This is a genomic window from Streptomyces sp. NRRL B-24484, from assembly GCF_000717715.1.
Taxonomy (GTDB): domain Bacteria; phylum Actinomycetota; class Actinomycetes; order Streptomycetales; family Streptomycetaceae; genus Kitasatospora.
In genome coordinates this window covers 1-55,934 of sequence record NZ_JOAI01000046.1, presented here as the reverse complement: position 1 = coordinate 55,934, position 55,934 = coordinate 1, and the positions used below count along the sequence as shown (strand labels likewise).

Annotated in this window: 51 protein-coding genes, 2 pseudogenes and 1 riboswitch (1 of these 54 running past the window's edge); of the genes and pseudogenes, 25 read left to right on the top strand and 28 right to left on the bottom strand. The window is 75.4% G+C overall.

What is annotated here, in order from left to right; translation table 11 throughout:
* From IE98_RS0132570 to IE98_RS0132535, 8 genes are all read right to left on the bottom strand, one after another.
* Positions 1-792: the 5' portion of an MFS transporter gene (locus IE98_RS0132570; protein ID WP_052391275.1), read on the bottom strand. 450 nt of this gene lie to the left of the window's left edge; 792 of the gene's 1,242 nt are visible here — the first part of the coding sequence; its start codon is at positions 790-792; its stop codon lies off the left edge, out of view.
* On the bottom strand, positions 785-1,996 hold the full coding sequence (locus IE98_RS0132565) for an aminotransferase class I/II-fold pyridoxal phosphate-dependent enzyme (protein WP_030275266.1): 1,212 nt from the start codon (positions 1,994-1,996) through the stop codon (positions 785-787). The genes IE98_RS0132570 and IE98_RS0132565 overlap by 8 nt, the downstream gene beginning before the upstream one ends.
* A gap of 62 nt (positions 1,997-2,058) precedes the next feature.
* Positions 2,059-2,874: a 3-hydroxybutyryl-CoA dehydrogenase gene (locus IE98_RS0132560; RefSeq protein WP_052391290.1), complete on the bottom strand. Its 816-nt coding sequence runs from the start codon at positions 2,872-2,874 to the stop codon at positions 2,059-2,061.
* A gap of 311 nt (positions 2,875-3,185) precedes the next feature.
* A complete protein-coding gene (locus IE98_RS0132555; RefSeq protein ID WP_030275262.1) occupies positions 3,186-3,968 on the bottom strand; it encodes a helix-turn-helix transcriptional regulator in 783 nt (260 codons plus the stop codon).
* A 199-nt stretch (positions 3,969-4,167) separates the two neighbouring features.
* The gene (locus tag IE98_RS0132550; protein ID WP_030275260.1) at positions 4,168-5,328 is read right to left on the bottom strand and encodes a GNAT family N-acetyltransferase; all 1,161 of its coding nucleotides are present in this window, start codon (positions 5,326-5,328) and stop codon (positions 4,168-4,170) included.
* A 60-nt stretch (positions 5,329-5,388) separates the two neighbouring features.
* On the bottom strand, positions 5,389-6,357 hold the full coding sequence (locus IE98_RS0132545; protein WP_030275258.1) for a polysaccharide deacetylase family protein: 969 nt from the start codon (positions 6,355-6,357) through the stop codon (positions 5,389-5,391).
* 387 nt (positions 6,358-6,744) lie between these two features.
* Positions 6,745-7,155: a gamma-glutamylcyclotransferase family protein gene (locus IE98_RS0132540; protein ID WP_030275256.1), complete on the bottom strand. Its 411-nt coding sequence runs from the start codon at positions 7,153-7,155 to the stop codon at positions 6,745-6,747.
* A 58-nt stretch (positions 7,156-7,213) separates the two neighbouring features.
* Positions 7,214-7,855 (bottom strand): alpha-ketoglutarate-dependent dioxygenase AlkB, encoded by a 642-nt coding sequence (locus tag IE98_RS0132535; RefSeq protein WP_030275254.1) that lies wholly within the window; start codon positions 7,853-7,855, stop codon positions 7,214-7,216.
* Between the two features lie 111 nt (positions 7,856-7,966).
* Here IE98_RS0132535 and IE98_RS0132530 point away from each other — a divergent pair, with 111 nt between their 5' ends.
* From IE98_RS0132530 to IE98_RS49645, 4 genes are all read left to right on the top strand, one after another.
* Positions 7,967-8,917 carry a pseudouridine-5'-phosphate glycosidase gene (locus IE98_RS0132530; RefSeq protein ID WP_030275253.1) on the top strand — a complete coding sequence of 317 codons (951 nt, stop codon included), beginning with the start codon at positions 7,967-7,969 and terminating at the stop codon, positions 8,915-8,917.
* On the top strand, positions 8,914-9,867 hold the full coding sequence (locus tag IE98_RS0132525) for a carbohydrate kinase family protein (RefSeq protein ID WP_052391274.1): 954 nt from the start codon (positions 8,914-8,916) through the stop codon (positions 9,865-9,867). Before IE98_RS0132530 ends, IE98_RS0132525 begins: the two co-directional genes overlap by 4 nt.
* 37 nt (positions 9,868-9,904) lie before the next feature.
* Positions 9,905-10,906 (top strand): membrane protein, encoded by a 1,002-nt coding sequence (locus IE98_RS0132520; RefSeq protein WP_030275249.1) that lies wholly within the window; start codon positions 9,905-9,907, stop codon positions 10,904-10,906.
* 83 nt (positions 10,907-10,989) lie between these two features.
* Positions 10,990-11,160, top strand: coding sequence for an SAM-dependent methyltransferase (locus IE98_RS49645; protein WP_159401146.1), 171 nt, complete (start codon positions 10,990-10,992; stop codon positions 11,158-11,160).
* A 75-nt stretch (positions 11,161-11,235) separates the two neighbouring features.
* Here IE98_RS49645 and IE98_RS0132510 read toward each other — a convergent pair whose 3' ends face one another.
* On the bottom strand, positions 11,236-12,162 hold the full coding sequence (locus IE98_RS0132510) for an ABC transporter substrate-binding protein (protein WP_030275247.1): 927 nt from the start codon (positions 12,160-12,162) through the stop codon (positions 11,236-11,238).
* 290 nt (positions 12,163-12,452) lie between these two features.
* On the opposite strand from IE98_RS0132510, the gene IE98_RS0132505 reads away from it, so the two are divergent.
* Both IE98_RS0132505 and IE98_RS0132500 read left to right on the top strand, forming a co-directional pair.
* On the top strand, positions 12,453-12,944 hold the full coding sequence (locus IE98_RS0132505) for a DUF1877 family protein (RefSeq protein WP_030275245.1): 492 nt from the start codon (positions 12,453-12,455) through the stop codon (positions 12,942-12,944).
* Between the two features lie 206 nt (positions 12,945-13,150).
* Complete coding sequence (locus IE98_RS0132500) at positions 13,151-14,518, top strand: histidine-type phosphatase (RefSeq protein ID WP_030275243.1); 1,368 nt, start codon at positions 13,151-13,153, stop codon at positions 14,516-14,518.
* 76 nt (positions 14,519-14,594) lie between these two features.
* Here IE98_RS0132500 and IE98_RS0132495 read toward each other — a convergent pair whose 3' ends face one another.
* From IE98_RS0132495 to IE98_RS0132480, 4 genes and pseudogenes are all read right to left on the bottom strand, one after another.
* On the bottom strand, positions 14,595-15,809 hold the full coding sequence (locus tag IE98_RS0132495) for a saccharopine dehydrogenase family protein (protein WP_030275241.1): 1,215 nt from the start codon (positions 15,807-15,809) through the stop codon (positions 14,595-14,597).
* A gap of 143 nt (positions 15,810-15,952) precedes the next feature.
* The gene (hemC, locus tag IE98_RS0132490) at positions 15,953-16,882 is read right to left on the bottom strand and encodes a hydroxymethylbilane synthase (protein WP_030275239.1); all 930 of its coding nucleotides are present in this window, start codon (positions 16,880-16,882) and stop codon (positions 15,953-15,955) included.
* Positions 16,883-16,900: 18 nt separating this feature from the next.
* Positions 16,901-17,577: pseudogene (locus IE98_RS43450) on the bottom strand (DUF6629 family protein).
* Between the two features lie 45 nt (positions 17,578-17,622).
* Positions 17,623-18,297, bottom strand: a complete 675-nt coding sequence (locus IE98_RS0132480; RefSeq protein WP_030275237.1) for a transcriptional regulator — start codon at positions 18,295-18,297, stop codon at positions 17,623-17,625.
* Positions 18,298-18,833: 536 nt separating this feature from the next.
* On the opposite strand from IE98_RS0132480, the gene IE98_RS0132475 reads away from it, so the two are divergent.
* Complete coding sequence (locus IE98_RS0132475; protein WP_030275236.1) at positions 18,834-20,669, top strand: cellulase family glycosylhydrolase; 1,836 nt, start codon at positions 18,834-18,836, stop codon at positions 20,667-20,669.
* 215 nt (positions 20,670-20,884) lie between these two features.
* Here IE98_RS0132475 and IE98_RS0132465 read toward each other — a convergent pair whose 3' ends face one another.
* Complete coding sequence (locus tag IE98_RS0132465; protein WP_052391273.1) at positions 20,885-21,583, bottom strand: DUF1062 domain-containing protein; 699 nt, start codon at positions 21,581-21,583, stop codon at positions 20,885-20,887.
* A gap of 315 nt (positions 21,584-21,898) precedes the next feature.
* On the opposite strand from IE98_RS0132465, the gene IE98_RS0132460 reads away from it, so the two are divergent.
* Positions 21,899-22,339: a GNAT family N-acetyltransferase gene (locus tag IE98_RS0132460; RefSeq protein WP_030275233.1), complete on the top strand. Its 441-nt coding sequence runs from the start codon at positions 21,899-21,901 to the stop codon at positions 22,337-22,339.
* Positions 22,340-22,878: 539 nt separating this feature from the next.
* Here IE98_RS0132460 and IE98_RS0132455 read toward each other — a convergent pair.
* The 5 genes from IE98_RS0132455 to IE98_RS0132435 all read right to left on the bottom strand — a co-directional run bounded on the left by IE98_RS0132455 (position 22,879) and on the right by IE98_RS0132435 (position 30,462).
* Positions 22,879-24,249 (bottom strand): endo-1,4-beta-xylanase, encoded by a 1,371-nt coding sequence (locus IE98_RS0132455; RefSeq protein WP_030275231.1) that lies wholly within the window; start codon positions 24,247-24,249, stop codon positions 22,879-22,881.
* Between the two features lie 402 nt (positions 24,250-24,651).
* Positions 24,652-25,866, bottom strand: a complete 1,215-nt coding sequence (locus tag IE98_RS0132450; protein ID WP_030275230.1) for a glycoside hydrolase family 6 protein — start codon at positions 25,864-25,866, stop codon at positions 24,652-24,654.
* 583 nt (positions 25,867-26,449) lie between these two features.
* Complete coding sequence (locus tag IE98_RS0132445; RefSeq protein ID WP_030275228.1) at positions 26,450-27,583, bottom strand: transglycosylase family protein; 1,134 nt, start codon at positions 27,581-27,583, stop codon at positions 26,450-26,452.
* Between the two features lies 1 nt (position 27,584).
* Positions 27,585-27,735: riboswitch (cyclic di-AMP (ydaO/yuaA leader) on the bottom strand.
* 491 nt (positions 27,736-28,226) lie between these two features.
* Positions 28,227-28,928 (bottom strand): hypothetical protein, encoded by a 702-nt coding sequence (locus IE98_RS0132440; protein WP_030275227.1) that lies wholly within the window; start codon positions 28,926-28,928, stop codon positions 28,227-28,229.
* 94 nt (positions 28,929-29,022) lie between these two features.
* On the bottom strand, positions 29,023-30,462 hold the full coding sequence (locus tag IE98_RS0132435; protein WP_043175665.1) for an MFS transporter: 1,440 nt from the start codon (positions 30,460-30,462) through the stop codon (positions 29,023-29,025).
* A gap of 97 nt (positions 30,463-30,559) precedes the next feature.
* On the opposite strand from IE98_RS0132435, the gene IE98_RS0132430 reads away from it, so the two are divergent.
* Positions 30,560-31,471, top strand: a complete 912-nt coding sequence (locus tag IE98_RS0132430) for a LysR family transcriptional regulator (protein WP_030275225.1) — start codon at positions 30,560-30,562, stop codon at positions 31,469-31,471.
* Positions 31,472-31,576: 105 nt separating this feature from the next.
* Here the strand turns inward: IE98_RS0132430 and IE98_RS0132425 are convergent, their stop codons facing one another.
* Positions 31,577-33,088 carry a glutamate synthase subunit beta gene (locus IE98_RS0132425; protein WP_030275224.1) on the bottom strand — a complete coding sequence of 504 codons (1,512 nt, stop codon included), beginning with the start codon at positions 33,086-33,088 and terminating at the stop codon, positions 31,577-31,579.
* 195 nt (positions 33,089-33,283) lie between these two features.
* On the bottom strand, positions 33,284-35,389 hold the full coding sequence (locus IE98_RS0132420; RefSeq protein WP_043175664.1) for an MMPL family transporter: 2,106 nt from the start codon (positions 35,387-35,389) through the stop codon (positions 33,284-33,286).
* Positions 35,390-35,551: 162 nt separating this feature from the next.
* Between IE98_RS0132420 and IE98_RS52350 the strand changes: the two genes are divergently transcribed.
* From IE98_RS52350 to IE98_RS0132380, 7 genes are all read left to right on the top strand, one after another.
* On the top strand, positions 35,552-36,202 hold the full coding sequence (locus IE98_RS52350) for a MarR family winged helix-turn-helix transcriptional regulator (protein WP_063749049.1): 651 nt from the start codon (positions 35,552-35,554) through the stop codon (positions 36,200-36,202).
* 80 nt (positions 36,203-36,282) lie between these two features.
* A complete protein-coding gene (locus IE98_RS0132410; protein WP_030275220.1) occupies positions 36,283-36,933 on the top strand; it encodes a beta-glucanase in 651 nt (216 codons plus the stop codon).
* A gap of 113 nt (positions 36,934-37,046) precedes the next feature.
* Entirely contained in the window at positions 37,047-37,313 is a 267-nt protein-coding gene (locus IE98_RS0132405) for a hypothetical protein (RefSeq protein WP_030275218.1), read from the top strand.
* Between the two features lie 434 nt (positions 37,314-37,747).
* Positions 37,748-38,260 carry a flavodoxin domain-containing protein gene (locus IE98_RS0132395; RefSeq protein ID WP_030275216.1) on the top strand — a complete coding sequence of 171 codons (513 nt, stop codon included), beginning with the start codon at positions 37,748-37,750 and terminating at the stop codon, positions 38,258-38,260.
* A 95-nt stretch (positions 38,261-38,355) separates the two neighbouring features.
* Positions 38,356-39,078 carry a response regulator gene (locus tag IE98_RS0132390; protein ID WP_052391272.1) on the top strand — a complete coding sequence of 241 codons (723 nt, stop codon included), beginning with the start codon at positions 38,356-38,358 and terminating at the stop codon, positions 39,076-39,078.
* Positions 39,079-39,263: 185 nt separating this feature from the next.
* Positions 39,264-39,560 (top strand): SHOCT domain-containing protein, encoded by a 297-nt coding sequence (locus IE98_RS0132385; protein WP_030275213.1) that lies wholly within the window; start codon positions 39,264-39,266, stop codon positions 39,558-39,560.
* A 38-nt stretch (positions 39,561-39,598) separates the two neighbouring features.
* Entirely contained in the window at positions 39,599-40,594 is a 996-nt protein-coding gene (locus IE98_RS0132380; protein ID WP_030275210.1) for an Acg family FMN-binding oxidoreductase, read from the top strand.
* A gap of 51 nt (positions 40,595-40,645) precedes the next feature.
* Here the strand turns inward: IE98_RS0132380 and IE98_RS0132375 are convergent, their stop codons facing one another.
* Complete coding sequence (locus tag IE98_RS0132375) at positions 40,646-42,361, bottom strand: GAF domain-containing sensor histidine kinase (protein ID WP_234443758.1); 1,716 nt, start codon at positions 42,359-42,361, stop codon at positions 40,646-40,648.
* A 308-nt stretch (positions 42,362-42,669) separates the two neighbouring features.
* On the opposite strand from IE98_RS0132375, the gene IE98_RS0132370 reads away from it, so the two are divergent.
* Positions 42,670-43,137 (top strand): DUF3093 family protein, encoded by a 468-nt coding sequence (locus IE98_RS0132370; RefSeq protein WP_052391271.1) that lies wholly within the window; start codon positions 42,670-42,672, stop codon positions 43,135-43,137.
* Between the two features lie 32 nt (positions 43,138-43,169).
* On the opposite strand, the gene IE98_RS0132365 is transcribed toward IE98_RS0132370, so the two are convergent.
* The 3 genes from IE98_RS0132365 to IE98_RS0132355 all read right to left on the bottom strand — a co-directional run bounded on the left by IE98_RS0132365 (position 43,170) and on the right by IE98_RS0132355 (position 45,761).
* A complete protein-coding gene (locus tag IE98_RS0132365; protein ID WP_030275205.1) occupies positions 43,170-43,505 on the bottom strand; it encodes a YnfA family protein in 336 nt (111 codons plus the stop codon).
* 115 nt (positions 43,506-43,620) lie between these two features.
* Positions 43,621-44,871, bottom strand: coding sequence for an MFS transporter (locus tag IE98_RS0132360; RefSeq protein WP_420706240.1), 1,251 nt, complete (start codon positions 44,869-44,871; stop codon positions 43,621-43,623).
* Between the two features lie 194 nt (positions 44,872-45,065).
* Positions 45,066-45,761 carry an SDR family NAD(P)-dependent oxidoreductase gene (locus IE98_RS0132355; RefSeq protein ID WP_030275202.1) on the bottom strand — a complete coding sequence of 232 codons (696 nt, stop codon included), beginning with the start codon at positions 45,759-45,761 and terminating at the stop codon, positions 45,066-45,068.
* Between the two features lie 138 nt (positions 45,762-45,899).
* Between IE98_RS0132355 and IE98_RS0132350 the strand changes: the two genes are divergently transcribed.
* Complete coding sequence (locus IE98_RS0132350) at positions 45,900-46,790, top strand: LysR family transcriptional regulator (RefSeq protein WP_078661487.1); 891 nt, start codon at positions 45,900-45,902, stop codon at positions 46,788-46,790.
* On the opposite strand, the gene IE98_RS0132345 is transcribed toward IE98_RS0132350, so the two are convergent.
* Positions 46,756-47,625, bottom strand: a complete 870-nt coding sequence (locus tag IE98_RS0132345; RefSeq protein ID WP_030275199.1) for a universal stress protein — start codon at positions 47,623-47,625, stop codon at positions 46,756-46,758. The two genes, IE98_RS0132350 and IE98_RS0132345, sit on opposite strands and share 35 nt — an antisense overlap.
* Positions 47,626-48,116: 491 nt before the next feature.
* Between IE98_RS0132345 and IE98_RS0132340 the strand changes: the two genes are divergently transcribed.
* The 7 genes from IE98_RS0132340 (at position 48,117) to IE98_RS0132310 (ending at position 55,085) form a co-directional block, all read left to right on the top strand.
* On the top strand, positions 48,117-48,824 hold the full coding sequence (locus IE98_RS0132340; protein ID WP_106976777.1) for a helix-turn-helix domain-containing protein: 708 nt from the start codon (positions 48,117-48,119) through the stop codon (positions 48,822-48,824).
* 109 nt (positions 48,825-48,933) lie between these two features.
* Complete coding sequence (locus IE98_RS0132335) at positions 48,934-50,271, top strand: cryptochrome/photolyase family protein (RefSeq protein WP_030275195.1); 1,338 nt, start codon at positions 48,934-48,936, stop codon at positions 50,269-50,271.
* Positions 50,272-50,329: 58 nt separating this feature from the next.
* Entirely contained in the window at positions 50,330-51,511 is a 1,182-nt protein-coding gene (locus tag IE98_RS0132330) for a permease (RefSeq protein WP_030275193.1), read from the top strand.
* Between the two features lie 71 nt (positions 51,512-51,582).
* Positions 51,583-53,097 (top strand): MFS transporter, encoded by a 1,515-nt coding sequence (locus tag IE98_RS0132325; protein ID WP_052391270.1) that lies wholly within the window; start codon positions 51,583-51,585, stop codon positions 53,095-53,097.
* A 163-nt stretch (positions 53,098-53,260) separates the two neighbouring features.
* Positions 53,261-53,722, top strand: a complete 462-nt coding sequence (locus tag IE98_RS43445; RefSeq protein ID WP_052391269.1) for an ATP-binding protein — start codon at positions 53,261-53,263, stop codon at positions 53,720-53,722.
* 105 nt (positions 53,723-53,827) lie between these two features.
* The gene (locus IE98_RS48480) at positions 53,828-54,325 is read left to right on the top strand and encodes a hypothetical protein (RefSeq protein WP_106976776.1); all 498 of its coding nucleotides are present in this window, start codon (positions 53,828-53,830) and stop codon (positions 54,323-54,325) included.
* 97 nt (positions 54,326-54,422) lie between these two features.
* A complete protein-coding gene (locus tag IE98_RS0132310; RefSeq protein ID WP_030275181.1) occupies positions 54,423-55,085 on the top strand; it encodes an HAD family hydrolase in 663 nt (220 codons plus the stop codon).
* Between the two features lie 207 nt (positions 55,086-55,292).
* Here IE98_RS0132310 and IE98_RS49640 read toward each other — a convergent pair whose 3' ends face one another.
* Positions 55,293-55,592, bottom strand: coding sequence for a DUF3040 domain-containing protein (locus IE98_RS49640; protein WP_030275179.1), 300 nt, complete (start codon positions 55,590-55,592; stop codon positions 55,293-55,295).
* A 5-nt stretch (positions 55,593-55,597) separates the two neighbouring features.
* A pseudogene (locus IE98_RS49635) lies at positions 55,598-55,934 on the bottom strand (hypothetical protein); the annotation flags it as partial.

Genomic DNA, 55,934 nt, shown 5'->3' with positions numbered 1-55,934 from the left:
GTCGCCGTACTCCCCGGCGGTGAGGCCGAAGTGCTGCTGGGTCACGAAGGGCGCCACCTCCTGGAGCAGGACGACGGTGGCGAACCCGAGGCCACCCGCGACGGTCGGCAGCAGGAACTGCCGGACGCCGAGGATGCCCCGGTAGATCCGGACCATGCCGGCCTGCTCCTGCCGACCGCGGCCCGGTTCCAGCGGCAGCGTGAGCACGCCGACCGCGCCCACCGCGCCGATCGCGGCCAGGACGGCGAAGCCGGCCCGCCAGTCCGCGTACCGGCCGATCAGACCGCCGAGGAACTGGCCGCCGCCGAGCGCCGAGACGAAGGCGACGGACAGCACCGACAGCCGGCGGGCGAGCGCGTCGCCGCCGCCGAGGTCCCGGACGAAGATCCGGGCGATGATCGCGGCACCACCCGCACCGATGCCCTGCAGGGCGCGCAGCGCGAGCAGCACGGTGACCGAGCCGGTGGCCGCGAGCAGCGCACTGGAGCCGGTGAAGAGGGCCAGCGAGGCCAGCACCGCCGCCCGCCGGCCGTACCGGTCGGCGGCCCGGCCCCAGAACACCACGGGGGCGGCCGCGCCGACCACGAACAGCGACACGGACAGCGCGGCGAGGCTGCGCGAGACGTGCAGGTCCCGCTCGACGGTCGGCAGCGACGGCAGGTAGACGGTGGTGGCCATCTGGGCCATGAACACCAGCACGCACGCCACCAGCAGGGTGCGCCGTTCGGGCCGGGGCGGTGCCTCGGCGGGCGGCTGCGCCCGGAGCACCGCCCCCGGCGACCCGTCAGACATGGCTCGCCCGCAGCTGCCGCAGCCGGTGGCAGAAGTCCTCGATCTCCGCCGTGCCCATGTTGGCGCGCAGCATCAGCCGCAGCCCGGCCTTGCCGCGGGCGATCACCGGGAAGAAGATCGGCGAGGCGTAGTAGCCCTGCTCCAGGAGGGCCCGGCCCAGGGCCACGGTGGCCTCCTCGGAGCCGATGTCGACGAACCGGATGGGCAGTCCGTCACCGGCCCGCGCCGTCGGCAGCAGGCTGTCGAACAGGTCGACGTTCTGCTGCAACCGCTTCTGCAGCAGGCCGAGTTCGTCGGAGAGGTGCAGTTCGGCCGAGGCCATCACGGCGCCCAGGCCGGCCGTGTTGATCCGCTGGGACCACATCAGCGGCCCGCCGTTGCGCAGTGCGACGTCGCGGCGCTCCTGCGAGCCCCGCGGGCCCAGGAAGATCGCGCCGCCGGAGGCGCCGAAGCCCTTGTTCAGCGAGGTGATGATCAGCGTCCGATCGTTGATCGCGCCCATCGTCTCCAGCACGACGCCGCGGCCGTGGGCACCGACCGTGGAGATGCCGTGCGCCTCGTCGAAGAACAGGAACAGGCCGTACTTCTCCTGCAGCCGCAGCAGGTCCGCGACCGGCGCCTGACCGCCGGTGCTGTAGACGCCGTCGGCGACGTACGCGACCTGGGGGTGCTTGCGGCAGAGGTCCTCCAGTGCGTCCAGGTCGTCGTGGGCGACGGTGACGACCTGGGTCTCGTCGGCGACGTTGGCCTTCATCGCGTTGAGGCAGAAGTGCGCGTTCTTGTCGAACACCATCAGCGGCGGCGTCCCGCCGGTGAGCAGGCCGGAGGCGAGCAGCGGCAGGGCGGCCCAGGCGGCGGCCGCGCAGGAGGCCACCGTCACGGCCTCGACGTCGAACAGCTCGGACAGGGCGTCCTCGGCGTCCCGCAGCGCGGCGAAGCGGATGCGCATCCGGGAGGTCGAGGTGTTGAGCGCGCCCTCCGCGAGCACCGCGTCGGCCGCCGCGCGGACGAGCTTCGGGTGGGTGTCGAGGCCCAGATAGGAGTACGAGGACATGTTGACGAACTCGTGGCCGCCGTCGAGCGACCGGTGCCGGCCGTCGCCCAGACCGGCGGCGACGATGTCGAACATGCCGGCCTCGGTGGTGGTCTCCCAGAAGTCGTGGCTGATCCTCGCCGACTTCTTGATGTTCATGAACGCGTGCATGGTGGTGCTCCGTGGGGAGGTGACGGGGGGAAGGGGAAGGGGACGCCGGAGGGGCGGCGGGCTCAGGCGTACTCGTAGAAGCCGCGGCCCGCCTTGCGTCCGAGCAGGCCGGACTCGACCATGCGCGACAGCAGCGGGGACGGGGCGTACAGCGGCTCGCGGAACTCGCGGTAGAGGGCGTCGGCGGCGGCCGCGACCACGTCGAGGCCGACCATGTCGCACAGACGCAGCGGGCCCATCGGATGGCCGCAGCCCAACTGCATGCCCCGGTCGACGTCCTCGGCGGAGGCGAAACCGGACTCGACCATCCGGACGGCCGCGACCAGGTACGGAACGAGCAGGGCGTTCACCACGAACCCGCTGCGGTCGCCGGACGGGATCGACACCTTGCCCAACCGGTCGGTCAGGAAGGCCTCGACCTCCTGCCGGACGGAGTCGTCGGTGAGCAGCGTCGGCACCACCTCGACCAGCGGCATCGCCGCGACGGGGTTGAAGAAGTGGATGCCGATGACGCGCTGCGGGCGGGTCGTGGCCCGGGCCAGCCGGGTGATGGTGATCGCCGAGGTGGTGGAGGCGAGCACCGCGTCGTCCTCGACCACCTTGTCGAGGACGGTGAACAGGTCGGTCTTGAGCGCCTCGTCCTCGGGCACCGCCTCCACCACCAGCTGCCGGTCGGCGAGTTCGCCGAGGTCGGTGGTGAACGAGATCCGGGCCGTCGCGGCGTCCCGCGCCTCGGCGGTCAGCTTCTCCTTGGCGACCCGACGGTCCAGCGCGGCCGCGATCCGCTCCGGCGCGGACCTCAGCGAGGACTCGCGGGAGACCGCCACCCTCACCTCCACCCCCGCGAGGGCGCACACCTCGGCGATGCCGGAGCCCATCGCGCCCGAGCCGACCACGCCGACCCGCGCGAAGCGGCGGACCCCGTCCTCTCGCGGAATGCCGTCCGCCGTCGAATTCTTCCGCCTGGCCGAGCTGAATGCGTGCACCACGTTCTCCGGGTTGTTCGAGTGGAACTCGCCGGTCGGATCGTGTCCGACCCGGCGCTCGAAAAGACTTCCAACGCGCCGCTCGCACTGTCAACCGGCAATTATTTGCCGATCCGCCAATCCGGACAAAAGCAGGCAGGGCGGCGAACCGGAAAATATTTGCCGGTCGCCGCCCGTTGAATTCCGCTCGGATCTCCCTGTATTCAGTTGACGACGACGAAACGCAGACCCTGGTGCCCCGCGGGAATCAGCACCTGGGTCACCGCATCGATCACATCGGGGGACACGTGCGGCAGCCGCAGCCGGAAGAGGTGACCGTCCCGGTTGGCGACCACGCACGTCCGCTCCTGCCAGAACCGGCGGCACGTCGGGTCCTGCAGGACGTCCGCGAGCAGGGTCGCCAGGCCGGGGTCGTCGGGGTGCTGCGCCATCGCGAACCGGACCATGGCCAGGTACATCCGTGCGTGCTGCGGCCAGTCGAGCATCTGCTCGCGCGCTTCGTCGGACGTCAGCCCCCAGCGGATGAGGTTGGCGTCCGGGGCGAGGACCCAGGGGAACCACTCGGCCATCGCCCGGTTGTGCCCGATCACGTTCCACGAACTGTCGGTCAGGTAGGCCGGCCGGGGCATCTGACGGTCCAGCAGCTCCTGCAGGGCGTGCAGGTCGGGGGCCCTTCCCGGGACGGGCGGGGCGACGTAGGGAGTGCCGCCGAGGGCGTACAGGTAGAGCGTGGCACGCTCGTCGGCGTCCAGCAGGAGCACGTCCGCCAGGCCGGCGAGCACCCGCGGGTCGAGGCGCGGCAGGGTGCCGCGCTCCAGGTCGCGGTACCACCGCTCGCTCATGCCGACCCGCCCCGCCACGTCGACCTGCGGCAGCGGCTTGCCGAGCCCGAGTCTGCTGCCGGCCCGGGTGCGCCAGCTGCGCAGCAGCACGTTGAGTCCGGGCAGGGCCTCGGCACGGCGGGCGTCGACTTCCTCGGGCGGCATCTGGGTATTTCTCCGGTCTCGGTCCGATGTTCCGGCGCACCGGCCCGTCGCCCGGGCCCGGGGCTGTGGCTTGCGCCACATTCGGGCGATTGAATTCGAGAACGCCGGGGATCCGGCCGACTCCCGACCCCGGGAGCGGCCGCCGCGGATCCCGATAATCCCCCCGGGACGGAAGTGCACGTCACGCCTCTTCCGGATTCTACCCCGGTCGATCAGGGCTTCCCGCTGCCTTCGAGCGCGGCACCGGTTCCGCGTTTCGCACCGCCCCCGCCGGCCGGTCGCCGCCGCCCTTGAGGCGGTGCTTGAGGGCGAGCAGGGCGCCGGTCGGGCCGTGCGGCAGCAGCAGGGTGGTGTCGTGGCGGTCCACCGCGCCGAAGCGGTACTTGTACGGCTCGGTGCCGCGCAGGAAGTCGAAGGTGTGCAGGCCCTGTTCGGCGCAGGCGCGGACGGTCTCGGAGATCAGCACGGTGCCGAGCCGCAGCGGGGCCCAGTGGACGTCCCAGCCGATCTGGTAGTAGGCGAAGGCGCCGTTCCAGCGGAAGCCGTACAGCGCGCCGACGGTGCGGCCCTCGTGCTCGGCCAGGCAGAAGGCCGGGCCCTCGCCGCCGGGTGCGGTGGTGGCCGCCGAGCGCTCCAGCAGCCGCAGGTGGAGCGGGCGGCGCCGCCCGTCGAAGGTGGTCGGCCGGCCGAGCGCCGCGCGGCGCAGCCGGTGCAGGTCGAGGACGGCGTCCAGGTGCGCGGGCCGGACCTCCGCGGGCGGCACCCAGCGGAAGGCGACCCCGGCGGCCTCCAGCTTGCGTCGGTAGCGGCGCACGGTGGAGCGGAACTGCCGCGAGCCGAGCGCCTCGTGGCCGCCCGTCAGATCGGCGCGCGGGCAGGCCGAGCGGGCCACCGGGCGGGCCGCCGCGGGCAGGGCCGCGGCGGCCGCCGGGTCGAGGTCGGGCAGCCACAGGGTGGTGCGCCGGGCACGTGCGGCGAGCCAGCCGCGGACGTCCTCCCGGCGGTGCGCGGCCACGGCCGGACCGCAGTGGTCGGCGGCGCCCGGGCCGGAGCCGAGCAGGGTGAGGCAGCGGGCGGTGAGCGGCAGCCGCGGGTGGAGGCGGAGCCGGGTGCGCAGCAGCGGGACGACGGCCTCGACGCCGCCCTCCGGGCCGCGCCAGACGGCGATCTCCGCCCGGTCCGCCGCCGGGTCGGCCGTGCCGAGCGTCTCCCACCAGGAGAGCACCCACTCGGGTGTTCCGAACCACGAGCCGTGCGGGTCGGCGGCGACCAGCCGCCGCCAGCCGTCGGCGAGTTCGCCGTCGAGAGTGCCGGGCTCGCGGTGGATCTCGGGCCGGTCGCCCGGTGTCGCTGCGGTCATGCGGGTGCCCCCTTCGGCCCGGTGCTCCCGGGCGTGGTCTCCTCCGGTGCGCCGCCGCCGTCAGCGGCCGCCGCGCAGGCGGTGCACCGCGGGGTGCAGTCCCGAGAGGATGGTGTCGAACCGGTGCGGGGTGGTGCAGGCGTTCACCCGGAGCCGGCTGATCCGCAGCGGGCGGCGGGGCAGCCGGCGGTCGTGCCGGTGGTCGAAGAGGAAGCCCGACCGGTAGCCCAGCCCGGTCAGGGCGCGCTCGGCGTGCGGGTCGAGGTTGCCGTTGGGGTACGCGAAGGAGGTCGGCGGCTCGCCGAGCCAGTCGGTCAGCAGGCCGTGGGCGCCGGTGACCTGCGCGGCGGAGTCCTCGGCGGAGCAGCGGTCCAGGCAGGGGTGGTCGAGGGTGTGGTTGCCGATCGCCACCCCGGCGCCGCGCAGGGTGCGCAGGTCGGCGGGCGTGAGCTGGGGCTGCCGGGGCGCGGGTGCGGAGGCGGTGCCGCGCAGGGCGTCCAGGAGGTCGCGGCGCTCGCGGTCGGGCAGCCGCTTGAGCAGCCGGACGGCGGCCTCGGGCGCGGTGCCGGGCGGCAGCGCGTCGGCGGTGCCGCCGTGCGCGACCAGGTGGGCCGCCTCGGACCACCAGAACGGCCGGTCGCCGCCGATGTGCCCGGCGATCACGTAGGCCGCCGCGGGGATGCCGTGCCGGGCGAGGACCGGCAGGCCGTGGGTGAGCAGCGAGCGGTCGCCGTCGTCGAAGGTGACCAGCACGCTGCGCGGCGGCAGCGGGCGCCGCTCGCGCAGGGACTCCTCGACGCGGGCGAGCGAGACCGGGCGGGCGCTGCGGACGAGCCGGGCCATCTGGGCCGCGAAGCTCCGCGGGTCGTCGATGCCGTGGTAGGCGAGGACGGCGAGCCGTCCGGCGGCGAGGGCGCGGAAGGCGGGTTGCAGCGGCGAGTGGCGCAGCAGGGTGTCGATCCGGTTCCTGCGGGTGTCCGCCGGGGCCGTCCTGTCGGTGCCGCCCCCGACGGCGTGTTCGTCCGGCACGCCGCCCCCCTCCGGCCGCCGCTCCGCACCGTTGCGGACAGCCGGGCCCGCGGTCGTCCGGGCGCAGCTGATGCAGCGTCAACGGGATCGGAATTTACCACCTCTTGACCTTCCGGCCGGGTGGTTCCCGGGAGTTCGCCGGACAGCCTTGACCTGCGGCGAATACGGAGGAAACTGGTGAATACACCGGAATACCGGACAGAGCTGCACCGCCGACGGAGACGTCCGACGGCCGTCCGAGTGACCCTGATCCAGGCTCTGGCGAGACCCCCGGCGGGTCGATGCACGACACGTGCAGGAGGCGACGGTCCACGCACGCGGACGACGCACCGGACGCCGGGGATCGTCATGTCCGGGGCCGGGTGGCCCCGAAGCGCCCCCGGGGCGTCAGGCGTCGGTCCAGTCGCCGGAGGCGACCGGGGCGGGGGCGGAGAGCAACGCCGCCGCGACCCGGGGGCCGGCGAGGTAGACCCAGGCGTCGGTCTCGGTGCCGTCGGCGAGCCGGACGGCGAGGCGCTCGCGCACGTACTCGCCGAGGCCGTCGGGCGTGCAGTCCTCCAGTCGGTCCAGGTCGGCGAGCACCCGCGGGTACAGCCCGGGCGGAACGCTCACCAGCTCGCCGTGGACCTGTCGCCCCGCGCACGGCACCACGTACGGATAGCCGGGGCCGCGGTGCAGTGCGGCGCCGTCGAGCACCGCCCCGCGCACCTCGGTGCAGCGCCCGGCCAGGTGGCGCTGGTGGTTGCGGTGGCCGGGACGGAGCGTCCCGTAGACGAAGAACGGCAGCTGGGGCGGCACACGGCCCTCCTGGGGAGTCGGGGGTCGCAGCACCGTACCCGTCGGGGCGCGCCCGGTGTCAGCGGACCCCGCGCGGCCGGTACTGGATGCTGATCCGCGGCCCCACCGGGCGCGTGGTCTTCGGGACGGCGTGCTCCCAGGTGCGCTGGCAGCTGCCGCCCATGACGAGCAGGTCGCCGTGGCCGAGCAGGCGCCGGACGGCCGGGCCGCCGCCGCGCGGGCGCAGCAGCAGCGGGCGCGGTTCGCCGACCGAGACGATCGCGATCAGGGTGTCCTGGCGGCCGCCGCGGCCGAGCCGGTCGCCGTGCCAGGCGACGCCGTCCCGCCCGTCGCGGTAGTAGCAGAGGCCGGCGGTGGCGAAGGGCTCGCCGAGCTCCTCGGCGTAGTGGGCGCCGAGCGCGGTGCGGGCGGCGGCCAGCACCGGGTGCGGCAGGGCGGCCGGCCCGGCGGCGAAGTCGTCCTCGCCGTAGAAGGCGAGCAGCCGGGGCACGTCGACCACCCGCTCGTACATGGTCCGGCGTTCGGCCTGCCAGGGGACCTCGGCGGCGAGCCGTTCGAACAGCGCGTCGGCGCCGCGCAGCCAGCCCGGCCGCTCGTCGATCCAGGCGCCGTCGCCCAGCACGGTGCGGCGGACGCCGTCCAGCGGGCCGGTGCCGATCTCCTCGACGTCGTCGAACAGCGAACCCTGGAGGTGGAGCACGCGGCCAGCCTACGCCTCATGGGAACACCTGTGCGAATAAGGTGGGGTGCGTCGGCCGGTCCGCCGCGCGGACGAGGTTTGAACCCGCCGCACGGACGCCAGGAAACGGGGATGGACCGACCCTCGCCCTCCGCCCCGCTGCGACTCTCCGACGAGGTGGCCGCCGCCCTCGCCGCAGGCACCCCCGTGGTCGCCCTGGAGTCGACGATCATCGCCCACGGCCTGCCGCGCCCCCGCAACCTCGCGGTCGCCGTCGAACTCGAGGACCTCGTCCGGGCCGGCGGCGCCGTCCCCGCGACGATCGCCGTGCTCGACGGCGTACCGCACATCGGCCTCGACAAGGACGCACTGGAACGGATCGCCACCGACGCGTCGCTGCGCAAGCTGGGCTTCCGCGAACTCGCCCCCGCCGTCGCCACCGGCGCGAGCGGTGCCACCACCGTCTCCGGCACGGCCTTCCTCGCCGCCCGCGCCGGCATCCGGGTCTTCGCCACCGGCGGGCTCGGCGGCGTCCACCGCGACTGGACCACCAGCCAGGACGAGTCCGCCGACCTCGGCCTGCTCGCCCGCACCCGGATCACCGTGGTCTGCGCCGGCGTGAAGTCGATCCTCGACGTGCCGGCCACCCTGGAGCGGCTGGAGACCCTCGGCGTCGCCGTCCTCGGCTACCGCACCGCCGAGTTCCCCGGCTTCTACCTCACCGGCTCGGGCCTGCCGCTGGACTGGACGCTCGACGACCCGGCCGAGGTGGCCGCGGTGATGCGGGCCCAGGACGAACTCGGCGGCCCGGAGTCCGCGCTCGTGGTCGCCAACCCCGTCCCGCCGGCCGAGCAGCTCGACCCGGAGCTGCACGACCGGGTGCTCGGCGAGGCGCTGGCCGCCGCCCGGTCCGCCGGGGTCACCGGACAGGCCATCACCCCGTTCCTGCTCGCCCACCTCACCGAGCACACCGGCGGCGCCTCGCTGGAGGCCAACCTCGCGGCGGTGCGCGGCAACGTCCGGCTGGCCGCCGGGATCGCCGTCGCACGGGCCGCCGCCGAGCAGCCGGAGCCGCGGGGATGAGCGCGGGCGCGCTGCTCGTCGTCGGTGAGGTCGTCACCGACGTGGTCGCCCTGCACGAGGGCCCGCTCGCCCCGCACACCGACACCGCCGCCCGGATCGCCGTCCGGCCGGGCGGTGCCGGGGCCAACGCGGCCGCCTGGGCCGCCGCCGGGGGAGCGCGCGTGCGGCTGCTCGCCCGGGCGGGCGCCGACTCCGCCGACTGGCACCGGGCCGAACTCGCCGCCGCCGGGGTCACCGCCCACCTCGCCGTCGACCCGCAGGCGCCGACCGCCGTGGTGATCAGCCTGGTCGACGGGCACGCCGAGCGGACCCTCGTCACCGACGGCGGCGCCGCCGTCCGCCTCGGCCCCGCGGACTGGTCGGACGACCTGCTGGAGGGCGCCGCCCGGCTGCACTTCTCGGGCTACCAGCTGCTCTCCGGACCGGGCCGCGCCCTGGCCGCCCTCGCCCTGCCCGCCGCCCGCGCCGCCGGGCTGCCCGTCAGCGCCGACCCGGCGTCCACCGGCTTCCTGCAGCGCTGCGGCCCGGGCGCCGTCCGCGAGGCCTTCGCCGGGGTCGGACTGCTGCTGCCCAACCGGGCCGAGGCCCACCTGCTGGCCGGCACCGGCGACCCGGCCGCCGCCGCCGAGCGGCTCAGCGCGCGGTACGGCGAGGCCGTGGTCACCCTCGGCGCCCAGGGCGCGATGGTGGCCGCGGGCGGCCGGGTGCTGGCCCGGGTGCCCGGGGTGCCCGGCGTCGCCGCGCTCGACTCCACCGGCGCCGGCGACGCCTTCACCGGCGGGCTGCTGGCCGCCCGGCTCGCCGGTGCCGACCCGGTCGAGGCGGCCCGGGCCGGCTGCCGCGCGGGAGCGGCGGCGGTGGCCCTGGTCGGCGCCCGCCCGCCGACCGGGCGGACGGGACCGGACGTGCCCGACCGTTCCGCGTCGACCGGCCGGGCCGCCGTGCGATGATCGCCCGGTGGAGCGAGCGACGAGGGGCCGGGGACGGATGCGCAGCGGTGCGGCCGCCGCCGGGGCGCTGCTGGTCCTGCTCGGCCCGGCCGCGCTGCCGGCCGCCGCGGCCGAGCGGCCGGAGCGCGTCTTCACCATCCACGACGAGCGGATCACCGAGTCCAGCGGCCTCGCCGCGAGCCGCGCCCACCCCGGCGTGTACTGGACGCACAACGACAGCGACGACGGCCCGTACGTCTACGCCGTCGACAGCGAGGGCCGCACCGTCGCGACCGTCACCCTCCGCGGCATCAAGCCGCGGGACGTGGAGGCGATCTCGCTCGGCCCCGACGGCCGGCTGTACGTCGGCGACATCGGGGACAACCTCGACGGCACCTGGCCCGAGGTGTGGATCTACGCCTTCCCCGAGCCGGCCGACCTGCACGACCAGACCGTCACCGCCGTCCGCTACAAGGTCCGCTACGAGGACGGCCCGCGCGACGCCGAGGCGCTGATGGTGCACCCGGTCACCGGCCGCGCCTACATCGCCAGCAAGAAGCAGTCCGGCGGCGGCCTCTACCAGGGCCCGGAGGCACTCTCGCCGACCGGCACCAACACCTTCCGGCGGATCGCCGACGTGCCCTGGGTGACGGACGGCGCCTTCTCGCCGGACGGCCGCCGGCTGGTGCTGCGCGGCTACTTCGCCTCGGACCTCTACGCCTGGGACGGCACCCCGAAGAAGCTCCGCGCACTCGACGTGCCCTTCCAGCGCCAGGGCGAGTCGGTGACCTTCTCGGCGGACGGCACCGCCGTGCTCTACGGCAGCGAGGGCCGCGACAGCGACGTCTGGCGGCTGCGCCTCACCGGCGACGGCGCGCCCGCACCGTCCGGCAGTCCTGCGGCCGCCCCGAGCGGCGGCGCCGGGGCGCCCGCCGCCTCGGGTCGGGCCGCCCCCGGCTCGGGCTCCGGCGGCACCGACCACGCGCTCGCCGCGCTGATCGCGGTGGCCGCGGCGATCGGCCTCGCCAAGCTCTGGTCCGGCCGGAAGAAGGGGAACTGACGATCCGTCGGATGTCCGGACGGGCGCCCGGGCGGGAGGCCGGGCTGCGAACCGTTCGTGAGCCGAAGACCCTCGGGGGACACATGACGGAACACCGGGCCGGGACCGGGACGTCGATCGTCGCGGGGCAGCCGCTCGACGACCGGGAGCGGCCGGAGATCGACACCTCGCTGCCGCACTCCGCCCGGGTGTACGACCACTGGCTCGGCCCGAAGGCCGCCCGGTACTGGGCGGGCGTCGCGCGCAAGCCCTGACCGGGAGGACCTCCAGGGCGCCGGGCGGGCCGGTTCGGGCCGGCCCGCCCGGGACCCCTGCGCCGCGGCCGGGGCTCAGCGGCCGCCGTTCACCACCGCGCTGGAGACCGCACCGGTGTGCAGGTCCCACCGCTCCAGGATGCGGTCGTACTCGCCGTTGCGGATCAGCCGGTCCAGCGCCTTGGCGACGGCCGCGCGCAGCTCGGTGTCCGCCTTGTTCACCGTGATCGCGTACGGGCTGGACTGGATGTGGTCGCCCGTCAGCTCGAAGCGTCCGCCGCGCACCGCCGAGGTGTTGAACTGGGCCACCGGGTAGTCGTTGAGGTCCGCCACCGCCGTCCCGTCCGCGACCTCGGCCAGCGCCAGCTCGTCGTTGGCCAGCTGGTGCACGTCCAGCTTCTTGGCGTAGCGGCTGCAGGCGCCCGCCTGGCGGGTCGCGATCTCGGCCTGCACGGTGCCCTTCTGCACCGCGACGGCGTGCCCGCACAGGCTGTCCAGGCCGTTGATCCGCTCCGGATTGCCGGCCTTCACCAGGATCGAGGTGCTGGTGAAGAAGTAGTCCACGAAGTCGACGCCCGGCCCGGAGGTGCGGCCCGCGTCGTCGACGCCGTTCTGCCGGTCGGTGGTGTCGATCACCGCGGACATCGCCAGGTGGACGTCCCCGGACTGCACGGCCGGGATCAGCCGGTCGAACGGCATGTCGACGAACTCGACCCGCAGCCCGAGCAGTCTGCCGACCGCCGCGGCCAGGTCCGGGTCGAGGCCCGCCGGCCGCCCGTCGGCCTCCTTGTAGTCCACCGGGGCGTAGTTGAGGTACGAGCCGATCCGCAGCACGCCGGCCTTGCGGACGGCCTTCGGCACCCGGTCGCGCAGGTCGGAGGAGCCGTCCGAGGCCGGTGAGGCCGTACTCGCGCAGCCGGACAGCAACAGGCAGGCCGCACCGGCGGCCGCGAGGGTGCGCCCGGGCACGCGGGCGCGCCGGGGCAGGGAGGAGTGGTGCATGGTGAGGGAGCTTCCTGAGGGAGGGAAGAACGGAGGAAGACTGATGGCACTCACGCCGCCGAGGCCGCAGGGTTACGCGGCGCGGACCTGGTCCCGTCACCGGAGGCCGCCGCAGGATGGGCAGGCGGCCTGGTCGACCGAGGTACGCCACCGGGGGCGGACCGCCCATCCTTCCACTGCGAGGGCCACCGCGGACCCCGGGGTCCCTACCCGGTGGTAGGACGCGCGCCGCCGTCGGTGGCCCGCGCTACGGTCCCCGACCGAGGCCGGTGCCGAACGGGGGAGGACCGATGGGTTGCCGAGGAGCGCACTTCGCGCTGACCGCCGAGCAGGCCGCACGGCTGCTCGCCGCCGCGGACGACGAGGCGGTGCTCGCCGAGGTCGCAGGGATCGAGGAGGGCTGGGACACCGACCACCTCGCCGAGACCGACAAGGCCTGGGACGCCATCCACCGCTGCCTCACCGACGGCACGCTGTCGTACGACGGCGGTGCGTACCCGCTCTCGCACGCCGTCCTCGGCGGCCTGCCGCTGTACGACGGGGACGACCACGTCGTCGTCCTCACCACCCCGCAGGAGGTCGCCGACGTCGCCGCCGCCCTCGCCGGGATCGACGAGGCCCGGCTGCGCGAGCACTTCTTCGCCCTCGACCCCGCCGACTACGACGGCGCCCGCGACGAGGAGGACTTCGGCTACACCCACTACTGGTTCGGCGAACTGCGCGCCTTCTTCGCCCGCGCCGCCGCCGACGGGCGGGGCGCGGTGTTCACCGTCGACCAGTGACCGGCCCGGCAGATCCGGCAGGGCCACGGACGCCGCGCGCTGGCGCGCCGACGGGTGGCGGGTCACGGTGAGGGGAGGGCGGACCGCCGGCGTCCACCCGGTGATCGTCCCGGTCGTGCCGGGTGGTGGGGCGGAGCTCCGGCCCGGAAGCGAAGGCGCGGAGGTTCCCGGCCCAAGGGCCGGGACCCGAGTCGAAGGGGCCCGTTGTGAAGCGCACTGCCTGGTTCACGGCCGCCACCGCCACCCCGCCGGCCGCCGCCGTGGTGCCGACCCGGGGCACCGCGTCCGCACACGACCGGCCGGTCGGCCCGCGGGCCGGACGGGGCTCCTACGGGACCAGGGCGCCGTACCTCCCGCAGGGGCGGCCGGGCCGCTACCAGCCGGTGCCGCAGGGCTACACCGCGGTGTTCACCGAGAACGTCGCCCGGCACGGCTCCCGGGCCATGACCGGCAGCGAGGACGGCGACGCGGTGCTCGCGCTCCTGGCCGAGGCCCGGGAACGCGGCGCCCTGACCGACCTCGGCCGCAGGCTCACCCCGCAGGTCCGGGCGCTGCTGGCCGCCGCCGCCGGGATCGGCTACGGCAACCTGTCCGGCCTCGGCGCGCAGGAGCACCGGCAGACCGCCCTGCGGCTGGAGCAGCGGCTGCCCGGACTGTTCGACACCATCGCCGCCACGGGCGAGCCGATCGTGGTGGAGACCTCAGGAGTGGCCCGCGCGACCGCCAGCGCCGACGCCTTCACCGCGGGCCTGACGGCCGGCCGGCCCGAACTGGCCGGTCTGATCGGAGCACCCGTCACCGACAGGGACCTGCTCTACTTCCACAAGCAGCCGCAGAACGCCGACTACCGGGCGTACCTGGCGGAGGACCGGGACCTCGCCGCCGCGCTCGCGGCCGTCGACGGCATGCCGCGCACCGCCGAGGCCGCCCGGCGCACCGCCGGCCGCATCTTCCGCGCCGGCTTCGCCGCCGCGCTGGCCGCCGACCGGCAGCTCGCCTTCGCCCGCTCGCTGTACGCCCTGTACAGCGCCGCGCCGGACCTCGCCGTGGAGGCGCCGGACGTCGACCTCGCCCCGTTCCTCGCCGACCGCGACGCCCGCTGGTTCGGCTACCTCGACGACGCCGAGGAGTTCTACCAGAAGGGGCCCGGCTTCAGCGGCCGCACCGTCACCCACCGGATGGCGGGCGTCCTGCTCGCCGACCTGTTCGCGCAGGCCGAGGCCCGGGCCGCCGGCACCGGCCGCACCGGTGCGGTGCTGCGCTTCACCCACGCCGAGGAGATCGAGCCGCTCGCCGTCCTGCTCGGACTGCCCGGCAGCACCGAGCCCGCCCGGGCCGACGAGCCCTACAGCCACCGGAACAACCCCTGGCGGGGCGCCGAGGTCTCGCCGATGGCCGCCAACATCCAGTGGGACCTGTACGCGGGCACCACGGCCGGGGGCGCACCGAGCCACCTCGTCCGGATGTTCTACAACGAGAAGGAGACCGCCTTCCCGGCGTCCTGCACGCCGGTCGCCCCGGGCAGCTACTTCTACGAGCTCGGCGAGCTGGAGCGCCGCTACGGCCGCGCCTGACGGACGGATCCGCCGGCCCCTCCCCGCCGCATCCTGCCGGGGCGGGCCGTGCGGTCGTTCAGCGGCCCGCGGTCGTTCAGCGGCCGGGCGCGGCCGTCGGCGGCGCGTCCAGCACCCGGAAGGAGATACCCGCCGCGACCAGCCGGTCGATCAGCGGCCGGCCCATCGCCACCGCCGTGGTCGACTGCCCCGCCACCGGCGGCAGGTCGTCGTACGCCAGGCAGAGCGCCGACTCGGCGAGCATCTTCGCCGTCTCCTGGTAGCCCGGGTCGCCGCCCGACACCTCGGTGAAGACCGTCCGGCCGCCCTCCGCGCGTGCCACGAACCGGACGGCGAACCAGGACCGCGCCCGCTGCTCCGCGCTCGGCCCCTCGCCCGGCCTCCGCAGCCGGCCCAGCGCCCGGCGCAGCACCGGCAGCTGGGCGGCGACGGCGACCGCCGCCACCGCGGCGATCCCGCCGAGGGCGATCGGCAGCCGCCGCACCGCCGCGTAGTGCGCGTAGCCGAAGTCCGGGCCGTACGCGTCCAGTGCGGCGGCCGAGCGGGCCACCACCTGCGGGTCGATCGCCGGCATCGGCACGGCCCAGGCCCGCGCGGCCCGCGACCGGTGCGGGCGGCCGACCGGGGTGCGGACCAGCCGCCCCTTCGGCCGCGGCTCGACCGCGCGGCGCGCCCGGGCGGCCCGTGCCATCGCCCGCGGCCGGGAGAAGGCCGTCATCGCGGAGGCGAAGGTGCCGCCCGAGATCGTGCCGCCCGCGCGGACGAAGCCCTCCACCGAGAGCCGGGCAGCCGGGCCGCCGCGGCGCAGCAGTTCCTCGACGGTGAACAGCACGCCGAGGTCGTGCGGCACCGAGTCGAAGCCGCAGGCGTGCACCAGCCGTGCCCCGCTGGCGACCGCCCGCTCGTGGTGCCGCAGGTACATCCGGTCGACGAACTCCGGCTCCCCGGTGAGGTCCACGTAGTCCGTGCCGCTCTCCGCGCAGGCGGCCACCAGCGGCTCGCCGTACCGCAGGTACGGGCCGACCGTGGAGATCACCACCCGGGTCGAGGCGGCCACCTCGCTCAGCGCCTCGCGGTCCGCGGCGTCCGCGACCAGCAGCGGGAGGTCCGCGCAGCGCGGGTCGAGCTCCGCCAGCCGCGTCCGGACGGCGGCGAGCCTGCGCCCGTCCCGTCCGGCGAGCGCCCAGCGGCAGCCCTCGGGCGCGGCCCGGGCCAGGTATTCGGCGGTGAGCCCGCCGGTGAACCCGGTGGCACCGAACAGGACGAGGTCGTACGGGCGCGGCGCGGCCATCAACAGTCCCTACTCGCGAGTAATCGACTGCGCCACGCTAGGAGCCCGTCGTGACACTGTCAACGGCTCCCGGACCCGCAGCCCGGACCCGCAACCCGGAGCCGGAGCCCGGACCGACAGCCCGGCCGCGGTCGGCCGTGCGCTCAGTGCGCGATGCCGTCGATGAGCTCCTGGGCGCCCTGACGCTTGAGAGCGAGGGCGGTCGAGGTGCCGAGGTCCTCGGGGCCGAGCGCACCGGCCCACTCGTGGGCGTCCAGCACCCGCTTGCCGTCCGGCGAGAACACCCGGCCGCGCATGGAGAGCCGCCCGTCGTCCTCGGCCCGCGCGTAGCCGGCGATCGGCGCGTTGCAGTGGCCCTGCAGGACGTGCAGGAACATCCGCTCCGCGGCCGCCTCGCGCCACGTCCGCGGGTCGTTGAGGCCGGTCACGGTGTCGACCGTGGCGGTGTCGTCCTCGCGGCACTGCAGGACGAGGATGCCGGCGCCGATCGGCGGGCACATCGCCGCCACGTCCAGCACCTCGCTGATCCGGTCGGCGAGGCCGATCCGCTCCAGGCCGGAGACGGCCAGCAGCAGGGCGTCCGCCTCACCGGCGTCCAGCTTCGCCAGCCGACTGTTGGCGTTGCCGCGCATCGGCACGCACACCAGCTGCGGGTGCGAGGCGGCCAACTGGGCGACCCGGCGGACGGAGGAGGTGCCGATCCGGGTGCCGGCCGGGAGCTCGTCCAGGGTCAGTCCGCCCGGGTGCACCAAGGCGTCGCGGATGTCGTCGCGGGCCAGGTGGGCGGCGAACACCGTGCCCGCCGGCAGCGGCCGGTCGGCCGGGACGTCCTTCAGACAGTGCACCGCCAGGTCCGCCTCGCCGGCCAGCAGCGCGGCGTCGACCTCCTTGGTGAAGGCGCCCTTGCCGCCGAGCGCGGCCAGGTCGCCCGTCCAGCGGTCGCCGGAGGTGGTGACCGGCACGACCTCCGTCCGGATCCCCGGGTGCAGCGCGGCGAGTTCGGCGCGGACGCGCTCGACCTGGGCGAGGGCCATCGGTGACGAACGGGTGACGATGCGCAGCGGTTCGGCCATGGGGGAGATGATAGGCCGTCAGACACCCCCGCCCGGACCACGGCCCGCCGCGCCGGCCAGCGCCGGCGGACCCGTCCCGCCCGCCCAGCCCAGCAGCAGGACGGCCGCGGCGGCGGCCGGCGCGCACCAGGTCGAGGCGAAGGCGAGGCGCCACACCAGGGCGCACACCAGCGCGCCCGCGCCCAGGACCAGGCCCAGCCGGCGGAGGGCGGCGTCCCCGCTGAGCAGCAGCGCCCCGAGGGTGGCCAGCAGGTAGCCGGCGATCAGCAGCGGCGCCGCGGGCACCCCGACGGCGTACGCCAGTGTGTGATGGCGAACCTCCGCCGACACCGGACGGCGCAGCACCGCCACCGCGAGCGGGACGGCGACCACCGCGCCCAGGACGGCGAGCGCGCCCAGCCGCCGCCGCGGGTGGCCGGGCCCCGCCGCGCACCACACCCCGGAGGAGACCAGCAGCGGCAGCAGCGGCAAGGCGATCAGCGCCCACACCGCGCGGGCCGCCTGCGCGGGACCCGGCCCGATCCGGCCGTCCTCGCCGAGCCAGACCGCGGCCTCCACCAGCTGGTGCACCCGAGCAGCAGCGGCAGCGCGGCCAGCGGCACCCGGCGCGGATCGCGCACCCGCAGCAGGCAGACCGTACCGAGCCCGGCGACCACCGCGCCGGCCGCCGCGTCCGCCTCCGCACTCCAGCACATCCGGTCTCCTCACGAAGGGCCGCCGGGGGCCGCCGGGAACAGACCTCAGCGGCCGTGCCGCCGGGCCGGTGCGTCCGCGAGGGTGTTCCAGAACATCAGCTCGTAGGCCTGCAGCAACTGCCCGTACTCGCGGCCCGCACCGATCCGCCCGCCGTCCGGGGCCAGTGCCTCCAGCACCGCCACCGCGGCGTCCTCCGCGGCCGGCGCCGGCCGGGCGAAGAAGTCGAAGAAGGCGCAGTCGGTGTCGTCGAAGCCGTAGTGGCGGCGCAGCCCGGTCGCCACGGCCGCGCAGTAGCCGCCCCACGCGGCGAAGTTGGCGGTGAGTGCGAGCACCACCCCGGCCGGGTCGCCGTTCAGCGCGAGCCAGGCCAGGTAGGCCGGGTACGCCTGGCAGCCCGGCAGCGGTTTGCGCGCCGCCGCCTCGCGGGGCGAGAGCCCGCAGCGGGCGGCGAAGGCCTCCAGCAGTCGCAGGGCCTCGGCCTCGCCGTCGGCGAGGCCGGCGAAGTAGGCGCCGCCGGGGTCGTCCGCGCACCGGGCGGCCAGCACCAGCAGGCTCCGCCGGTCGCTCCCGATGATCCGGAACTGCTGCGCGGCGAGCTCCGACAGCACGGTCAGCGGGGCGGTGCCCGCGGCGATCTCGGGAACGAGGCGGTTCTCCCGCTCGCCGGGGGCGAGCTCCCGCCGGACGTCCTCCAGCACCTGGCGCGGTTTGCGGCTCATGCTCGGCCTCCTCCACTGTCGTCGGCCTGCCCGACGCGCTCCCGTCTGCCCGGGCCGCCGCGCCCCACACGGAGGCCGCGGGCGGGCCGACCGCCCCGGCCAGCCTAGGCAGCCGGTGGCGGCCCGAGCGGTTCCCGGCCCGGCGTGGCGGCACCCGGAGACCGATCGGCGCAGCCGCCACATCCTGGGAGCGCTCCCAGGATCTTCGGGTCAACCGGCCTCCGATCCTTCATTAGTCGTACTGGTCAGCCCGCCTTTTCCGGCCGGCGTCGAGGTTTTCAGCCCAATCCTTCAAGTATTGAAGTCTGTTGGCCGTATTGACGGGTGATCCGCCACTGGCTTTGATGAGGGCGATTCCGGCGCACTGCCGCCCTGGTCGTGGGAGCGCTCCCGCACTGCTCTGCCGCAACGCTTCCGCGGCCGAGGACGCCGGCATCGGCACTCTCGTACCACGGAACGCCCCCACCCGCCGGGCGCCCGCCCGCCACCTTCCCCCGGCGGCGGCACCCGACAGCCTCCAGAGAGGAACGAGACCCATGCGCCTTCAGCTGCGCCGGCGCCTCACCCGCCGGCTCGGCCGCGGTGCCGCAGCACTCGCCGCGGCCACGGCGGTCGTCGTCGCCCCGACCGGCCTGCAGGCCGCGCATGCCGACACCCCCGCGGCACCGGCCGCCACCGCCGCCGCGGGTGCCGGGTACTGGCACACCAGCGGCCGGCAGATCCTGGACGAGGCCGGCCAGCCCGTCCGGATCGCCGGCATCAACTGGTTCGGCTTCGAGACCGGCAACTACGTGGCGCACGGCCTGTGGAGCCGCGACTACAAGAGCATGATCGACCAGATGAGGTCGCTCGGCTACAACACCATCCGGATGCCGTACAGCGACGACATCTTCAAGGGCACCCAGCCCGCCGGCATCAACACCTCCGGCGGCATGAACGCCGATCTGGTCGGCCTCAACTCCCTGCAGGTGATGGACAAGCTGGTCAACTACGCCGGCTCGGTCGGCCTCAAGGTGATCCTCGACCGCCACCGTCCCGACTCCGGCGGGCAGTCGGCGCTCTGGTACACCGCCGCCGTCCCGGAGTCGACCTGGCTCGCCAACCTCAAGTCGATCGCCGCGCGGTACGCCGGAAACGCCGCCGTGGTCGGCATCGACCTGCACAACGAGCCGCACGACCCGGCCTGCTGGGGCTGCGGCGACACCGCCACCGACTGGCGGCTGGCCGCCCAGCGCGGCGGCGAGGCGGTGCTCTCCGCCAACTCCAAGCTGCTGATCTTCGTCGAGGGCGTGCAGACCTTCAACGGCAGCTCCAACTGGTGGGGCGGCAACCTGCAGGGCGCGGGCCAGTACCCCGTGCAACTCAGCGTACCCAACCGGGTGGTGTACTCGGCCCACGACTACGCGACCAGCGTGGCGCAGCAGCCGTGGTTCTCCGACCCGACCTTCCCGGCCAACATGCCGGCGGTCTGGGACAAGAACTGGGGCTACCTCTTCAAGCAGAACATCGCCCCGGTCTGGGTCGGCGAGTTCGGCACCACCCTGCAGTCCACGGTCGACCAGCAGTGGCTGAAGGCCCTGGTGCAGTACCTGCGGCCCACCGCCCAGTACGGTGCCGACAGCTTCAGCTGGACGTTCTGGTCGTGGAACCCCAACTCCGGTGACACCGGCGGCATCCTGAACGACGACTGGACGACGGTCAACACCGTCAAGGACGGCTACCTCGCCGACATCAAGGCGCCCGGCTTCGGCGGCACCGGTGGCGGGGGCGGAGGCGGCGACACCACCGCACCGACCGTGCCGGGCGGCCTCGCCGTCACCGGCACCACGGCGAACAGCGCCTCGCTCTCCTGGACGGCCGCCACCGACAACACCGGCGTGACCGGCTACGACGTCTACCGCGGCGGCGCCAAGGTCGGCAGCAGCACCACCACCTCCTACACCGATGCCGGACTGACCGCGGCCACCGCCTACAGCTACACCGTGCGGGCCAAGGACGCGGCCGGGAACGTCTCCGCCGCCTCGACCGCCGTCACCGCCACCACGGCCGGCTCCGGCGGCAACGGCGGCTGCAGCGCGGCGCTCACCCTGAACGACTGGGGTGCGGGCCTGACCGCCAACGTGACCGTCACCAACACCGGCACGGCTCCGACCAAGGGCTGGAAGGTCGTCTGGCAGTGGCCCACCGGCCTCAAGGTCACCAGCAGCTGGAGCGCCGACGTCCAGCAGAGCGGACAGACCGTCAGCGCCGCCAACCTCGCCTACAACGGTGTGATCGCCCCGGCCGGCTCCACCACCTTCGGCGTCCAGGCCACCCGCACCGACAGCGGGGCCGTCGCCACCGCCGTCCCGACCTGCACCGCCACCTCCTGACCCGCGGCGCGGACGGTGACCTGACCCCCGTTCCGCGCCCGGCCACGACACCGCCGCCCGGGAGCCCGCACTCCCGGACGGCGGTGTCACCCCATGCCCGCACGGGCGGGCGTGCAGGGATCAGCCCGGCGGCCGCCCGCTCGCGCCGCCCGCCGGGCCGGTCGCGGAGGACCGGCGGGCCGGTGCGTCGATCCGGTTCCGGTGCACGACCGCGGTCACGCCGTCGCCGAGTGCGGCCAGGGCCGCGGCGCGGCCTGCCGTGCGCCGTGGCCGACTCCGCCGCGCACACCGCTCGGGGTGCCGGCCGGCTCCGCGGGATCCGCGTCCGGTGCGGTGCCGGCGGCTGCGCCCCCGTGGACGGTGAGTTCGAAGTCCCGGTGCGCCTTGGCGTCCAGGGCCAGCGGCACGCGGATCCGCCCGTCGCCGACCATGCGTCGGACGGCCGTGCGGCTGAGACCGAGTCCGAGCATCAGGAGTCGCTCGACCCGGACCGGCACCGGCAGTTCGAAGCCCACGTGCACGGTGAGCGGTATCGGGCCGTCGAGTGCGTGGAGCGGCGTGCGCGCCTCCAGCGTCCAGGTGCCGGCCCAGTCGAGCCGGTACCCGTTCTTCGCCGCGAGCGAGGCGTTCGTCGTCAGCTCGCGGACCACGGCCGGGTCGTTGTTCTCGTACGCCACCAGCCGGGACGGCTCCAGCGACGAGACGTGGACGCGTTCGTGGACGGGCACCTTCGAGGTCCGGTCGCAGGTCGCGCAGATCAGCAGCAGCCAGACGTCGAGGAGCTTGCCGCTCGCGTTGACGCGGATCCGGCCCGAGGCGCGGTGCCGCGTCCCGGGACAGTCCGGGCAGGCCCGGACGGCGGCGGGCAGGGCGGACTGACGCACGGCCCACAGGGCCTTGCGGTCGGTATGCATGATGGTTGCTTTCAGGGCTCGCCAGGAGCGCTCGCGGCCGGGCCGCGGCTCCTGGGACATGAACGGGTGCACACGAGGGCGCGGGTCATCGACCCGGGGCCGAGTGGTCGGGCCGGGGGTCGACCGCGCGACAGGTCGGTCGTTGCTAGGTGGCAGCCGTTACATGTACATGCGGGCGATCATGAAGGAGGCCGCACCCCGCGGGCAACCCGTTTTCCCCCGACGGGACCGGGGGCCGTCCCGGGGTGGGCGAGCCCGGCTCCACTGCCGGGAAACGGAGTTGACGGGGTGCAGGGACGGCGCTTGGCTGCCGCCATGAACGATCTGCACATCCGGCCGGTGGACGACGAGGCCTCGCTGGAGGCCTGGCGGCACGTCCACAACGTGATCATCCCGACCGCGCCGCTCTCGCCCGACGACGTGCGGCGGAACGCGGGCCGCTACCTCCTGGAGGTCGCGCACCTCGACGGCGAACCCGTGGGCTGCTCGACCGTCCGCCCGCCGACCGCCGAGGAGCCGGCCGCGACCGTCATCGCCCGGGTCCTGCCGGAGCACCGCGGCCGGGGCATCGGGACGGCGATCCACCACCGGTGCCTCGAACGGGCCCGCGCGACCGGCGCCGAGCGGATCGAGACGATCGTCCTGGCCTCCAACACCGAGGGCCTCGCCTTCGCCCTCGCCCGGGGCTTCGTCCAGGTCGAGGAGTACCTGCTGCCCGGCGACACCGTGCCCTTCCTCACGCTGCGCCTGCCCTGAGCCCGTTCTTCGACCGCCGTGTGCTGCCGGGTCGTGGCCGGTCCGGAGCCGGAGGCCGCCCGGATGTTCGATCGTCCACCGGCGGGCGACTCGGCAGACTGCCCGGCATGAGCAATTCGTACGCGCAAGCGGTGCTGAGGACGACGGATGTCGCGGAGGCGCTGCGAGTCGCCGGGCAGCTGCTCGATCTCTCTGACACCGGGGAACTCGGGATCGACTTCGAGGCACGGGTCTCCACGCCCCACGGGCCGGCGCGGTTGAGCGCAGTGATGCCGAACGCCGACCGGTGGTCCTGCGGGGCCGGCCGGCAGGGCACGGGCCGCCGACCGCCAGGTCGGGGCGGAGCGGCACCCACAGCCTGCGCCGGAGGGTCTCGCCTTCGGGGAAGCCGACCGTGACGGTCGCGTCTATCCGCCGGAACGTACCCTGCCGCACGGACACACGGTGGGCACTGCCCACGACCGGGCGGGCACGCCCGGACGCGGAACGGCACGGCGGCCGGGAAGCCGCCGTGCCGTCCGCCGTGCCGGGCCGGGGGATCAACCCGCCGTGCAGGCACCCACCTTGGGGGCGGTGGTGGTGCCGTTGGAGGTCACCGTGAAGCCGAAGCTGGTGGAGGCCCCGGCGGCCAGGGCGCCGTTGCCGTTGGGCTTCATCGTCATGACGTTGCCGCTGCTGTCCCAGCTCGGCGTGCCGTTCCAGGTGGCGGAGACCTTCTGCGGCGCGGTGACGGTCACCGTGACCGTCCAGCCGGTGATCGCGGTACTGCCCGCCGTCACCGTCACCTGCCCGTTGAAGCCGCCGTTCCAGCTCTGGGTGAGGCTGTAGGCGGCCGTGCAGGAGGCCGTGCCGCCGCCCCCGCCGCCGCCCCCGCCGGACCCCGAACCGCCGAGGGCGGTCAGCACCGCGGTGTACGCCGCCTTCTTGCCGTAGTTGCCGTCGAAGAGCAGCGGGGTGCCGCTGCTGCGCCACGAGTACTTGTCGGTGATGCCCCACACCGTGATGCCGGTGCAGCGGCTGACGGCCAGACAGGCGTCGACCACGTTGGTGTAGCTGGTGGCCTGCGCCGAGCCGGAGCCCTCGATGTCGAGTTCGGTGATCTGCACGTCCACGCCGAGGTCGGCGAAGCGCTGCAGGTTGGCCTTGTAGTCGCTCGGCACCGGCGAGGCGCTGTTGAAGTGCGACTGGAAGCCCACGCAGTCGATCGGCACGCCGCGCTGCTTGAAGTCCTTCACCATCGCGTAGACCGCGTTGCTCTTCGCGTTCTGCCCGTCGGTGTTGTAGTCGTTGTAGCAGAGCTTGGCGTTGGGGTCGACGGAGCGGGCGGTGCGGAACGCCTCCTCGATGTAGCCGCTGCCGAGCTTGTCCTGGAAGGGCGAGCTGCGCCGGGCGCCGCTGCTGCCGTCCTGGAAGGCCTCGTTGACGACGTCCCAGGCGTAGATCTTGCCCTTGTAGTGCGTCATCACCTGGGTGATGTGGTTGTTCATCGCGGTGCGCAGGTCGGTGGCGGACAGGCCGCCGACCCAGCCGGGCAGCTGCGAGTACCAGACCAGGGTGTGGCCGCGGACCTTCATGTTCTTGCCCTGTGCGTGGGCGACGATCTGGTCGGCGGACGAGAAGTTGAACGAGTTGCGGGTGGCCTCGACGGCGTCCCACTTCATCTCGTTCTCGGGGGTGACCGCGGTGAACTCGGTGTCCAGCGTGCTCGCGTAGGCGGACTCGCCGAGGTGGTTGGCGGCCACGGCGGTGCCGAAGTAGCGGCCCTTGGCGGCGGCGGACGCGCCGAGCGTGCTCGCCGCGTCGGCGGTGCCGGCCGCCCCGGCCAGACCGGCCGCGGCGAGCACACCGGCCGTGCCGGCCAGCAGCACGCGGCGGAGCAGCCCCGGGGCACCGGGGGAGCGGTGGATCATCGACAACCTCTTCTTCCGTCGGCCGGACGGCCGTGGGGCCCGTCCGGACAGGCTGGGTGGGACCTGTTGCGGTGCTGTGCGTCCGCCACGCGGCCAGCGGCGGGAGGTCGATCGCCGATGAGTATGTCGGTGTTGTCGAACGCGGGTCAATACTGAGTTTCGAAGTCATTGCCGAAAGTTTCTCGCAGCGCCCGGGAGGCGTGGTGGCAAGATTTAAACGACTCTGACGGACTGTCTGGTCGTGGCGCATGGCCGGCTCTGGACACTTCCGGCTGCACTGTGGCGAAAACTTTCGCCCCTGTGTGGGCATGCAGAAGGGCCGGGCGCCGCAGGGGTGCTGTGGGCGTGCGGCGCCCGGCGGGCGGCCCGGTGGGTGGGGTCCGGGCCGCCTGTGGGGGATGGTCAGCGGTGCGTGCCGGCCGGCAGGTTGAAGGTCAGGGCGGGGGAGGCGGCGGCGGCCAGGGCGTGGGCCTGGGCGGGCCACCACGCGCCGGCGGCCGGGTCGGCGGCGCCGTACTCGGGGTCGGTGCCGCCGGTGGTGCCGCGGGTGCAGCTGCCGTCGGACTCGCCGGGCACCTTGACCCAGAGGAAGGCGTCCAGCAGCGGCGTCCCGGTGTCGGCGGTGGGCCGGGTGCCGAGGCCGCGGCCCGGCGGGTTGCACCAGGTCTGCGGGTCCGGGTAGGTCGCGGTCGGCGCCCACGGGCCCTGGCCGTTGCGGCTGCTGTCGACCACGAAGTGCGGCAGCTTCGCGTCGGCGGGCACGTGCGCGGTGTACCAGGAGTCCGCGTCGGCCTGCGGCCAGTACTGGTTCGCGCAGTCGTCGGCCACCGCACCGGGCGTGTGCGTCAGGTACCAGGTGCACTTGGCGATCTGGGTGCCGTAGCGGACCAGGTCGGCATCGCGCTGGTAGTTGGAGACGTTGAGGAAGAAGCCCTGGGCGCGCTCGACGCCGCCGCGCACCAGCAGGTCCGCCATGGTGCCGGTGGACTGCCACGCGCTGTGGCCGGCGTCCAGGTAGACCGCCGCCCGCGGCTGCCGGGCGAGCCGGTCGACGGCGCCGTTGATCTCGGCCAGCCGGTCGGCCTGCTGCTGCGCGGTGCCGCCGCAGTAGGCCGGGCTGAGGGCGAGGCCGTCCGGCTCCAGGATCACCACCGTGCGGCGGTCCCCGATGCCGCGGGCGAGGCCGTCGACCCAGGCCGCGTACTCGGTGGAGTTGGAGGCGCCGCCGGCGGAGTACTGCGAGCAGTCCCGGCCGGGCACGTTGTACGCCACCACCACGGGGGTCTGGCGCTGCCGGGCGGCCTCGGACTGGAGCCGCGCCATCGCGGCGGTGGTCTCCTGAGGCGTCGCGGTGCCGTTGAACCACCGGGCCACCGGGTACGAGCCGAGCTTCGCCATGGCGAGCGCGTTGCGCGGGTCGCCCGCCCGGAGGTCGGCGGCGGCCTGGTGCAGGGCCTTGCTGTCGAGGTCGACGTAGAAGCTGGTGCCGGGTCCGGGCGCCCGGCCCGTGGCCTGGCCGGCCCCCGGGGCGGCGGAGGCGGTGGCGGGCAGGCAGCAGACCGCTGCGGCGGCGACGGCGGCGCTCGCGGCCGCGATTCGACGGCGTGGGCGGGACACGTGCGGCTCCTAGGGCTGGCGTACGGGCTGCGCAGGGCGAGGGTGCGGGCCGCTCGTGGGAGCGCTCCCAAGCGCGAAGGAAGTTCTAGCCGGAGCCGTCCGCGGCGTCAAGGCTCTGCGCAGGAAGGGCGGTTGGGTCCGGTGGCGGGACTCCGCCGCGGTACGGTGGCGACGGCCTCCCACCGTTCACTCCACCGAACTCCCCGCCGGTGTCCGGTGATCCGCGCCGGGTGGTGATCCGGCCGGATCCCGGCTTGTCGGAGGCATTGGCGGGGCGTCAGGTCCACACCTGCGGTTCCGGCCGTGGAGGCGGCCGGTGTTCACCGGTGTGAACGCCGAGGTGCTCCTCCGGGGCCGCCCCCACTCGTGCGGATCGTCCGGGCCCGCCTCCGTCCGCCGCGCGGTGTCGCGCAGGCCTGCCGCCGCCCGTCGCCGCCGGGGACATGGTGGCGGCCGTGGACGCCGCGGGCGCCGGCACCGGCCGGGTCTGACGCCGCTGCGCACGCGGGTCGGAACGGCAGGACGCCGGCGGTCCCGGGAGTGTCCCGGGGCCGCCGGCGTCCGTGCGCGTGCGGTGCCGCGACTACTTGATCTTCAGCACCTGGCCCGGCTTGATGAGGTTCGGGTCCTGGCCGATGGTGCCCTCGTTGCCGTCGTAGACCTGCTTCCAGCCACCGAGCTTGTTCTTGTCGGAGATGTCGGAGAGTGTGTCGCCGGCCGTCACCGTGTAGGTGTCGGGCTGGGCGGCGGGTGCGGTGGTCTGCTGCGGCGCCGGGGTGGCCGTGGCCGGGGCCGTCGGCGCGGCCGGGTCGGTGGCGGTGGCCGTCGCGGACTGGTTCTCGCCCGTCGTGGCGGTGGTCGGCGCGGTGGTCGGCGCCGTGGTCTGGTCGGGGGCGACCGGGAGGCCGGTGATCGGGTCGATGACCGGGGGCGTGGTGACCGGCGCCGTGGTGACGGGCGCGGTGGCACCGGGGGCGGTGGTGGTGCCCGGCGCCGGGGTCGTGGTGCCGCCCGGGAGCGTCGGTGCGGTGGTGCCGGGGGCGGTCGGCAGGGTCGGAGCGTCGGTCGCCTGGCCCGGGGCGGTGCTCTGACCCGGGGCGGTGGCCTGGCCGTGGGCGGGCGGGGCCGCCGGGCCGGTGTAGTAGTCGTAGATCTCCTGGCTGGTCGTCCAGTACCACTGACCGTCCACCAGGTACCAGTAGACGCCGCTGGCGTCGAGGCCCTGCATGCCCGAGAAGACCGGCGCGGAGGCGCCCCGGTCGGTCTGCGCCGTCGAGCCCTGGTCGCCCTGGGCGTTCTGGTCGCCGTGGGCGTTCTGGGCGACGGTCTCCGGCTTGCCCTCGCCGGTGAGGCCCGCGGACGTGCCGCAGTTGCCCCAGGCCTTGGCGCCGCGGTCCTCCAGGACGCGCTCGGCGACGGTGATCTGCTCCTCCTTGGAGGCCCGGTCGGGCGTGGAGGCGAACTTGTCGCCGCCGTAGGCGACCCAGGTGCGCAGATCGAGCTGGAGGCCGCCGTACTCGCCGTTGCCGACGGCCTTGCTCCAGTTGCCCGCGCTGGCGCACTGGGCGACCGCGTCCCAGGTGGTGGCCGGGGCGGCGTGGGCGCCCGTCGCGGTGAGCAGCGGGATCGCCAGACCCGCACCTGCGACACCGGCGGCCGCGACGGCGCGCTCGGTCTGGGTGGGGCGGCGGTGACGGCCCGAGCCGATGAAACCCATCGAGTTCCCTCTCCGCACGCCTGCGAGGTGAGCTGTCGGGTTCGGACCGGGAGGTGGCCCGGCCGCGCTGAGGCGGCTTCACCCCTAGCCGTGTGGGGACGGCGTCGAAACTGGGTCCCCCGTCCCTGCCCAGGGTCTGGTCGGTGACCCGGTCGACGCGGTGGGCAGGGTTCGGCGTGCCGCGCCTCGGGCGCCCGTGCTGTCGGGCTGAGGTGGACATTAGAGGGATCATCACTGCGATAACAAGCCAGCATCCCGAACATCACACAATCATCACGAGTGTCTTGGCGCCGCATGCGTGCATTTCGGCCGTGCGCCGTCCGCCGCGCCACCGCAGGCCGGGGCGGCGCCGCAGGTCGCGGGGGATGGAGAGTGCCCTGTCGTGTCCGCGACGGTGCGGATCGGACGAATTTCGTGGAAATCCCCGTGGAAATTCCCGGTGGAATTTCCGTGCGGCGGGGCGGCGAAGTCGGCCGGAATTGTGCGCATGCGGCCCCGTCGGGTCCGTGGCCGCGCCCCGCCGGGACGATCACGGCACGAACCGAGGGCCCGGTGCGGGCCGGAACGGAAGGTTCGGACCCGCCGGGCGCCCGCGGCGGCTGCCCGTTCGTGTCGGAACGGGTGCCCCGCGGCGCCCGTCCGCTCAGCCCTCCGCGGGCCAGCAGGCCCGCACCGCCGCGGCCTCCGCCGCACTCAGCGGCCGGTGGCCGAAGGCGACATCCTCCTCGTCGAAGGACCACTCGCCGTACATCAGCAGCACCGAGCGGCCGTCGGCCTCCCGGATCACCGCCCGGCGGCCCAGGTCGCCCTGGGCGGACCACTCCACGTACCGCAGCGCACCGCACCGGACGCTGCTGCGGTCGACCCGGGCGCCCTCCGGCGGGAACAGCCCCGCGAGCGAACCGGCCGCGGACGGCGCCCAGCGCTCCCGCACCTCCGTCAGCCGCACCACCTCCTCGACCGTGACGCGCACCCAGGCCCCGCCCGGGCGGGCGTCCGCCACCGCCAGCGGGGTGCAGCGGACCAGCGCGTGCCCGGGGAGTTCGTCCGGGTGGTCGGGCACCCCGTTGACCGCCGTGGCGGCCGGGGTGAACAGGCACCAGAACGCGCCGTCGACGAGCAGCGGGCCGTCCAGGCCGAGCATCCGCTCCTCGCCGGCCGCCGGCGTCCGGTCGGTCGGCACGACACCCGCCCCGTCGTAGGGGGACTCGGTGCCGTCGGGCTCGGGCCAGCGGGCGAGGGCGGTCCCGGCGGCGGCCGCCCACGCGGGCGCGGGCGCGGCGGACCAGGCGCGGCGCGGCGCGCAGCCGCAACCGGCGCCCGCCACGGAGACGATGACGGTCATGCCCGCATGGTGGCAAACCGGCCGGAGCCCGCTCCCCGCGGGGCCTCCCGCCGTTCGACGGCGGTCTCCGTGCGGGTACGGGCGGGCCGGGCCGTCAGACCGTTTCGGCCGCGGGCTCCGGTACGGGTGCCGGCCGGTCGGCGGCCGGCCGACCGCGCAGGCCCGCGAAGACGGCGAGGGCGGCGAGCAGGACGGGGACGGCGACCACCCGAAGCCCGGTGGCCATGCCGGCGGTGAACTCCGCCGGGCCGTGGGCCGCGCCGCCCGTCCGGGAGGCGAGCACCGTCCCGACCACGGCGACGCCGAGTGCCGCGCCGAGCTCCCGGGCCGCGGTGTTCAGCCCGGCGCCCAGACCGGCCTGACCGGGCGGGAGTTCGGAGACCACGGCGTGCGTCAGGCCGGGCGCGGACAGGCCCATGCCCGCCGAGAGCAGCAGCAGCCACAGCGCGTACACCGGGTACGGGGTGTGCGGGCCGGCGGTGGAGACGCCGAGCAACCCGGCCCCGATCAGCGCCAGTCCGCCGCCGGCCACCCAGCGCACCCCGTGCCGCGCCTGCAACCGTCCGGCGAACCGCGGCACCAGGGCCATGCCGACGGTCAGCGGAACGATCGCGAAGCCGGTGCGGGCCGGCGAGAAGCCCTTGGCGTACTGCAGGAACTGCGAGTTGACGAAGAACAGCGCGAACAGGCCGAAGAACGAGGCCGCCGTGCCCAGCACCGCGGCCCGCAGCCGGCGGGAGCGGAACACCCGCGGGTCGACCAGCGGCCGCCGCGCCACCAGGCCGTAGCGGGTGAAGGCCGCCAACAGCGCTGCGCCGACGGCGAATCCGGCGAGCACGGGAGCCGACAGCCAGCCGTGCGAGGGGCCCTCGATGATGCCGAACAGCACGGCGGTGGTGCCGGCGATGAGCAGGGCCGAGCCGGCCGGGTCGGGCGAGGCCTCGTGCCGCGGCAGCTCGGGGACGGTGCGCAGCACGGCCGCGGCGAGCAGTGCGGAGAGCGGGGCCATCGCCCAGAACAGCGCCTGCCAGGGCAGGAACTGGGCGGTCAGGCCGCCGCCGACGTTCCCGGCCAGGCCGCCGAGCCCGACCGCGAGGGTCCAGGAGGCGAGCGCCTGGACGCGGCGCTCCGGGCCGGCCAGGTGGACGAGGACCGCCATGGTGGCGGGCATGACGAGGGCGGCGCCGGCGCCGGAGACCGCGCGGCCGGCGATCAGCGCGGCCACCGAGTCGAGCGAGCCGCCCGCGGCACTCAGGCAGGCGCCGCCGGCGAACAGTGCGAGGCCGGCGAGCAGTGCGCGCCGCCGTCCCCAGCGGTCGCCGCAGGCGCCTGCCGGGATGAGCAGTCCGGCGAAGACGATGACGTAGGCGTCGACCGTCCACAGCAGGGCGCCGGGGGAGGGGTGCAGGGCGGAGGCCGCGAGCTGGGGGATCATCAGGTTGATCGCGGCGACCATGCTCTGGGCGACGAGCACACAGGCGCACATCGCGAAGAGGGTGGACCGGCGGAGGGCCGGCGGGGCGTTTCCGGACATGGCGGAGGGGGCTCCTTCCGGAGCGGAGGCGTCAGGGTTCCCGTCCACGCTAGGCCGATGCTTGGATTGCTTCCAGTGCATGTTTTGCAAGAGAGGAATGCGTTCTGTGCAATCCGGAATGGATCTCAACCTGCTGGTGGCGCTGGACGCCCTGCTGGAGGAGCGCAGCGTCGCCGGAGCGGCGGCCAGGCTGCACCTGTCGGAGCCGGCGACGAGCCGCACCCTGGGCCGGATCCGCAGGGCGCTCGGCGACCCGGTGCTCGTCCGGGCCGGCCGGTCGATGGTGCCGACCCCGCACGCGCTCGCCATCCACGCCGAGGTCCGGGCGGTGGTCGAGCGCGCCCAGGCCCTGTTCGGCGCCGCCGGGCAGGTCGATCTCCGCACCCTGGACCGGACGTTCACCGTGCTCGCCCACGACGCCTTCGCCGCCGCGCATGCGGCCCCGCTGTTCGCCCGCACCGCGGCCGAGGCCCCCGGCGTCCGGCTCCGGTTCCTCGGCGAGAGCCACGTGGACGCGCCCGCCCTGCGCGAGGGCACCGCCGACCTGGAGGTCGGGGTGATCGACACCACCGCCCCCGAGGTCCGGGTGGAACAGCTCTACGAGGACCGGATGCTGGCCGTCGTCCGGCCCGGACACCCGCTGCTGGACGGGCCGTCGACCCCGGAACGGTTCGCGGCCGGCCGCCACCTCGGCGTCTCCCGGCGTGGCCGCCTGCACGGACCGATCGACACCGCACTCGCCGAACTCGGCCTCGCCCGCACGGTGGTGGGCACCGTGGCGACCTACCCGGCCGCCCTGTTCGCACTCCGCACCAGCGACCTGATCGGCCTGACCACCGCCCGCAGCCGCGGCCTGGCCGAGGCGCTCGGCCTGGTCGCGCTGGAGATCCCGCTCGACCTCCCGGCCCTGCCCTTCGGCCTGGCCTGGCACCCCCGCCACGACGCCGACCCGGCGCACGCGTGGCTGCGCGGCTGCATCCGCGAGCTCCTCGCCGGCGAGGAGCATTGAGGCGGCCGGGAGGCACCTCCGTGCGCCGTCCGGGAGTTGGCTCCGGAGGGCGCTGGGGAGGTCACCTCACGCGCCCCTGGTGGGTCGAACCCGGGGGCGTGGCCGTCAGGCCGGGAGCGGGGGGACGTCCTCGGGGGTGATGGCGTGGTCGGCGGGGGTGACGGGGGAGGGCAGTTCGTCGCGGCCGGTGAGGTAGCGGTGGACGGCCGCGGCGACCGCGCGGCCCTCGGCGATGGCCCAGACGACCAGGGACTGGCCGCGGCCGGCGTCGCCCGCGACGAACACGCCGTCCGGCCCGGCGGCGAACCGGCCGTCGCGGGCCAGGTTGCCGCGGGCGTCCAGGCCGAGGCCCAGCTGCTTCGCCAGGCCGTTGTCGTGCTCGGGGCCGACGAAACCGAGGGCGAGCAGCACCAGGTCGGCGGGCAGGACGTGGTCGGTGCCGGGCACCGGTGCCCGGCTGCCCGGTTCGGCGTCGGCGAAGCGGACGGCCGCGACGTGTCCGCCCGCGTCGGCGTCGAAGCGGACGGTGGCCGAGGCGTAGGCCCGGATGTCGGGGTCGGCGAGGGCGGGCGGGCGGAGTTCGGCCGCCTCCTCGTGCGAGGTGGTGGCCCGGTGGACCTTGGGGTGGACGGGCCAGGGCTGCGCGTCCGGGCGGTCCTCCGGCGGCCGCGGGTGGATGTCCAACTGCCGGACGTCCAGCGCCTCCTGGCGCAGCGCGGTGCCGACGCAGTCGGCGGCGGTGTCGCCGCCGCCGATCACCACCACGTGCCGGCCCTGTGCGTCGACGGGGGACCGGGCCAGGTCACCCGCGACCACCCGGTTGGCCAGCGGCAGGTACTCCATGGCCTGGTGGACTCCGCTGGACTGCCTTCCCGGCACCGGGAGTTCGCGCCAGGCGGTGGCGCCGACGGCGATCACCACGGCGTCGCAGCCGGCCCGCAGCTCGTCCGCCGGCAGGTCCCGGCCGACGGCCACGCCGGTGCGGAACCGCGTCCCCTCGGCGCGCAGTTGGTCGATCCGGCGGTCGAGGCGGTGCTTCTCCAGGCGGAAGTCCGGGATGCCGTAGCGCAGCAGTCCGCCGGGCCGGTCGGTGCGCTCGTAGACGGTGACGGTGTGGCCGGCCCGGGTGAGCTGCTGGGCGGCGGCCAGCCCGGCGGGGCCCGAGCCGATCACCGCGACGGTGCGCCCGGTGCGGCGCTCCGGCGGCCTCGGCGGTTCCAGTCCGTGGTCCCAGGCGTGGTCGGCGATGGCGAGTTCGACGTTCTTGATGGTCACCGCGTCGGCGTTGATGGCCAGCACGCAGGCGCTCTCGCAGGGTGCCGGGCAGAGCCGGCCGGTGAACTCGGGGAAGTTGTTGGTGGCCCCCAGGCGCTCGACGGCGTCGCGCCAGTCGTCGGCGGAGACCAGCCGGTTCCACTCCGGGACGAGGTTGCCCAGCGGGCAGGCCTGGTGGCAGAACGGCAGCCCGCAGTCCATGCACCGGGCCGCCTGGTCGCTGATGATCGGGAGCAGCGCGCGCCGCTGGTAGACCTCCTCCCAGTCGTGCACCCGGGCCGCGACCGTCCGGCGGGCGCGGAGCAGCCGGGGCGTGTTCAGGAACGCCTTGGGGTCGGCCATGGTCGGCCTCCAGCGGTGCGGTTCGCCGCCGGGCGTCAGGGCGGGGAGGGCCGGGCGAGAGGGGGTGCACGGGTGCGGGGGCGCGGGGCCGGGGGAGCGCGGGTCGGCGGTCGCAGCCGGACGGGCGTGCGCACGGCGCCGTGTGGCCACCGTACGCCCGCCCGCCCGGCTTGGACAGCGGGGCGGCGTCCCCGGTCAGCTGGCCGCGGGCACCTGCTCGCCGACCGGCTCGGCCGGGCTGTCCGACGGGTCGAGCCTGGCCGGCCACCAGGCGCGCGGCCCGAGGTCGTGGACGAGCGCCGGGACGAGCAGCGAGCGGACGAGCAGGGTGTCCAGCAGGACGCCGAAGGCGACGATGAACGCGATCTGCACCAGGAACGCCAACGGGATCACGCCCAGCGCGGCGAAGGTCGCGGCCAGCACCACACCGGCCGAGGTGATCACCCCGCCGGTCGCGGTGAGGGCCCGCAGCACACCCTCCCGGGTGCCGTGCCGGAGCGACTCCTCGCGGGCCCGGGTCATCAGGAAGATGTTGTAGTCCACGCCCAGCGCCACCAGGAAGACGTAGCCGTACAGCGGGACGGACGGGTCGGTGGCGGGGAAGCCGAAGACGTGCGGGAAGACGACCGCCGAGACGCCGAGCACGGCCAGGTACGAGAGCGCGACGGTCGCGGCCAGCAGCAGCGGCGCCACCAGCGAGCGCAGCAGCACGATCAGGATCAGCAGGATGCAGACCAGCACCACGGGGACGATCACCGTGCGGTCCCGGGAGGCGGTCGCCCGGGTGTCCTCCTGCTGGGCGGTGTAGCCGCCGACCAGGGCGTCGGCGCCGTCCACCGCGTGCACCGCGGTGCGCAGCCGCAGCACGGTGGCGACCGCGGCGTCGCCGTCCGCCGGGTCGGCGAGCGTGGCGTCCAGCCGGACGAGGCCGTCGACCGCCTTGGCCGGGCCGCCCGGTGCTCCGCCGGTGAACGCGGCGACCGCGCTCACGCCCGGCACCGCGCGGGCGGCGGCCGCGACCGCGTCCGCCCGGTCGGCCTTCGCGACGATCACGGCGGGGTTGCCGGAACCGCCCGGGAAGTGCGCGGACAGCACGCGCTGCGCGACCACGCTGGGCTGCTCCTTGACGAACAGGTCGGTCTGCGCGACACCGCGGGCGTCCAGCGCCGGGGCGAAGGCCGCGCAGGCCACCAGCGCGGCCAGGGCCGAGGCCCAGACCGCCCGGGGCCGCCGCCCGACCAGCGCGGCCACCCGCCGCCAGACGCCGTGCACCGGCGCGCTGCCGTCCGCCGGCGGCCTGGCCGGCCAGTAGGCGGCGCGGCCGCAGAGCACCAGCGCGGCGGGCAGGAAGGTCAGCGCCGAGACCACCGCGCAGCCGATGCCGATCGCGCCGACCGGGCCGAGTGCACGGTTGTTGGTCAGGTCGGAGAGCAGCAGCACCAGCAGGCCCAGCGCGACCGTCAGCCCGGAGGCGACGATCGGCTCGGCGGAGCGCCGCCAGGCCGTCCGCATCGCCGCGAACCGGTCGGCGTGCAGCGGGAGCTCCTCGCGGAAGCGGGCGGAGAGCAGCAGCGCGTAGTCGGTCGCGGCACCGATCACCAGGATCGACAGCAGGCCCTGGATCTGGCCGTCGACCCGGACGACGCCGTGCTGCGCCAGCACGTACACCAGGGCGCAGGCCACGCCGAGCGCGAAGACCGCGCCGACGATCACCAGCAGCGGCAGCAGCAGGCTGCGGTAGACGGCGAGCAGGATCACCAGCACCACACCGAGCGCGACGCCCAGCAGCAGGCCGTCGATGCCGGCGAAGGCGCCGCCGAGGTCGGCCGCGATGGCTGCCGGGCCGGCCAGGGCGACGGTGGTGCCGGGCACCGGGGCGACCCGCTCGCGGACGGCGTCGACGCTGTCCACGGTCTGCCGGCCGAGGTCGGAGCGGAGCGCCACCACCCCCTGCAGGGCGCGCCCGTCCTTCGAGGGCAGCGCGGGGGAGACCTGGCCGGTCGCGCCGGGCACCGCGGCGGCGGCGCGCAGCGCCCGGTCGGCGGCCGTCCGCTGCTCGGCGGTGACCGAGCCGTCGCGGGCCTCCCAGACCACGATCACCGGGAGGCTGCCCTGGGCCTGGAAGCCCTTCTCCAGGGCGGCCACCCGGGTGGACTCGGCGCTCTGCGGCAGGAAGGCGGCCCGGTCGTTGGTGGACACCTCGGTGAGCCGGCCCGCGAAGGAGCCGAAGGCGCCGCCGAGGGCGAGCCAGGCGAGCAGAAGGGCCAGCGGGATCAGGAACCGGATACGGCGAGGTGGCACGGCGGGTCCTCCGGATGGGTCGACGGTCGGCGCGATGATATCTCAATAATCGAAAGACTTGACCATTGAGATAATCGGACGGGGGTCGGCACGCCCTAGGCTGGTGGCCGCCCGAGCCCGAGCGGTCCGTCCGCCGGCCGCCGACCGACCGAGAGGTGACCCTTGTCCGACCAGGAGCCGACCGCCGAGGCGCCCCGGCCGCCCGACAGCAGGGCCTTCGGCAACCTCCTGCAAGGGCTCGCCTCCGAGATGAACCTGCTCGGCCACGACTTCGCCGCCGCGCAGGGCCTGCACGCCACCGACGTCCAGGCGCTGCTGGCGATCATGCGCGGCTCCACCGGCGTCACCCCCGGCCCGGTCACCCCGAGCCGGCTGCGCGAGGAGCTCGCCCTCACCTCCGGCGCGGTGACCGCCGTCCTCGACCGGCTGGAGCGCGCCGGCCACATCCGCCGCAGCCGCGACGCCGCCGACCGCCGCCAGGTCCAGGTGCACTACAACCCCGACGCGAGCCGGATGGCCGCCGCCTGGTTCGCCCCCGTCGCCGCCTGCACCGACGAGGTCGCCGCCGGGTTCAGCCCGGACGAGCTGCGCACCGTGGCCCGCTTCCTCGGCCGGATGACCGCCGGGCTGGAGGAGCTGCGCCGCACCCGCCGCGAGGACGCCCGGGACGTGCACGGGGCCCAGGGTGTGCACGGGGCCCAGGGTGTGCGGGGCGCCCAAGGGGTGCAGGGCGTGCGGGAGGTGCAGGGCGTGCAGGACGCCCGCGGTGGGGCGCAGGCCGGTCCGGATTCGGAACCTCCGATTCGCATATGACGAACCGTAACGGGTAATGCACTCCCAGTGATTGACGGCGTCCGCCCAAAACGCGGCGGACCGGCGACCGGGAGGCGGCGATGGCAACGGTCTTCAGCGCGGACTTCACGTCGGCACGGCAGTGGGTGGCGGGGCGCAGCAGCGCCTACCCCAGGATGGGGCCCACGAACAGGAGCGACCACAAGCTCGACCACCTCGTCCCCGACTACTGCCCCGGCGGCGTCTTCTCCGCCTCCCGGCGGCCCGGCAGCGATTTGTGGAACTGCAACCTGCTCACCACCGAGGGCAGCCCGGACGGCTTCCAACTGCGGCCCGGCGACGTGATGCTCGCCCGGGTCACCCTCCCCACCGCCCTCGGCGCCTGGCCCGCCATCTGGACCTGGCGGGACGGCGGCAACGAGATCGACGTCTTCGAGTACCACCCCGACAACCCCGACCTGCTGGAGGTCTCCAACCACGTCCGCGGCGGCTACCGCTACTGGCACGGCGGCGGGGCCGGCATAGCCCCCGGCGCCACCGTCGAACTCCGCACCGTCTTCGGCCGCACCTCCGTCGACTGGTACGCCAACGGTGCCGCCGTCTACTCCGACCGCCGCGGCGTGGGCTCCACCTGGCACGCCCACCTGATCGTCAACCTCTCCGTCTCCGACGGCACCTACCACCCGCGCCCGCCCGCCGACGGCCCCTCCCGGTTCAGCTGGACCTGCCACAGCCTGGTCGTCGAACGCTGACCGCCCGCGCCGCCCCTTCTCGCCGCGGCCGAACGGACCACCTCCGCCCGCCGACCGGGCGAGCCGGACCCCGCCGCCGGTGACCGCGGCGCCCGCCGGCCGTTGGGCCGGGCATGAAGAAGACCTTCACCTCCGCGGCCCTCACCGCCGTCCTCCTCGCCCCGGCGGCCGTCCTCGCACCGGCCGCCCCCGCAGCCGCCGACACCGCGGACGGCTTCGTCGGGGCGATCAACGCCGCCGACGACTGGAACTTCGGCGCCGCCGCGGTCTGCCTCCAGGAACTCGCCGTCGTCCCCGTCGGCGCGCCCTGGACGGGCGGCACCGCCGACGGCTGCACCAACGGGAACATCGTCAACGACCCCCGGCCCGTCAACGGCTGAACCGCTCAGGCCCCGGGTGCCCGGTCAGCCCGAATCACCTCGTGGACACCGGCCGACCGGCCGCCCGGAGGGGGCGCCGACCTCCGGACGGACCGCCGCACGGAGCCCACGGTCCGCCCACAGCCACGACCACGACCACGACCACGACCACAACCACGACCACGACCACGACCACGACCACGACCACGACCACGACGTCCTGGCCGTCGCCGACCGCTCCTCCGCCGCCGGGACGGGGCTGCGGGTACCGCGGGTCCACCGCCCCGCCCGGCGGCGGCCGCTGACACCCCGTCCGGCCCGTCCCGGCCGGAGTCCGGCATCACACGAACGGCCGCACCTGGCCGCCGCGGCGCCGGTGGCCCACCCTGGAAGTGTCGGCCGCGGATCCCGGGGACACCGGCCCGGCGCCGGCCGACCGGCGACGGGAGGACGTGATGACCGCGACGAAGACCAGGAGGATCCTGGTGGCCTACGGCAGCAAGCACGGCGCCACCGCCGGGATCGCCGCCGAGATCGGGCTCACCCTCCGGCAGGACGGGTTCGACGCCGCCGTCCTCCCGGCCGGCGAGGTCCGCGACGTCTCCCCGTACGACGCCGTCATCCTCGGCGGCTCGCTGTACGCCGGGCACTGGCACCGCGACGCGCTGCGCTGCGCCCACCGCAACGCCGAGGCCCTGAACGAGCGGCCGGTCTGGCTGTTCAGCAGCGGCCCGGTCGACGATTCCGCCGAGCAGGAGGACCTGCTGCCCGTCCCCGGCGCCGCCCGCGAGATGGAACGCCTGCACGCCCGCGGCCACGTCACCTTCGGCGGCCGGGTGGCCGCCGACACCCCGGGCCTGCTCGCCCGCCTCATGGTCCGCCGCGGCACCAGCGGCGACTACCGCAACGCCGAGCAGATCCGGGCCTGGGCCCACCGGGTCGCCGGCGAGCTCCGCCGCGCGTCCTGAGCACCCGCCCGGCCGCCCCCGGCGAGGGACGCTGCGGCCGGCCCCGGCCGCGCCCAGAATTGAGGCACGGACCGCCGCCGGCCCCGGGAGCAGCCATGGACGACACCGCCGCCGAGACCCCGCCCGGACGGGTGCGGATCTTCCTCCTCGACGACCACGAGGTCGTCCGCCGCGGTGTGCGCGACCTGCTGGAGGCCGAACCGGACCTGGAGGTCGTCGGTGAGGCCGGCACCTGCGCCCAGGCCCTCGCCCGGGCGCCGGCCGTGCGCCCGCAGGTCGCCGTCCTCGACGTCCGGCTGCCCGACGGCGACGGCGTCGCCGTCTGCCGCGACCTGCGCGACCGGATGCCCGGCCTGGCCTGCCTGATGCTCACCTCGTTCGACGACGACGACGCCCTGCTCGACGCGATCATGGCCGGCGCCGCCGGGTACGTCCTCAAGCAGGTCAAGGGCGCCGACCTGGTCGGCGCCGTCCGCACCGTCGCCGCCGGCCAGTCCATGCTCGACCCGGCCACCACCCGCACCCTGATGGAGAACCTCCGCCACCAGGACGAGGAGCCGGAGCCCGGCACCGCCCTCGCCGCCCTCACCCCGCGCGAACGCGAGATCCTCGCCCTGGTCGGGGAGGGACTGACCAACCGGCAGATCGGCGAACGGCTGTTCCTCGCCGAGAAGACCGTCAAGAACCACGTCTCCCGGCTGCTCGCCAAACTCGGCGTCGAACGCCGGCTGCAGGCCGCCGTGATCGCCGCCCACGCCGAGACCGACCCGGCCGACCACCACCACACCCGCCCGCACCGGCCGGACCACCCGGCCTGAGGCACCCCGCCCGAGGCATGCCGCAGCCGCCGCAGCGGGCGCCGCCGGGCCGAGGTCTCGCCGCGGCCGGGACCAGCGGGCCCCGACCCGGGCCGATCGGCCCAAGCGGTCCGCCGCCCCGGCCGCGCACGATGGTGGTGGGCGATCCGCCCGCGATCCGTCCGGGAACGGCGGAGGAGGCCGTGATGATGTACTGGAACGGCCATGGCGCGAACGGCTGGGGCTTCGGCTTCATGACCGTCGGCATGGTGCTCTTCTGGGCCCTGCTCGTCCTCGGCATCGTGGTCCTCGTCCGCCACCTGGCCCGCACCGGAGCGGCCGACCGGGACCGGCCGGCCCCGCCGCCCGCGGACCCGGGACGACCGCACACCGACCCCGAGCAACTGCTCGCCGAACGCTTCGCCCGCGGCGAGATCGACGCCGACGAGTACCGGCACCGGCTGGAGACGCTCCGCACCGCGGGCGGACCACGCAGCGGCTGACCCGCCGCATCCGCCGACCCCACCCCCAGGAGGCCGCCATGCGCACCGAGGCCCTGGACGCCGCCGCGCTCGAGAAGCTCATCTCCGCCGCCGTCGCCGCCCCGTCCGTCCACAACACCCAGCCGTGGCGCTTCCGGCTCCGCCCCGAGACCTCCACCCTGGAGGTGCACGCGGCCCCGGAACGCTGCCTGCCGATCGCCGACCCCGGCGGCCGCGCGCTGCACATCTCGGTCGGCGCCGCCGTGTTCAACCTGCGCACCGCGGCCCGCCACCTCGGCTGGGCGCCCCGGGTCCGCCTGCTGCCCGACTCCGCCGAACCGGGGCTGCTCGCCGCGGTCGACCTCGACGAGCCGTCCGTGGTCGACCTGCCCGGCACCGCCGAGCTGTACGACGCCATCTGGCGCCGGCACAGCGTCCGCACGCCCTTCGACGGCCGTCCCGTGCCGCCCGCGCTGCTCGACCTGCTCGCAAGAGCGGCCCAGGGCGAGGGAGCGCACCTGCTGCTGCCCGACCGCACCGAACGCGACCGCCTGCTGCGGCTGACCGCCGAGGCCGAGCGCCGCAACACCACCGACCCGGACCGCCGCGCCGAGAGCCGCACCTGGGTCCGCCCCCGGCCCGACCCCGCCGCGGACGGCCTCCCGGTGGCCGCACTCGGCCCGCAGGACGCCGGCGGACACCTGCCGATGCGGGACTTCTCCGCGATCCACCCCGCCGAACACCTGCGGCCCGCCCCCTTCGAGGCCGACCCGTGCATCGCCGTCCTGGCCACCCACGGCGACCACCCCGAGGACTGGCTGACCGCGGGAATCGCCCTGCAGCACGTCCTGCTGCTCGCCACCGCGCACGGGCTGCGCGCCTCGCTGCTGCACCAGGCGATGGAGTGGCCCGGCCTGCGCGACGAGGCACGCGACCCGCGGCAGGGCCCGTACCACGTCCACCTGCTGATCCGCCTCGGCCACGGGCCCGAGGGCACGCCCACACCCCGGCGGCCGCTCGCCGAGGTCGTCGACGCCGGCCCGGCACCGCTCTGAGCCGCACCCCGAACGCCGTGCCCGGCCGACCCGTCGGGCTCCGGATCCCCGTCAGACCGCGGCGAGCGGGACCCGCCAGACCACCTCGGTGCCGCCGTCCGGCCGTGCCCCGGCCGTGAACGCCCCGCCCAGGGCGGCCGCCCGGTCGGCGAGGTTGGCCAGCCCGCTGCGCCGGCCGCCCGCCGGCAGCCCCACCCCGTCGTCCCGGACGGAGACCGTCAGCTGCGCCCCGCCCTCCGCGCCCGGCGCGCCGGAGACCGCCAGGGAGACGTCCACCGCCGTGGCCCGGGCGTGCCGGGCCGCGTTCGACAGCGCCTCCTCCAGCACCGCCACCGCCTCGCCCGCCACCGGCTCCGGCACCACGGTGTCCAGCAGACCGGACATCCGCAGCGCCGGGGCGAAGCCCAGCACCGCCGCGGCCCGCTCCACCGCCTCGACCGCCCGTGCCCGCAGGCCCCCGGCGGCCGGGCCGGCCTCCCGGGTGCGCAGCCCGAAGATCGTCGTGCGGATCGTCCGGGAGGTCTCGTCCAGGTCGTCGATCGCCCGCAGCACCCGCTCCCGGGCCTCCGGATGGTCGATGAACCGGGTCGCCCCCTGCAGCGTCATCCCGGTCGCGAAGAGCCGCTGGATGGCCAGGTCGTGCAGGTCCCGGGCGATCCGGTCGCGCTCGCTCAACAGCGCCACCTGCTCCGAGTCGCGCCGCCGCTCGGCCAGCTCCATCGCCACCGCGGCCTGACCGGCGAAGCCCTCCAGCGGCGCCGACTCGTCGGCGTCGAACACCGGCCGGCCGGCGGCCCGGGCCAGCATCAGCACCCCGCGCACCCGCCCGCCGGCGGTGCCGATCGGCACCGCCACCGCCGGGCCGAGGCCCTTCCAGCGCGGCGGGCCCGCGGTGATCCGCGGGTCCCGATGGACGTCGCTGCTGGTCACCAGTGTCCCGGCGGAGGCCGCCGCGCCGACGAACGAGCCGCTCAGCGGCAGCACCAGCCCCGCGTGCTCGTCCGCCCGCAGCCCGGACGCGATCCGCACCTCCAGCTCCTCGGTGCCCGGCACCGGCAGCGCGACCACGGTGAGGTCCGCCCGGGCGATCTCCGCGGCCCGGGCGACCAGCAGGTCCAGCACCTCCTGCTCGCCGCTGCCGGACAGCAGGCTCGCGGTGACCTCGGCGCTGGCGGCCAGCCACCGCTCGCGCAGCCGCGCCTGCGCGTACAGCCGGGCGTTGTCCACCGCCACGCCGGCCGCCACCGCGAGGGTGGCCAGCACCGACTCGTCCTCGGCGTCGAACTCCTGCCCGCCGCGCTTCTCGGTGAGGTAGAGGTTGCCGAACACCCGGCCGCGCACCCGGACGGGCACCCCGAGGAAGGTGTGCATCGGCGGATGGTTCGGCGGGAAGCCGTACGAGGCCGGGTGCTCCGAGATCTCCGCCAGGCAGAGCGGCTCCGGGCGGTCGATCAGCTCGCCGAGCACGCCCCGGCCGGATGGGAAGTCCCCGATCCGCTGCACCTGCTCCGAGGTCATTCCGACCGGCACGAACTGCGACAGCCGCCGGTCCTCGCCGATCACCCCGAGCGCCCCGTACTCGGCGTCCACCAGCGAGACGGCCGCCTCCACGATGTGCTGCAGCACCTGCGACAGCTCCAGGTCGCGGCCGACCGCCAGCACGGCCTCCAGCAGGCTGTGCACCCGGTCGCGGGTGGTCCGGGCCGCGTCGAGGCGGCCCTGCAGCTCGTCCAGCAGCTCGTCCAGCTTCAGCTGCGGCAGGGGCACCGACCCCTCACCCGACGCGTGGCCCACCGGCTCCTCCGAGGTCCCGGGATCAGACGCCACTGCCAGCGTAGTCCGCCCGCCGGGCAGCGGCCCTCCGGCCACGGGCCGCCCACGGGCGGCCCCTGCCGTCCGCCCACGCGGTCCGGAGACGTTCCTGCTCCAGGCCCATCGCGGGCGGTGTGTCGGTGATCTGAGGACGCGTCGGACCGCTCGGGGCGGACGGGACCGGGTGAGGACGGCGTGCTCCGCCGCCCGGCCCCGCCGTGCCGACCGCCGGCGCGCCGTAAGGACGTGACAGCATCGGCGAGGTGCTGATCTACGACGAACGGCTCTCCGTCCCGGTGCGCTGGTGGCTGGCCGCGCTCGCGGCCGCCGCCGGGCTGGGCGCCGCGCTGCTCCCGCTGGGTCCGCTGCCCGCCGCGGCCGCCGGAGCCCTGCTGCTGGCGACGACCGTCTGGGCGCTGCGCGGCTACGGCGCGGTGCGCATCCGGGTCTGCGACGGGGTGCTGGTGGCCGGGCAGATCGTGCTGCGGGCCGAGCACTTCGGCGGGATCGAGGTCCTCGACGAGGCCGAGGCGCTGCTCTGGCGCACCCGGCGGGCGGGACCGCGGGCCCGGCTGCTGATGCGCGGCTTCCTGCCGCGGGCCGTCCGGGTGGAGGTCGTCGAGCCGTCCCTGCTCTGCCCGTTCGTCTACCTCTCGACCCGCCGCCCGGCCGAGCTGGCCGGGGCGCTCAGGGACGCCCGGGCCCGGTACGCCGCCCGCGCCGCCGCCTGACCCGTCCACCGGCCGCGCCGCGGCCGGGAGGGTCAGTGCCCGCGCGGGGCGTACATGATGACGGCCACTCCGACCAGGCAGACCAGGGCGCCGACCACGTCGTACCGGTCCGGGCGGTAGCCGTCCACGACCATGCCCCAGGCGAGCGAACCCGCGACGAAGACGCCGCCGTACGCGGCCAGGATCCGGCCGAAGTCCGCGTCGTCCTGCAGGGTCGCCACGAAGCCGTACGCGCCGAGGGCCAGCACGCCCGCGCCGATCCACGCCCACCCGCGGTGCTCCCGGGTGCCCTGCCACACCAGCCAGGCGCCGCCGATCTCCAGCAGGGCGGCGAGCAGGAACAGCAGGACGGAACGCACGACGGTCATGGCCCCGACCCTATGCGCTGCCCGGGCGGCCCCCGGGGTTCCCCCGCGCTGTCCCGCCCCGGCCCGCCCCGGCCCGCCCCGAGTCGCAGAACCGGGGCGGTACCCGGGGCGGCCGTCAGGCCGTGGCCGGGACGGGGCGGCGGTCCTTGAGGTGGATGCCGAGGGCGACCAGGGCGGTCGCCGCGGCGAGCACGCCCACCGCGGCGGCCAGCCCGCCGACCAGGGCGGAGGCGGCGAGCAGGACGAGCGGGCAGAAGAACTCGCCGAGGAAGAAGGCCGCCGTCCACAGCCCGGTGCCCCGGCCGCGGTCGGCGTGGTCCAGCAGGGCCATCGCCCGGGTGAGCAGCAGCGGCAGCAGGACACCGGTGCCGAGGCAGTTGACGACGGCCCCGGCCACCAGCAGCGGCGCCCGGTCGGCGACCGCCATCACGGCGAAGCCGGCCGCGCAGAGCGCCAGCACGTGCGGCAGGAAGCGCTGGGCGCGGCCCGTGAAGCGGGCGAAGCCGGCCGCACCGGCGACCGTGGCGGCACTGGCCAGTGCGGTCGCCGCGCCGATCGCGGCCGGTGCGGTCACCCCCAGGTCGTCCAGCAGGTACGAGGTCTCCACCGGAACGGTGTAGAACACCACCGCGCCGAACAGGGTCAGCCCGCAGGTCGGGGCCAGCCGCCGCCAGGGGAAGGGCCGTTCCGCGGCGGTGTCGACGGGCCCGGCGGGCTCCCCGGGCGCGTCCGCGACGGCCTTCGGCGCGGGCCGCAGGACGGTCGCCATCAGCGGTGCGAGCAGCAGGCTCACCGCGTACGCCCAGAACGGCGCCCGCCAGCCGGCCGAACCGACGGCCCCGCCGATCGCGAAGAACGCGGTGGCGGAGACGGCGGCGCAGATCGTCTGCAGGGCGAGGTAGCGGTCCCGGGTGCGGCCGCTCCAGTAGTCGCCGATCAGGGTGGTGCAGCAGGTCATGATGACGGCCTCGGCGACGCCGACCAGCGCCCGGCTGGCGACGATGGCCCCGAGCGAGTCGAGCCAGAGCGGCGCCGTGCCGACGAAGGCGTACGCGACGGTCGCCCCGACCAGCAGGCGGTGCCGGCCGAGCCGGTCGATCAGCACACCGGCGAACGGGGCGAGCAGGGCGAGCGCCAGGGCCGGAATCGTCAGTGCGACCGGCACCAGGGCCTCGGCGCCGGGCGTGGCGGCGAAGTGGTCCTGGATCCTCGGCAGGACGGGGGCGATGAGGACGGCCCCGAGGATCGGCAGACAGCTGCCGGCCATCAGTAGCACGGCCTTGAGCCGCAGACCGGGGACGGACGCGGTCGGTGCGGCGGCCGTCGGCGCGGGGGCGGCGGGCAGGTCGGTGTCGGTGGTCGCCACGGGGGCGTCGGTACTGTCGTCGGGGGCGATGGGGGCGGGCACAGGATCTCCGTTCACGGACGGTGGGGCAGGTGGGGCGCTCGACTGTCGGCGTGGAACGCGCCTACTACTACCAGCAGTTCGCCGCCGCTCCCACCCCGCGCCCATCCCCTGGGACGGGCCCGCCCGGCCCCGGAACGGCCCGGTGTCGGCCGCTACCAGGGCACCACCTGTCCGAGGTGGTCGACGAAGTGGAGTCCGGGCTTCCCGTGGTGGGCCTCGATCGTGTCCACCACTCCGGGAACGCTCTCCTCCACGGCGAGTTCGGCGTCGGGCCCGCCGAGCTCGGTGCGGACCCAGCCCGGGTCCATCAGCAGCAGCGTCCGCGGATCGTCCGTGTGCCGGGCGGCGTGACAGCGCATCAGCTGGTTCAGCGCGGACTTGCTCGCCCGGTACAGGTCCTGCCCGCCGTCGGTGTTGAGGCTGATGCTGCCCTGGTCGGAGGACATGACGCCGATCGTCCCCGAGGGGGCGACCAGCGGGCGCAGCCGTTCGACGACGCGCATCGGGCCGAGCGCGTTGGTGGCCATCACCTCGGTGAACATCCCCGTCGGGACGTCGCCGATCGGGAGGTCGCCGCGCGTGATGGCGGCGTTGACGAAGAGCAGGTCGAGCGTGCGGCCCGCCAGCCGGTCGCGCAGGGCGGTGATCCCGTCGGGGTCGGTCATCTCCAGCGACTCGACGGTGAGCCGCCCCCCGGACGCCCCGGCCAGGTCGTGGAGTCCGGTGCGCAGGCTGCCGCGGACGGTGCCGACGACGTCCCAGCCGCGGCGCAGGTACTCGGCGGCCAGTTCGAGGCCGAGGGTGCGGGAGGCGCCGACCACCAGGGCGGTCCTTCGGGTGTCGGTCATGGTGTTCCTGTCGTGAGGGCAAGGTGAGGAGTGCGGGACGCCGTCGACATCGGGCCGACTGGTCGTCATGGATGAAGTCTCCGTTCGGTCCTGACGAAACGTCCAATACCATCGCGATCGCATTGATACCGTCCGGGTATGGATCTGGACCTGCGGAAGCTCCGCTACTTCGCCGCGGTGGCCGAGCACCGGCACTTCGCCCGGGCGGCCCGGGCGCTGTTCATTGCCCAGCCCGTCCTCAGCCGGCAGATCCGGGCCTTCGAGCAGGAACTCGGCTGCCGCCTGTTCGAACGGACCACCCGCAGCGTCGAGCTGACCCCGGCGGGGCAGCAACTGTACGAGGAGGTACGGAGGATCACCGCAGTCGTGGACTCCGCGCTGCGCCGGGTGCACGAGGCCGCGCGCGGCGAGCACCGCCTGGTCGTCGCCTTCTCGCCCGGCCTGCACGTCTCGCACGCCGTCCGGGCGTTCACCGCCGCCCACCCGGACGTCCCGATCGACGTCTTCCCGCTGCGCTGGTGGGAGCGGGACGCGCCGATCCGCGACGGCCGGGTCCACGTCGCGTACCTCCGCGGGCCGTTCGACGGCACGGGCCTGCGCACCGTCGCCGTCGGCCACGAGACCAAGCTCGCCTGCCTGCCCACCACGCATCCGCTGGCCGGCCGGACCGCGCTCACCACCGCGGACCTCGACGGCGAGACCGTCCTCGACGGCAGGGGGCGGCGGACGTCCTCGCTGGAGGGGAAGTTCGAGCTCATCGCCTCCGGACAGGGCATCGCGTACGTCCCCGAGAGCGTCGCCGACTCCTACTCCCGCCCCGACCTCGTGTACCTGCCGGTGACCGACCTCCAGCCGGTCGAGACCTGCCTCGCCGTGCCGCAGGACGACTGCACCGGCCGCGCCGCCGCCTTCCTGGAGATCGCCGCCGCCGTCCTGCGCCCGCCCGCCGCCGGCGCCGGGACCGCCGCCCCCGCCGCCGGCGGGCCGCACCGGGTCAGCGGTACGGGACCACCGCCACCGGGCAGGTGACGTGGTGGATCGCCGCGTGGGTCACCGGCCCGACGTGGCCGCCGAAGGTCACCCGCCGGTCGTGCCGGCCGACCACCAGCAGGCCGACGTCCTCGCCGACGGCCTCCACCACGGCGAGGGCGGCGCTGCCCGGCACCACGGTCGCCTCCACCTCGACGTCCGGGAACCTGCGGCGCCACGGCTGCAGCGCGTCGGTGAGCGCCTGCTCCTCGGCCGTCGCCAGGTCCGCGGAGATCGCCGCGATCGCGCCGAAGGCCATGTACTCGCTGCCCGCCGGCGGACCGGCCGCGTGCAGCACCCGCAGCGGCACCAGGTGCTGCGCGGCAGCCCGGAAGGCGAACTCCAGCACCTCGGGGCAGTCGTGGCGCAGGTCCAGGGCGAGGGCCACCGGACGGCGGGCCGGTGGCTGACGCGTCCCGTCGGCCCCGCCGCCGGCCCGGACGAGCACCACCGGGCAGGCCGCCCGGGCCAGCACCTCCTGGCTGACCGAGCCGACCAGGAACCCGCGCAGTGTGCTCAGCCCCCGCGAACCCAGGACCAGGACGGAGGCCTTCTCGCCGGCGGCCGTCAGCGCGGCGGCGGGCGTGTCCGGCACCAGCCGGGAGTTCACCGGCACGTCGCCGGCGGACGCCCGGACCGCCGCCTCCTGCTCGGCCAGCTGCTGCCTGACCCAGCGGTCCGCGTCCTCACCGCCGAGGACGTGCTGCTTGGGCCACGGCCACGCCTGGACGAGTTCCAGCGGCAGCCCGCGCGTCGCCGCCTCGACGGTCGCCCAGTGCAGGGCGGCGATGCTCTCGTCCGAGCCGTCGTAACCGACGACGACGGGTCCGTTCACGGGATCCTCCCGGGTGGTGCGGTCGTTGCGCGCCGGTACCGCCCGGCACGGTGCACGGGGACGGCGCACGGCCGGTGCGCGCTCGGTGCCCGGAGCGGACCGCCGGGGCACGGCCGTGCCGCGTGCGCGCCCCATCGCACCAGTCTCGCGCGGCCGGAGACAGGGCCGGACGGCCCTGGCGGGGACGGCGGCCGGGCGAACTCCCGGCGAGACAGCGGCCGACCGGGCGGACCGGTACCGCGGAGGGGTACCACCGGCCCGGCCGGGCACCGGGCGTGATGCCCCGCCGGGGTACCGCGACCCAGTGCCGCGGGCAGGTGCCGAAGTGCCGGGGCCGCGCGGCCCCGTTCGGCGGACCGGCCGCCCCCGGCGGGCCCGAAGGCCTGGCGGCCCGGTCGGCCCCGGGCTCTACTGGGGCGAGACAGCTGCGCGGGCCCCGCCGCCGACGGCGCGGGCCGGGTGCGCCCACCGCGCCTGCCGGGAGGACAGCCGTGAACGACAACGCCCATCCCGCGCCCGGCCACGCCCCGAGCGGGGACCCGTCGCCCGGGCCGGACGAGCCGGACCCCGCCGCCATCGCCCGCCGCATCGACGAACGCCGCGGCGCCCTCGGCCTGAGCGAGGCCGAACTCGCCGCCAAGGCCGGGATGGCGACCCGGTACCTGCAGCACCTCGCCGAGGCCGGACCGACGTTCGACCCCGGCGGATTCCTCCGCCTCGCGAGCGCCCTCGGGCTCAGCCACCGGGAACTCGTGGAGGGCCGCACCGACCCGCCGCCCGGCCAGGGCGGCGCCCCCGAGCAACCGGTGCTCGTCCGGCTCGGCGTCCGCGAGTGCTGGGACCGGATCGGCGACCACGGCGTCGGACGGGTCGCCGTCCCCGCCGACCCGGGCCCGGCCGTCCTGCCGGTGAACTACGTCGTCGACGCCGGCACGGTCGCCTACCGGACGGCCCCGCACAGCGCCGCCGCGCCGGACACCGGCACCACCCTCTCGTTCCAGATCGACCGGATCGACGAGAAGCTCAGCCGCGGCTGGAGCGTCCTGCTGGCCGGCACCGCCGAACACGTCACCGCGCGCCGGGAGATCGACCGGCTGAACGCGCACCCGGGCTCCGAACCGTGGGCGGGCGGCGACAACCCGCTCTGGATCCGGATCCGCCCCACCCGGGTCACCGGCCGCCGCGTCGGCTCGCTCTGACACCCCGACGGGCCGGCAACCCGGCGTCCCGCAGCTCCGGCCGGAGCTGCGGGACACACGGCGCGGCCACCACCGGCACGGGGGCGCCGGTCGCTAGCCTGGCCGGGCCATGACCATCGCCATCGCCCTGCTCACCCAGGACCTCCGCCTGCACGACAACCCGGTGCTGCACGCCGCCGCCCGCAGCGCCGACCGGGTCGTCCCGCTCTTCGTCCTCGACCCCGGCATCGAGGCGGCCGGCTTCGCCGCCCCCAACCGCCGGGCCTTCCTCGCGGACTGCCTGACCGACCTCGACGCCTCGCTGCGCCGGATCGGCGGCCGGCTGCTGATCCGCCGCGGATCCGCCGCCGCCGAGACGGCGCGGCTCGCCGAGGAGACCGGCGCCGTCGCCGTCCACGTCGCCGCCGGGGTCAGCTCCTTCGCCCGGCGCCGCGAGGCCGACCTGCACCGGCACGTCGGCGACCGCCTCCACGTCCACGACGGTGCCCTGACCGCCCTCCCGCCCGGCGCCGCGGTGCCGGCCGGCAAGGACCACTACGCCGTCTTCACCCCGTACTTCAGGGCCTGGCAGCAGAGCACCCGCCGCCCGCCGCACCGGGCACCGCAGCACCTGCGCACCCCCGACGGCCTCGCCGGAACGGACCCGGCGGCCGTCCGCCCCGGACGCACCGACTCACCGGGCCTGCCGCCCGGCGGGGAGACCGAGGCCCGCAAACGCTGGCAGGCCTGGGACGTCACCGCGTACGAGGAGGTGCACGACGACCTGGCCACCGACGGGACGTCACGCCTCTCGCCCTACCTGCACTTCGGCTGCCTGTCCGCGACCGAACTGGTCGACCTCGCCGAACGCCGCGGCGGCCCCGGCGCGGAGGCCTTCGTCCGGCAACTCGTCTGGCGGGACTTCCACCACCAGGTGCTCGCCGCCCGGCCGGAGGCCGCCTGGCAGGACTACCGCAGCAAGGGCGACCGGTGGCACGAGGACTCCCGCGAGGCCGAGGCCTGGCGGCAGGGCCGCACCGGCTTCCCCGTCGTCGACGCCGGGATGCGCCAACTCGCCCACGAGGGCTGGATGCACAACCGCGCCCGGCTGCTCACCGCCTCCTTCCTGACCAAGACCCTCTACCAGGACTGGCGGACCGGCGCCCGGCACTTCCTGCGGCTGCTGGTCGACGGCGACCTCGCCAACAACCAGCTCAACTGGCAGTGGGTGGCCGGCACCGGCACGGACACCCGGCCCAACCGGGTGCTCAACCCGCTGACCCAGGCCGACCGGCTCGACCCGGACGGCGCCTACGTGCGGCGGTGGGTGCCCGAACTCGCCGACGTCCCGGGCCGGGCCGTCCACCGGCCCTGGCTGCTGGACCGTCCGCCGGCCGACTACCCGCGGCCCCTGGTCGACCCGGGCGAGGCGTCCGCGCGGCTGCGCCGCGGCCGGGGCCTCGACTGACCGGGGGCGCCACGGCCGTCCGTGATCCATCCGTGAACCGCCCGACCCGTGAGGCCGCATGGACGCTCTGCTGCACGCGCTGAGGATCACCGGCGCGATGACCTGGGAGATCACCTGGGCGCTGATCCTCGGCTTCCTGCTGTCGGCGGTCGTCCAGGCGGTCGTCCACCGGGAGACCGTCGCCCGGGCGCTGGGCGACGACCGGCCGCGGACCCTGGCGCTCGCCGCCGGGCTCGGCACGGCCTCGTCCTCCTGCTCGTACGCCGCCGTGGCGCTCGCCCGCTCGCTGTTCCGCAAGGGCGCCGACTTCACGGCGGCGATGGCCTTCGAGATCGCCTCGACCAACCTGGTCGTCGAACTCGGTGTGATCCTGGCGCTGCTGATGGGCTGGCAGTTCACCGCGGCCGAGTTCACCGGCGGTCCGGTCATGATCGTCGTGCTGGCCCTGCTCTTCCGGCGGTTCCTCCGCGCGCCGATGGTCCGGGAGGCGCGGGAGCACGCGGACCGCGGGGCGGCGGGCTCGATGGAGGGCCACGCGGCGATGGACATGAGCGTGCGGGGCGGCGGCGGCTTCGTCCGCCGGCTGGCCTCGCCCGAGGGCTTCACCTCGGTCTCGCACGTCTTCGTGATGGAGTGGGCCGCGATCCTGCGCGACCTCGTCCTCGGTCTGCTGATCGCCGGGGCGGTCGCCGCCTGGGTGCCGGACTCCTTCTGGCAGGCCTTCTTCTTCACCGGCCACCCCGTCGCGGCCAAGATCTGGGGCCCGCTGATCGGCCCGGTCGTGGCCGTCGCCTCGTTCGTCTGCTCGATCGGCAACGTGCCGCTCGCGGTCGTGCTGTGGAAGGGCGGCATCAGCTTCGGCGGCGTGGTCTCGTTCATCTTCGCCGACCTGCTGATCCTGCCGATCCTGAACATCTACCGGAAGTACTACGGGCGGCGGACGACGCTCTTCCTGCTCGCCACCTTCTACACCGCCGTCGTGGCCGCCGGGTACGCGGTGGAGATCCTCTTCGGCGCGCTCGGCCTGATCCCCGACCAGGCCGACGCCACCGTGCCCTCCGAGGGGGTGCGCTGGGACTACACCACCTGGCTGAACATCCTCTTCCTGCTGATCGCCGCGGCGCTGCTGGTCCGCTTCTTCCGGACGGGCGGCGCCGGGATGCTGCGGGCGATGGGCGGCAGACCGGACGCCGCGCCGCACGGGCACGGCAGCGTCCCCGGGGCCGGTCCCTCCGTGTGATCGGGCCGCCGCGGGGCAGGCGCGTCCCGAACGGGGCCGCCGGGCCCCGCGCGAGCGAACGGAGGCCGATCATGGCTGAGCCCGTGTCACCCCCCGGACGTGCCACCCGTGCCGACCGGGCGAGCAGCCCGCAGAAGGGCACGATCCGGACGAATGTGCCGGCCCGCCTGGACCGGCTGCCCTGGTCGCGCTGGCACTGGCGCATCGTCATCGGCCTCGGGACGGTCTGGATCCTGGACGGCCTCGAAGTCACCATCATCGGCAACATGGCCTCCCGGCTGGCCGAGTCCGGCAGCGGCATCGACATCAGCGCCGCCCAGGTGACCACCACCGCGGCGGCCCTCTACGTCGCCGGCGCGTGCAGCGGCGCCCTCTTCTTCGGCTGGCTGACCGACCGCCTCGGCCGGAAGAAGCTCTTCATGGTGACGCTCGGCGTCTACCTCGCGGCCACCGCCGTCACCGCCCTCGCCTGGACGCCCTGGTTCTTCTTCCTCTGCCGGTTCTTCACCGGCTTCGGCATCGGCGGCGAGTACGCGGCGATCAATTCCGCCATCGACGAGCTGATCCCGGCCCGGGTCCGCGGCAGGGTCGACCTGATCATCAACGGCAGCTTCTGGATCGGTGCCGCGATCGGCGCCTTCGCTTCGATCGCCCTGCTGAACACCGCGCTCTTCGCGACCGACGTCGGCTGGCGGCTGTCCTTCGCCCTCGGGGTCGTCCTCGGCCTCGTCATCCTGCTGGTGCGGCGGCACGTCCCGGAGAGCCCGCGCTGGCTGTTCACCCACGGCCGCGCCCAAGAGGCCGAACGCCTGGTCGACGAGGTGGAACGGACGGTCGCCGAGGAGACGGGGGAGAAGCTCCCGCCCGCCACCGAGGAGATCACCATCCGCCCCAGGGGCGCCCTCGGCTTCATCACCATCGCCCGGACGGTGACCTCCACCTACCCCCGGCGGACGATCCTGGGCCTCGCCCTCTTCGTCGGCCAGGCCTTCCTCTACAACTCGGTCACCTTCGGCTACGCGGTGATCCTCACGACGTTCTTCAACGTGCCGGACGGCAACACGGGCTACTACTTCGCCGTCATCGCCGTCGGCAACTTCCTCGGACCACTGCTGCTCGGCCACCTCTTCGACTCCGTCGGCCGCAAACCGATGATCGCCGGCACCTACATCGGCTCGGGCGTGCTGCTCTTCCTGACGGCGTACCTCTTCCAGCAGGGCTCGCTCGACGCGACGACCATGACGGTGTGCTGGACGGCCGTGCTGTTCCTCGCCTCCGCCGGCGCGAGCGCCGCCTACCTGACCGTCAGCGAGATCTTCCCGCTGGAGACCAGGGCGCTGTGCATCGCGTTCTTCTACGCCGTCGGCACCGCGATCGGCGGCATCACCGGGCCGCTGCTCTTCAACGGCCTGGTCAGCAGCGGCAGGATCTCCGACACCACCCTCGCCTTCTCGATCGGCGCCGCGCTGATGGTGGTGGCGGGACTCGTCGAGGCGGCGATCGGGGTGAAGGCCGAGCGCCGCAGCCTGGAGTCGCTCGCCGCACCGCTCAGCCAGGTGCAGGGCGCGGCGGCCGGGCCCTCGTGACGCCCGCGGGCCGGGGGCCGGCGCAGGGCACCGGTCCCCGGCCCGGTTCACTTCGGCGGAGCCGGGCACACGCGGAGCCGGAGGAGCGGCCGGAGGCAGCAGGACGGCGGACCACGGCCCGGCACGCCCCTCCGGGCCGTGCCGACGACGACAGGGTGAGGACATGACGAAGGGCGTCGGACGGACCGGCTGGGCGGCCGGGGCCGCACGGTCCGTCTCCGAACGCCACCGGTGCTACTTCGGCGCGCCCGGCGACATCCGCTCGGGCCGCGACTTCACCACCAGAGTGCTGGACGAGTGGGGGAGGCCGGGCGGCGAGGAACGCCGCGCCGACATGCTGCTGGTGGTCTCCGAACTGCTCTCCAACGCCCTCCTGCACGGCAGCAGTCCGGTCGAACTCACCCTCCTCCGGGACGGCCCCCACGCCCGGATCGAGGTCTTCGACACCGGCCCCGGCAGCCCCGCGCCGCGCGAACCGGAGGAGGCCCCCAACGCACCCGGCGGCCGCGGACTGCACATCGTCGACCGGCTGAGCAACGACTGGGGGGTCGTCCGCCACCACCACGGCAAGACCGTCTGGGCGGACGTCAACCTCCGCCGCCAGGAACAGCCCGTGCACCACTGACGCGCCGTGCCGACACGGAGTGCCGCCACGGCATGCGCATCGGACGGCGGCGACCGGGCAGACGCGGGTGGGAAACCTCCCCGAACGTCCGAAAGGAGACAGCCGATGCTTGCGCTCGGACTCCTGCTGCTGGCGGCGACCGGTGCCTTCACCGGACTGCTGATCGCCGAGAACCTCGACGGCGGACCGACCACCACGGTGACCATGTTCGGCAACGACGTCGCCACCATGAACAGCCTCGCGGTCTTCCTCGCGGGGATCGCGCTGACCCTGATCTTCGTCTTCGGCTGCCTGCTGGTGGCCGCCGGCGCCCGCCGCCACCACCGGCGCAGCGCCGAACTGCGCACCTCCCGCCGCTCCCGCACCGCCACCGCCCCGGCGGAGCCCACCACCACCCAGCCGTACGCCGCGGCGCCCGAGCCGCAGCCGTACGCCGACCGGGCCCCGCTTGGCGGTGCCACCGGCGGCCCGGCCGGAACCGGCTCGCCGACCACGACCGCCGGGCTCCGGGCCGATGACACGGCGGCCGAACCCGCCCCGCCGATGCAACCGCAGTCGCGGCCGAAGCGGCGGGCGGGCCTGATCCACCGGCTCGGCCACTGAGCCCCGGCACGTCCTCGAACGCCGGGCGCAGGCCTGCGCCGTACGCTGCGCCCGTCCGCGCCCGGCCCGCACGGGTCTCCTCCGGAGGGAGCCCAGCATGCCGTCCGCAGCCCTCTTCGACGTCGACGGAACCCTGCTCGACACCAGCTACCTGCACACCGCGGCCTGGTCCGAGGCGCTCGCCCAGTTCGGGTTCACCCCGGTGACGGCCCGGATCCACGGAGCCATCGGCATGGGCGGCGACCAGCTGCTCGACCACCTGCTCGGACCCGACCGGGACCGTTCGCAGGACGCCGCGATCAGCGCCGCCCACGCGGCGCTGTACGCGCGGTTCTGGCCGCGGCTACGGGCCTTCGACGGCGCGGCCGACCTGCTCCGCGAGGTCGCTGCGCGCGGGCGCCGGGTGGTGCTGGCCAGCTCGGCCTCGGGGCGCGACCTGGAGGTGATGCGGCGGGTGCTCGGGGCCGAGGACGTGCTCTGGGTCGCCACCGGCGCGGACGACGTCGACTCCTCGAAGCCCGCGCCGGACCTGGTGCACGCCGCCCTCGAACGGGCCGAGGCCGGGCCCGGTCAGGCGCTCTTCGTCGGCGACACCCGCTGGGACGTCCGGGCCGCGGCAGCCGCGGGCGTCCCGTGCATCGCCGTGACCTGTGGCGGGGTGGGGGAGTGCGACCTGCGTGCCGCAGGAGCCCTGGAGGTCCACGCCGACCCGGCCGCCCTGCTCGCCGCCCTGGACGACAGCGCCCTGGGGCATGCCTGACCCCTCCCGGGTGAAGGACGGGGGCGGAGTGTGATGCGGGTGCGGGCCGTTGTGCGGACCAGGGGTTGACGCGGATTCGTCAGGTGGACCATTCCCGGATTGCGCAGTTCCCCGCGCCCCTGAGTGATCGCTCATGAGCTGTCGTGCAGACCTCCGCGCCCCCCGGGTGGTTTGCCCGTGAGCTCCCCAGGGGTGGTGGCGGGGCGTTCATCGGCCTCGGCGGGTGCCTCGGGCGAGGGCCAGGAGGGCGATCGCGGCTGCGGCTCCGCAGACGGCCCGCAGGGCCACCGCGGCGGCGGGGACTCCCGCGGTGGCCAGCCCGAGGGCGCAGACGGCCACCAGCAGCAGCGCGCAGAGGGGGATCCGCCGCAGGGTCCGCCGGGCGCCGTCCAGCCGGCCCAGCCGCATGGTGCGGAGCCGGAGTTCGAGGTCCACGTCCTGGCCGAGGCCGAGTTCTATCTGGCGGAGTATCCGCCGTTCACGCCAGGAGAGGTCGGGACCGTCCACCGCCGTCACCTCCGTCCGCCCTCGCCGGGTGCGCCCGGGCGGGGCGGCTGCGGGGGCTTGCCCCGGCGGCCGTGCCGTCCGCTCCCGGTCGCCGTCAGGATGCCGGTGACCGCACCGGCCACCGCCAGGACCCCCGGCGCGGCCGCCGTCCACACCGCCCCGGACAGCCAGAGCGCCGCCCCCGCGGACGGGTGCCGCAGGGCGGCCGTGAGCACTCCGGCGGAGAGCGCCGCGGACGAGGCCGACAGGTACGGCCGACGGCCCGCCACCGCCTCGCAGAGCCGCGCCCGGGCCCCGGCCGCGGTGCCCGCCGGGGAGTGCGGCGGGGGCGGGCCCGGGTCG

What these genes read in the sequence shown, in the direction of transcription:
- IE98_RS0132530 (WP_030275253.1), top strand. Translation starts at nt 7,967, where the DNA reads ATGGACCGACCCTCGCCCTCCGCCCCGCTGCGACTCTCCGACGAGGTG.
- IE98_RS0132465 (WP_052391273.1), bottom strand. Translation starts at nt 21,583, where the DNA reads ATGCATACCGACCGCAAGGCCCTGTGGGCCGTGCGTCAGTCCGCCCTG.
- IE98_RS0132325 (WP_052391270.1), top strand. Translation starts at nt 51,583, where the DNA reads ATGGCTGAGCCCGTGTCACCCCCCGGACGTGCCACCCGTGCCGACCGG.
- IE98_RS0132510 (WP_030275247.1), bottom strand. Translation starts at nt 12,162, where the DNA reads ATGCACCACTCCTCCCTGCCCCGGCGCGCCCGCGTGCCCGGGCGCACC.
- IE98_RS0132460 (WP_030275233.1), top strand. Translation starts at nt 21,899, where the DNA reads ATGAACGATCTGCACATCCGGCCGGTGGACGACGAGGCCTCGCTGGAG.
- IE98_RS0132480 (WP_030275237.1), bottom strand. Translation starts at nt 18,297, where the DNA reads ATGAGCCGCAAACCGCGCCAGGTGCTGGAGGACGTCCGGCGGGAGCTC.
- IE98_RS0132445 (WP_030275228.1), bottom strand. Translation starts at nt 27,583, where the DNA reads ATGGGTTTCATCGGCTCGGGCCGTCACCGCCGCCCCACCCAGACCGAG.
- IE98_RS0132390 (WP_052391272.1), top strand. Translation starts at nt 38,356, where the DNA reads ATGGACGACACCGCCGCCGAGACCCCGCCCGGACGGGTGCGGATCTTC.
- IE98_RS0132335 (WP_030275195.1), top strand. Translation starts at nt 48,934, where the DNA reads ATGACCATCGCCATCGCCCTGCTCACCCAGGACCTCCGCCTGCACGAC.
- IE98_RS0132385 (WP_030275213.1), top strand. Translation starts at nt 39,264, where the DNA reads ATGATGTACTGGAACGGCCATGGCGCGAACGGCTGGGGCTTCGGCTTC.
- IE98_RS48480 (WP_106976776.1), top strand. Translation starts at nt 53,828, where the DNA reads ATGCTTGCGCTCGGACTCCTGCTGCTGGCGGCGACCGGTGCCTTCACC.
- IE98_RS0132380 (WP_030275210.1), top strand. Translation starts at nt 39,599, where the DNA reads ATGCGCACCGAGGCCCTGGACGCCGCCGCGCTCGAGAAGCTCATCTCC.
- IE98_RS0132525 (WP_052391274.1), top strand. Translation starts at nt 8,914, where the DNA reads ATGAGCGCGGGCGCGCTGCTCGTCGTCGGTGAGGTCGTCACCGACGTG.
- IE98_RS0132565 (WP_030275266.1), bottom strand. Translation starts at nt 1,996, where the DNA reads ATGCACGCGTTCATGAACATCAAGAAGTCGGCGAGGATCAGCCACGAC.
- IE98_RS0132550 (WP_030275260.1), bottom strand. Translation starts at nt 5,328, where the DNA reads ATGACCGCAGCGACACCGGGCGACCGGCCCGAGATCCACCGCGAGCCC.
- IE98_RS0132330 (WP_030275193.1), top strand. Translation starts at nt 50,330, where the DNA reads ATGGACGCTCTGCTGCACGCGCTGAGGATCACCGGCGCGATGACCTGG.
- IE98_RS0132475 (WP_030275236.1), top strand. Translation starts at nt 18,834, where the DNA reads ATGCGCCTTCAGCTGCGCCGGCGCCTCACCCGCCGGCTCGGCCGCGGT.
- IE98_RS0132365 (WP_030275205.1), bottom strand. Translation starts at nt 43,505, where the DNA reads ATGACCGTCGTGCGTTCCGTCCTGCTGTTCCTGCTCGCCGCCCTGCTG.
- IE98_RS0132520 (WP_030275249.1), top strand. Translation starts at nt 9,905, where the DNA reads ATGCGCAGCGGTGCGGCCGCCGCCGGGGCGCTGCTGGTCCTGCTCGGC.
- hemC (WP_030275239.1), bottom strand. Translation starts at nt 16,882, where the DNA reads ATGGCCGAACCGCTGCGCATCGTCACCCGTTCGTCACCGATGGCCCTC.
- IE98_RS0132355 (WP_030275202.1), bottom strand. Translation starts at nt 45,761, where the DNA reads ATGACCGACACCCGAAGGACCGCCCTGGTGGTCGGCGCCTCCCGCACC.
- IE98_RS0132425 (WP_030275224.1), bottom strand. Translation starts at nt 33,088, where the DNA reads ATGGCCGACCCCAAGGCGTTCCTGAACACGCCCCGGCTGCTCCGCGCC.
- IE98_RS0132555 (WP_030275262.1), bottom strand. Translation starts at nt 3,968, where the DNA reads ATGCCGCCCGAGGAAGTCGACGCCCGCCGTGCCGAGGCCCTGCCCGGA.
- IE98_RS0132560 (WP_052391290.1), bottom strand. Translation starts at nt 2,874, where the DNA reads ATGGGCTCCGGCATCGCCGAGGTGTGCGCCCTCGCGGGGGTGGAGGTG.
- IE98_RS0132435 (WP_043175665.1), bottom strand. Translation starts at nt 30,462, where the DNA reads ATGTCCGGAAACGCCCCGCCGGCCCTCCGCCGGTCCACCCTCTTCGCG.
- IE98_RS0132495 (WP_030275241.1), bottom strand. Translation starts at nt 15,809, where the DNA reads ATGGCCGCGCCGCGCCCGTACGACCTCGTCCTGTTCGGTGCCACCGGG.
- IE98_RS0132440 (WP_030275227.1), bottom strand. Translation starts at nt 28,928, where the DNA reads ATGACCGTCATCGTCTCCGTGGCGGGCGCCGGTTGCGGCTGCGCGCCG.
- IE98_RS0132455 (WP_030275231.1), bottom strand. Translation starts at nt 24,249, where the DNA reads ATGATCCACCGCTCCCCCGGTGCCCCGGGGCTGCTCCGCCGCGTGCTG.
- IE98_RS0132410 (WP_030275220.1), top strand. Translation starts at nt 36,283, where the DNA reads ATGGCAACGGTCTTCAGCGCGGACTTCACGTCGGCACGGCAGTGGGTG.
- IE98_RS49645 (WP_159401146.1), top strand. Translation starts at nt 10,990, where the DNA reads ATGACGGAACACCGGGCCGGGACCGGGACGTCGATCGTCGCGGGGCAG.
- IE98_RS0132310 (WP_030275181.1), top strand. Translation starts at nt 54,423, where the DNA reads ATGCCGTCCGCAGCCCTCTTCGACGTCGACGGAACCCTGCTCGACACC.
- IE98_RS0132405 (WP_030275218.1), top strand. Translation starts at nt 37,047, where the DNA reads ATGAAGAAGACCTTCACCTCCGCGGCCCTCACCGCCGTCCTCCTCGCC.
- IE98_RS0132350 (WP_078661487.1), top strand. Translation starts at nt 45,900, where the DNA reads ATGGATCTGGACCTGCGGAAGCTCCGCTACTTCGCCGCGGTGGCCGAG.
- IE98_RS0132430 (WP_030275225.1), top strand. Translation starts at nt 30,560, where the DNA reads ATGCGTTCTGTGCAATCCGGAATGGATCTCAACCTGCTGGTGGCGCTG.
- IE98_RS0132505 (WP_030275245.1), top strand. Translation starts at nt 12,453, where the DNA reads ATGGGTTGCCGAGGAGCGCACTTCGCGCTGACCGCCGAGCAGGCCGCA.
- IE98_RS0132395 (WP_030275216.1), top strand. Translation starts at nt 37,748, where the DNA reads ATGACCGCGACGAAGACCAGGAGGATCCTGGTGGCCTACGGCAGCAAG.
- IE98_RS43445 (WP_052391269.1), top strand. Translation starts at nt 53,261, where the DNA reads ATGACGAAGGGCGTCGGACGGACCGGCTGGGCGGCCGGGGCCGCACGG.